The 52,868-nt window shown below is 51.6% G+C and carries 52 protein-coding genes; 16 read left to right on the top strand and 36 right to left on the bottom strand.

What is annotated here, in order from left to right:
- The first annotated feature begins 30 nt into the window (after nucleotides 1-30).
- From INT21_RS09980 to INT21_RS09965, 4 genes are read left to right on the top strand one after another with little or no spacing between them, the layout of a single operon-like run.
- Nucleotides 31-1,182 carry a restriction endonuclease subunit S gene (locus tag INT21_RS09980; RefSeq protein ID WP_193085124.1) on the top strand — a complete coding sequence of 384 codons (1,152 nt, stop codon included), beginning with the start codon at nucleotides 31-33 and terminating at the stop codon, nucleotides 1,180-1,182.
- A gap of 18 nt (nucleotides 1,183-1,200) precedes the next feature.
- The gene (locus INT21_RS09975) at nucleotides 1,201-4,521 is read left to right on the top strand and encodes a type I restriction endonuclease subunit R (protein WP_193085123.1); all 3,321 of its coding nucleotides are present in this window, start codon (nucleotides 1,201-1,203) and stop codon (nucleotides 4,519-4,521) included.
- A complete protein-coding gene (locus INT21_RS09970) occupies nucleotides 4,518-5,210 on the top strand; it encodes a M48 family metallopeptidase (RefSeq protein WP_193085122.1) in 693 nt (230 codons plus the stop codon). Before INT21_RS09975 ends, INT21_RS09970 begins: the two co-directional genes overlap by 4 nt.
- A 2-nt stretch (nucleotides 5,211-5,212) precedes the next feature.
- Nucleotides 5,213-6,007 (top strand): DUF3800 domain-containing protein, encoded by a 795-nt coding sequence (locus tag INT21_RS09965; protein ID WP_193085121.1) that lies wholly within the window; start codon nucleotides 5,213-5,215, stop codon nucleotides 6,005-6,007.
- 248 nt (nucleotides 6,008-6,255) lie between these two features.
- Here INT21_RS09965 and INT21_RS09960 read toward each other — a convergent pair whose 3' ends face one another.
- The 3 genes from INT21_RS09960 to INT21_RS09950 form a co-directional block, all read right to left on the bottom strand.
- Nucleotides 6,256-7,467: a helix-turn-helix domain-containing protein gene (locus INT21_RS09960; RefSeq protein WP_193085120.1), complete on the bottom strand. Its 1,212-nt coding sequence runs from the start codon at nucleotides 7,465-7,467 to the stop codon at nucleotides 6,256-6,258.
- 1 nt (nucleotide 7,468) lies between these two features.
- Nucleotides 7,469-8,167, bottom strand: coding sequence for a hypothetical protein (locus INT21_RS09955; protein WP_193085119.1), 699 nt, complete (start codon nucleotides 8,165-8,167; stop codon nucleotides 7,469-7,471).
- Between the two features lie 129 nt (nucleotides 8,168-8,296).
- Complete coding sequence (locus INT21_RS09950) at nucleotides 8,297-9,175, bottom strand: YicC/YloC family endoribonuclease (protein ID WP_193085118.1); 879 nt, start codon at nucleotides 9,173-9,175, stop codon at nucleotides 8,297-8,299.
- A 143-nt stretch (nucleotides 9,176-9,318) separates the two neighbouring features.
- Between INT21_RS09950 and rph the strand changes: the two genes are divergently transcribed.
- Nucleotides 9,319-10,056 (top strand): ribonuclease PH, encoded by a 738-nt coding sequence (gene rph, locus INT21_RS09945; protein ID WP_193085117.1) that lies wholly within the window; start codon nucleotides 9,319-9,321, stop codon nucleotides 10,054-10,056.
- 91 nt (nucleotides 10,057-10,147) lie between these two features.
- Here the strand turns inward: rph and INT21_RS09940 are convergent, their stop codons facing one another.
- Entirely contained in the window at nucleotides 10,148-10,915 is a 768-nt protein-coding gene (locus tag INT21_RS09940) for an exodeoxyribonuclease III (RefSeq protein WP_089040159.1), read from the bottom strand.
- Nucleotides 10,916-11,067: 152 nt separating this feature from the next.
- On the opposite strand from INT21_RS09940, the gene pyrE reads away from it, so the two are divergent.
- On the top strand, nucleotides 11,068-11,733 hold the full coding sequence (pyrE, locus tag INT21_RS09935) for an orotate phosphoribosyltransferase (RefSeq protein ID WP_083007769.1): 666 nt from the start codon (nucleotides 11,068-11,070) through the stop codon (nucleotides 11,731-11,733).
- 9 nt (nucleotides 11,734-11,742) lie between these two features.
- Here pyrE and INT21_RS09930 read toward each other — a convergent pair whose 3' ends face one another.
- A complete protein-coding gene (locus INT21_RS09930) occupies nucleotides 11,743-12,219 on the bottom strand; it encodes a tRNA (cytidine(34)-2'-O)-methyltransferase (RefSeq protein WP_120386011.1) in 477 nt (158 codons plus the stop codon).
- A gap of 96 nt (nucleotides 12,220-12,315) precedes the next feature.
- Here INT21_RS09930 and rep point away from each other — a divergent pair, with 96 nt between their 5' ends.
- Entirely contained in the window at nucleotides 12,316-14,385 is a 2,070-nt protein-coding gene (rep, locus tag INT21_RS09925) for a DNA helicase Rep (protein WP_038479809.1), read from the top strand.
- Nucleotides 14,386-14,467: 82 nt separating this feature from the next.
- On the opposite strand, the gene INT21_RS09920 is transcribed toward rep, so the two are convergent.
- Together INT21_RS09920 and INT21_RS09915 are read right to left on the bottom strand one after the other, a co-directional pair.
- Nucleotides 14,468-15,307, bottom strand: coding sequence for a c-type cytochrome (locus INT21_RS09920; protein WP_193085116.1), 840 nt, complete (start codon nucleotides 15,305-15,307; stop codon nucleotides 14,468-14,470).
- A gap of 223 nt (nucleotides 15,308-15,530) precedes the next feature.
- A complete protein-coding gene (locus INT21_RS09915; protein WP_193067841.1) occupies nucleotides 15,531-16,445 on the bottom strand; it encodes a GNAT family N-acetyltransferase in 915 nt (304 codons plus the stop codon).
- Nucleotides 16,446-16,494: 49 nt separating this feature from the next.
- On the opposite strand from INT21_RS09915, the gene INT21_RS09910 reads away from it, so the two are divergent.
- The 3 genes from INT21_RS09910 to INT21_RS09900 all read left to right on the top strand — a co-directional run bounded on the left by INT21_RS09910 (nucleotide 16,495) and on the right by INT21_RS09900 (nucleotide 19,312).
- Nucleotides 16,495-17,154, top strand: coding sequence for a response regulator transcription factor (locus INT21_RS09910; RefSeq protein WP_089040155.1), 660 nt, complete (start codon nucleotides 16,495-16,497; stop codon nucleotides 17,152-17,154).
- Nucleotides 17,155-17,179: 25 nt separating this feature from the next.
- On the top strand, nucleotides 17,180-18,592 hold the full coding sequence (locus INT21_RS09905) for an ATP-binding protein (protein ID WP_193067840.1): 1,413 nt from the start codon (nucleotides 17,180-17,182) through the stop codon (nucleotides 18,590-18,592).
- Between the two features lie 102 nt (nucleotides 18,593-18,694).
- Nucleotides 18,695-19,312, top strand: a complete 618-nt coding sequence (locus tag INT21_RS09900) for a CBS domain-containing protein (RefSeq protein ID WP_193067839.1) — start codon at nucleotides 18,695-18,697, stop codon at nucleotides 19,310-19,312.
- A 102-nt stretch (nucleotides 19,313-19,414) separates the two neighbouring features.
- Here the strand turns inward: INT21_RS09900 and nhaD are convergent, their stop codons facing one another.
- From nhaD to INT21_RS09880, 4 genes are all read right to left on the bottom strand, one after another.
- Complete coding sequence (gene nhaD, locus INT21_RS09895) at nucleotides 19,415-20,881, bottom strand: sodium:proton antiporter NhaD (protein ID WP_089040152.1); 1,467 nt, start codon at nucleotides 20,879-20,881, stop codon at nucleotides 19,415-19,417.
- A 155-nt stretch (nucleotides 20,882-21,036) separates the two neighbouring features.
- Nucleotides 21,037-22,401, bottom strand: coding sequence for a bifunctional UDP-N-acetylglucosamine diphosphorylase/glucosamine-1-phosphate N-acetyltransferase GlmU (gene glmU / locus INT21_RS09890; protein ID WP_193085115.1), 1,365 nt, complete (start codon nucleotides 22,399-22,401; stop codon nucleotides 21,037-21,039).
- Nucleotides 22,402-22,420: 19 nt separating this feature from the next.
- Nucleotides 22,421-23,521 (bottom strand): FAD:protein FMN transferase, encoded by a 1,101-nt coding sequence (locus tag INT21_RS09885; protein WP_193085114.1) that lies wholly within the window; start codon nucleotides 23,519-23,521, stop codon nucleotides 22,421-22,423.
- A gap of 62 nt (nucleotides 23,522-23,583) precedes the next feature.
- On the bottom strand, nucleotides 23,584-24,384 hold the full coding sequence (locus tag INT21_RS09880) for an undecaprenyl-diphosphate phosphatase (protein WP_038479832.1): 801 nt from the start codon (nucleotides 24,382-24,384) through the stop codon (nucleotides 23,584-23,586).
- A gap of 199 nt (nucleotides 24,385-24,583) precedes the next feature.
- Here INT21_RS09880 and INT21_RS09875 point away from each other — a divergent pair, with 199 nt between their 5' ends.
- Nucleotides 24,584-25,777, top strand: a complete 1,194-nt coding sequence (locus tag INT21_RS09875; protein ID WP_038479836.1) for a cation diffusion facilitator family transporter — start codon at nucleotides 24,584-24,586, stop codon at nucleotides 25,775-25,777.
- A gap of 36 nt (nucleotides 25,778-25,813) precedes the next feature.
- On the opposite strand, the gene mgtE is transcribed toward INT21_RS09875, so the two are convergent.
- From mgtE to argC, 19 genes are all read right to left on the bottom strand, one after another.
- Nucleotides 25,814-27,196, bottom strand: coding sequence for a magnesium transporter (gene mgtE / locus INT21_RS09870; RefSeq protein ID WP_193085113.1), 1,383 nt, complete (start codon nucleotides 27,194-27,196; stop codon nucleotides 25,814-25,816).
- Nucleotides 27,197-27,351: 155 nt separating this feature from the next.
- Entirely contained in the window at nucleotides 27,352-27,780 is a 429-nt protein-coding gene (locus tag INT21_RS09865) for a F0F1 ATP synthase subunit epsilon (protein ID WP_089040146.1), read from the bottom strand.
- 24 nt (nucleotides 27,781-27,804) lie between these two features.
- Nucleotides 27,805-29,184 carry a F0F1 ATP synthase subunit beta gene (gene atpD / locus INT21_RS09860; protein WP_089040145.1) on the bottom strand — a complete coding sequence of 460 codons (1,380 nt, stop codon included), beginning with the start codon at nucleotides 29,182-29,184 and terminating at the stop codon, nucleotides 27,805-27,807.
- A gap of 76 nt (nucleotides 29,185-29,260) precedes the next feature.
- The gene (gene atpG, locus INT21_RS09855) at nucleotides 29,261-30,148 is read right to left on the bottom strand and encodes a F0F1 ATP synthase subunit gamma (protein ID WP_193085112.1); all 888 of its coding nucleotides are present in this window, start codon (nucleotides 30,146-30,148) and stop codon (nucleotides 29,261-29,263) included.
- Nucleotides 30,149-30,213: 65 nt separating this feature from the next.
- The gene (gene atpA / locus INT21_RS09850) at nucleotides 30,214-31,758 is read right to left on the bottom strand and encodes a F0F1 ATP synthase subunit alpha (protein ID WP_193085111.1); all 1,545 of its coding nucleotides are present in this window, start codon (nucleotides 31,756-31,758) and stop codon (nucleotides 30,214-30,216) included.
- Nucleotides 31,759-31,774: 16 nt separating this feature from the next.
- Complete coding sequence (locus INT21_RS09845) at nucleotides 31,775-32,308, bottom strand: F0F1 ATP synthase subunit delta (RefSeq protein ID WP_089040143.1); 534 nt, start codon at nucleotides 32,306-32,308, stop codon at nucleotides 31,775-31,777.
- An 11-nt stretch (nucleotides 32,309-32,319) separates the two neighbouring features.
- Nucleotides 32,320-32,790, bottom strand: coding sequence for a F0F1 ATP synthase subunit B (locus tag INT21_RS09840; protein ID WP_038479857.1), 471 nt, complete (start codon nucleotides 32,788-32,790; stop codon nucleotides 32,320-32,322).
- A gap of 78 nt (nucleotides 32,791-32,868) precedes the next feature.
- Entirely contained in the window at nucleotides 32,869-33,096 is a 228-nt protein-coding gene (gene atpE, locus INT21_RS09835; protein WP_038479860.1) for a F0F1 ATP synthase subunit C, read from the bottom strand.
- 80 nt (nucleotides 33,097-33,176) lie between these two features.
- A complete protein-coding gene (gene atpB / locus INT21_RS09830; RefSeq protein WP_089040967.1) occupies nucleotides 33,177-34,004 on the bottom strand; it encodes a F0F1 ATP synthase subunit A in 828 nt (275 codons plus the stop codon).
- Between the two features lie 12 nt (nucleotides 34,005-34,016).
- A complete protein-coding gene (locus INT21_RS09825; RefSeq protein ID WP_193085110.1) occupies nucleotides 34,017-34,412 on the bottom strand; it encodes an ATP synthase subunit I in 396 nt (131 codons plus the stop codon).
- Nucleotides 34,413-34,628: 216 nt separating this feature from the next.
- Nucleotides 34,629-35,561 (bottom strand): ParB/RepB/Spo0J family partition protein, encoded by a 933-nt coding sequence (locus INT21_RS09820; protein ID WP_095603363.1) that lies wholly within the window; start codon nucleotides 35,559-35,561, stop codon nucleotides 34,629-34,631.
- A 24-nt stretch (nucleotides 35,562-35,585) separates the two neighbouring features.
- The gene (locus INT21_RS09815) at nucleotides 35,586-36,353 is read right to left on the bottom strand and encodes a ParA family protein (protein ID WP_193060558.1); all 768 of its coding nucleotides are present in this window, start codon (nucleotides 36,351-36,353) and stop codon (nucleotides 35,586-35,588) included.
- The gene (rsmG, locus tag INT21_RS09810) at nucleotides 36,353-37,018 is read right to left on the bottom strand and encodes a 16S rRNA (guanine(527)-N(7))-methyltransferase RsmG (RefSeq protein ID WP_193085109.1); all 666 of its coding nucleotides are present in this window, start codon (nucleotides 37,016-37,018) and stop codon (nucleotides 36,353-36,355) included. The genes INT21_RS09815 and rsmG overlap by 1 nt, the downstream gene beginning before the upstream one ends.
- The gene (gene mnmG, locus INT21_RS09805) at nucleotides 37,015-38,919 is read right to left on the bottom strand and encodes a tRNA uridine-5-carboxymethylaminomethyl(34) synthesis enzyme MnmG (RefSeq protein WP_193085108.1); all 1,905 of its coding nucleotides are present in this window, start codon (nucleotides 38,917-38,919) and stop codon (nucleotides 37,015-37,017) included. The genes rsmG and mnmG overlap by 4 nt, the downstream gene beginning before the upstream one ends.
- 564 nt (nucleotides 38,920-39,483) lie before the next feature.
- Nucleotides 39,484-40,242 (bottom strand): amino acid ABC transporter ATP-binding protein, encoded by a 759-nt coding sequence (locus INT21_RS09800; RefSeq protein ID WP_038479881.1) that lies wholly within the window; start codon nucleotides 40,240-40,242, stop codon nucleotides 39,484-39,486.
- Nucleotides 40,243-40,252: 10 nt separating this feature from the next.
- Nucleotides 40,253-40,924, bottom strand: a complete 672-nt coding sequence (locus INT21_RS09795) for an amino acid ABC transporter permease (protein ID WP_038479884.1) — start codon at nucleotides 40,922-40,924, stop codon at nucleotides 40,253-40,255.
- Between the two features lie 98 nt (nucleotides 40,925-41,022).
- Nucleotides 41,023-41,793, bottom strand: a complete 771-nt coding sequence (locus INT21_RS09790) for a transporter substrate-binding domain-containing protein (RefSeq protein WP_038479887.1) — start codon at nucleotides 41,791-41,793, stop codon at nucleotides 41,023-41,025.
- Nucleotides 41,794-41,942: 149 nt separating this feature from the next.
- Nucleotides 41,943-42,296, bottom strand: a complete 354-nt coding sequence (gene erpA / locus INT21_RS09785; RefSeq protein WP_038479889.1) for an iron-sulfur cluster insertion protein ErpA — start codon at nucleotides 42,294-42,296, stop codon at nucleotides 41,943-41,945.
- A 215-nt stretch (nucleotides 42,297-42,511) separates the two neighbouring features.
- Nucleotides 42,512-43,546 (bottom strand): N-acetyl-gamma-glutamyl-phosphate reductase, encoded by a 1,035-nt coding sequence (gene argC, locus INT21_RS09780; RefSeq protein ID WP_193067699.1) that lies wholly within the window; start codon nucleotides 43,544-43,546, stop codon nucleotides 42,512-42,514.
- Between the two features lie 198 nt (nucleotides 43,547-43,744).
- Here argC and INT21_RS09775 point away from each other — a divergent pair, with 198 nt between their 5' ends.
- The 5 genes from INT21_RS09775 to INT21_RS09755 all read left to right on the top strand — a co-directional run bounded on the left by INT21_RS09775 (nucleotide 43,745) and on the right by INT21_RS09755 (nucleotide 48,569).
- Nucleotides 43,745-45,535 (top strand): chloride channel protein, encoded by a 1,791-nt coding sequence (locus tag INT21_RS09775; protein WP_193085107.1) that lies wholly within the window; start codon nucleotides 43,745-43,747, stop codon nucleotides 45,533-45,535.
- Between the two features lie 22 nt (nucleotides 45,536-45,557).
- Nucleotides 45,558-45,989 (top strand): protoporphyrinogen oxidase HemJ, encoded by a 432-nt coding sequence (gene hemJ / locus INT21_RS09770; RefSeq protein WP_038479899.1) that lies wholly within the window; start codon nucleotides 45,558-45,560, stop codon nucleotides 45,987-45,989.
- The gene (gene thiD / locus INT21_RS09765; protein ID WP_193085106.1) at nucleotides 45,989-46,798 is read left to right on the top strand and encodes a hydroxymethylpyrimidine/phosphomethylpyrimidine kinase; all 810 of its coding nucleotides are present in this window, start codon (nucleotides 45,989-45,991) and stop codon (nucleotides 46,796-46,798) included. The genes hemJ and thiD overlap by 1 nt, the downstream gene beginning before the upstream one ends.
- Before the next feature lie 36 nt (nucleotides 46,799-46,834).
- The gene (gene hemL, locus INT21_RS09760; RefSeq protein WP_193085105.1) at nucleotides 46,835-48,115 is read left to right on the top strand and encodes a glutamate-1-semialdehyde 2,1-aminomutase; all 1,281 of its coding nucleotides are present in this window, start codon (nucleotides 46,835-46,837) and stop codon (nucleotides 48,113-48,115) included.
- 73 nt (nucleotides 48,116-48,188) lie between these two features.
- Nucleotides 48,189-48,569: a hypothetical protein gene (locus INT21_RS09755; RefSeq protein ID WP_226916919.1), complete on the top strand. Its 381-nt coding sequence runs from the start codon at nucleotides 48,189-48,191 to the stop codon at nucleotides 48,567-48,569.
- 73 nt (nucleotides 48,570-48,642) lie between these two features.
- On the opposite strand, the gene INT21_RS09750 is transcribed toward INT21_RS09755, so the two are convergent.
- The 6 genes from INT21_RS09750 to INT21_RS09725 all read right to left on the bottom strand — a co-directional run bounded on the left by INT21_RS09750 (nucleotide 48,643) and on the right by INT21_RS09725 (nucleotide 52,824).
- Nucleotides 48,643-49,404 carry a hypothetical protein gene (locus tag INT21_RS09750; RefSeq protein WP_193085104.1) on the bottom strand — a complete coding sequence of 254 codons (762 nt, stop codon included), beginning with the start codon at nucleotides 49,402-49,404 and terminating at the stop codon, nucleotides 48,643-48,645.
- 61 nt (nucleotides 49,405-49,465) lie between these two features.
- Nucleotides 49,466-50,014: a hypothetical protein gene (locus INT21_RS09745; protein WP_193085103.1), complete on the bottom strand. Its 549-nt coding sequence runs from the start codon at nucleotides 50,012-50,014 to the stop codon at nucleotides 49,466-49,468.
- Nucleotides 50,015-50,282: 268 nt separating this feature from the next.
- Complete coding sequence (locus INT21_RS09740) at nucleotides 50,283-51,113, bottom strand: CsgG/HfaB family protein (protein ID WP_089040130.1); 831 nt, start codon at nucleotides 51,111-51,113, stop codon at nucleotides 50,283-50,285.
- 64 nt (nucleotides 51,114-51,177) lie between these two features.
- Nucleotides 51,178-51,594: a curli assembly protein CsgF gene (locus INT21_RS09735; protein ID WP_193085102.1), complete on the bottom strand. Its 417-nt coding sequence runs from the start codon at nucleotides 51,592-51,594 to the stop codon at nucleotides 51,178-51,180.
- Nucleotides 51,594-52,109 (bottom strand): CsgE family curli-type amyloid fiber assembly protein, encoded by a 516-nt coding sequence (locus tag INT21_RS09730; protein WP_089040128.1) that lies wholly within the window; start codon nucleotides 52,107-52,109, stop codon nucleotides 51,594-51,596. Before INT21_RS09730 ends, INT21_RS09735 begins: the two co-directional genes overlap by 1 nt.
- Nucleotides 52,110-52,131: 22 nt before the next feature.
- Nucleotides 52,132-52,824 (bottom strand): response regulator transcription factor, encoded by a 693-nt coding sequence (locus tag INT21_RS09725; protein ID WP_089040127.1) that lies wholly within the window; start codon nucleotides 52,822-52,824, stop codon nucleotides 52,132-52,134.
- Between the last annotated feature and the right edge of the window lie 44 nt (nucleotides 52,825-52,868).

The raw sequence follows: 52,868 nt of genomic DNA, 5'->3' as shown, positions 1-52,868 counted from the left end.
ATTTCAGGGCGTGGCTGTAGGTGCCGATTTATGGGCGCTTACGTTTCTTTTGATGAAAATGACCAATTGGTGTCGGAACAAGAATATAAAGCGATAACAAAAGGGTTTAATCTTGAAAAGAATGACGTGCTTCTGACTGTTGTAGGCAGCTTGGGTCGCTCTGCTCTTTTTGAAGGTGAAAAAGTTGCTTTTCAAAGAAGCGTGGCTTTTCTAAAGCCCGACAAAAAAAATATCTCATCGCGTTTTCTTTATCATGCAATTAGGCATGAAGCCTTTCAACAGCAGTTATTAAAAAGTAGCAATGCAACTGCTCAAGCAGGTATTTATTTAGGAGAGCTGGCAAAATGTTTAATACCTAATATTAAAGCTAAAGAGCAAGATTTAATAGTCAAAATTCTCGACACCCTTGACACCCAACTCCGTCAGACCGAGGCAATTATCGCCAAGCTGCAGCAGGTCAAACAGGGCCTGCTTCAAGACCTACTTACCCGCGGCATTGACGCCAGCGGTAAGCTGCGCCCGCCCTGGGAGAAGGCACCGGAGCTATATAAGGATTCGCCGCTGGGGTGGATTCCGAAGGAGTGGGAGTGGAATTCCTTGGCAAGTAAGGTGGAATTTCCAACTGGTCAAGTCGATCCAAGGATTTTTCCATACAGAGAATGGATCTTGGTGGCTCCAGATCATATCGAATCTAAAACTGGGCGTTTGCTCAATAAATGTGATGCCACTTCTCAGAGTGCTATCTCAGGAAAATATATTTTCCAACCAGGAGACGTTATCTATAGCAAGATACGTCCTTATCTTCGAAAAGCTGTTCTCGCAAACTTTCAAGGGTTGTGCAGTGCTGATGCTTACCCATTAAGACCACTAACGGGAATAGTGCCGGAATATTTGTTGGCTGTAATTTTAGGTGAGCATTTTTCTCGGTTTGCTGAGTCAGTTTCTATGAGAAGCGGTTTCCCTAAAATAAACCGAGCTGAAATGTCAGAGTTCTCTACCGCCTGGCCTCAAGCTGAAGAACAAGAAAAAATTGCTTCTATCATAAAAGATAGTAATGAAAAATTAGCTATGGAAGAGCGGCTTTTAGAAAAACTAAAAAAACAAAAAATTGGCTTGATGGACGACCTGCTGACCGGTCGAGTCCGGGTCACCAACCTGATCGGGCAGCAACGCGCGAGCTAACCAATAAGGAGAGGCCTGATGGGGCCGGAGTTTCAACTCAGCGAACAACCGTTGATCGACCAGTTGGTAGCGATGGGCTGGATCTATTACAAGGGCAGCCTGGACGACCCTGCAGCCACCGGGCGCGGTAGCTTTGCTGAGGTGGTACAGGGCGATGTATTGCGCGAGCAGCTAAAGGCAATCAATACCCGCAAGCATGCCGATGGCTCGCGAGGCATATGGTTGGATGACGAGCGGGTGAGTGCGGCAGTGTCTGCACTAACGCGGATTGCCGCGCCTGGATTAATGGAAGCCAACCGCGTCGCTACCGAACTAATCACCGAAGGCTTCGTAGTCGATGGCTTACCTGATTGGGACGGCGGCCGTTCGCGCGCTATTCACTATATCGACTGGGACACCCCGGCAAACAACCGCTTTACAGTCATCAACCAGTACAAGGTGAAGTGCCCACCGGGCCACGATACGGCGAAGCAGCACATCATTCCTGATCTGGTACTGATGGTGAATGGTATTCCGCTGGTGGTGATCGAGTGTAAGAGCCCCAATTTGGCCGAACCTATGGCCGAGGCCATCGATCAGCTACGCCGCTACAGCGACCAGCGCTTTGCCAATGGCGAGGCGGGCGATCACGAAGGCTCGCCAGCCCTGTTCAACACTAACCAACTGTTGATGGCCACCTGCTTCGACGACTGCCGGGTGGGCACCATCGGCGCGGGCGCAAGCCACTACCTGCCCTGGAAAACAGTGGCGAGTGCGGAAAACCCGCATCAGAGTGAAACCGACGTTGCTAAGGCGCTCGACGTGACCAAGCTCTCGCCCCAGCAGCGCACCGTAGCGGGCATGCTGGCGCCCACTAGCCTGTTGGATATCGTGCGTCACTTCACGCTGTTCATGACCACCGGCGGGCAGACCATCAAGCTGGTGTGCCGTTACCAGCAGTATCGCGGCGTAGTGAAGGCCATCGACCGGCTGCGCCACGGCAAAACACGGAGCGAAGACGGCGAACACGACCGGCGCGGCGGCATCATTTGGCACACCCAGGGCTCGGGTAAATCGCTGACCATGATGTTTCTGGTACGCCGCATGCGCACCGACCCGTCACTGCGCCGCTTCAAGATTGTAGTTATCACCGACCGTATCGACCTGCAAAAGCAGCTCTCCGCGACTGCCTCGCTGAGCGGTGATCTGGTGCATGTGGCCAATAACAGTAAAGCGCTCAAGAAGATACTGCGCCAAGAGGGGCCTGGGCTGGTATTCGCGATGATCCAGCAGTATCGCGATGCCGAAAGCAAGGCCAAGGTCAGTGACTTTGACCAACTCAATACCAGTCAAGATATCCTGGTAATGGTGGATGAAGCCCACCGTACCCAAGCAGGCGACCTACACGCCAACTTGCAGGCAGGCTTGCCCAACTGCGCACGCATCGGCTTTACCGGCACGCCGATCATCATGGGCGAGAAAAAGCGTACCCACGAGATCTTTGGCGAGTTCATTGATACCTATACCATCCGCGAGTCCGAGGCGGACGGTGCCACCGTCCCGGTTCTCTACGAGGGCCGCACCGTACAGGGTGCGGTGAAGGATGGTAGCAGCCTCGACGAGTTGTTCGAGGACTTCTTTGCCGACAGGCCCCCGGAAGAGCTGGAAGCCATCAAGCAGAAGTACGCCACCAAAGGCAACGTGTTGGAGGCGACGAAGCTTATTGAGGAGAAGGCGCAGGACATGCTGCGCCACTACGTCACCCACATTCTACCTAACGGCTTTAAAGCGCAGGTGGTGGGCTACAGCCGTCTGGCAGCGGTGCGCTACAAGGCGGCCTTTGAACAAGCCCGCGACCAGCTGCTTGAAGAAGCTCACCAGCTCAGCCCTGAATTGAAAGCGCTGGATGATGAGGCACTTTTGCGCAAGACGCCAAAGCTACAGGCGCGCATTCAGGCGTGGCGCTACCGCGAGCTTTTAGCACGACTGGAGTTCGCCACCATCGTTTCCGGTAGTAATAATGATGGCTCCGAATGGCAACCTCATACCGACCGCGCTCGGCAGGATGAAGCGATCGCCCGCTTCAAAAAGCCGCTGCTGGCGAGCAGGGAAAAATACGAATCCAGAACCGACCCGTTGGCCTTTTTGATCGTCAAGTCTATGCTGCTGACCGGGTTTGATGCGCCCATCGAAGGCGTGATGTATCTCGACCGCTCAATACAGGAGGCCGAGCTGCTGCAAACGATTGCCCGCGTCAACCGCACCGGTTTCGGAAAAGCGGTGGGCATTGTGGTGGATTATTACGGCGTCGCCAATCATCTCAAAGAGGCACTGGCGGCCTATAGCGACGATGATGTCGACGGCGCGCTTCGCAGCTTGAAGGATGAGATTCCAGCACTGCGTGACCGACATATGCGCGCGGTGGATGTGCTGCGCTCAAGGGGTATTGAAGATTTACACGATGTCGAGGCCTGCGTTCAGGCGCTCGATAGTGAGCGTGTGCGCCAAGAATTCGGGGTCAAGCTCAAGGCCTTTATGCAGAGCCTTGATACGGTGCTACCACGCCCAGAGGCGCTGCCGTTTACTGCCGATGCCAAGGCGCTAGCGATGATCTATGCCCAGGCACGCCGCCGCTATCGCGACAGCACCGTGCTGGGCAAGGACATCGGCGCCAAGGTGCGAAAGTTGATCGACGACCACGTGATCTCGCTGGGCATTGATCCGAAAATCGCGCCGGTCAATCTGACCGATGCACAGTTTAGTCAGCAGTTGAATCAGGTACGCGACCAAGCCGCCAGCTACGGCCTAGATAGCGAAGAGTCAGCCAAGAAAGTCAAAAAAGCCGTTGCCTCGGAAATGGAGCACGCCATTCGCAGCCAAGTGAGCGAAAAGCTGGATGAAGACCCCGTGTACTACGGTAAGCTCAGCGAGCGGCTCAAGGAGATTCTGGATGGGCTGGCCGGGCAGTGGGACGCGCTTATTACGGCGCTTCAGGCCATCATTGACGAAGTGAATAGCGGTAGCACCCGTCACGAAGAAGGGCTGCCCGATGTACCCGAAACCTATCTGCCTTTCTATCGCATGCTACGCGAAGTTAAATGTGGCGATACCCCACCCGACCTAGCTACCCAATCCGACCTGGTTCAACTCACCGAACATTTGGTTGAGCACATTAGCCATGAGGTGAAGACGTCGAACTTTTGGGAGCCACATCGACGCTCCATGCAGGAAGCGCTTGAAGGTGAGTTGTCCGAGTTTATTTATGAGAGTGAACTGCTGGAACTGGAGCAAATCGAGCCCTTAGTGGACAAGCTGCGCGACCTCGCCAAGGCGAATAGCTATAAGCTGGAGCAGTCATGACGCTACAAGTAGATGATCTGACGATTGCCGTGCGCGAAAGCGCTCAGCGTAGAACGCTGCAACTCACGGTCGAACGCGATCAGTCCTTGGTGCTGACCACGCCACCGGACACTAACCCGCAGAGACTAGAAGCCTTCGTGCGGCGTAAACAGCCATGGATCTACAAAAAGCTGGCCGAAAAGGCGCTGATGCAGAAACAGATTCGTATCAAACGCTATGTGCAGGGTGAGGGTTTTTTATATCTTGGCCGTCATCACCGCTTGAATCTGGTAGAAGCTCAAGAGACGCCACTGAAATGGCTCAACGGGCGCTTTCATCTACGTCAGGACGCTCGGCCAGAGGCACGGCGTCACTTCATTCGCTGGTACAGCGAGCGAGGTAAACAGTGGCTATGGCAACGCGTAAAGGTCTTTTCTGCTCGGCTGGAAGTAAAACCCGCCGGTATTAAAGTGCAGGATCTGGGTTATCGCTGGGGCTCCTGTGGCAAGGGTGAGATGCTCTACTTTCACTGGAAAACCATCCTGCTTCCCGCTCGCATCGCTGAATACGTTGTTGTGCATGAATTGGTTCACCTCCATGAACCCAACCACTCCGAAGAATTCTGGCTACGGCTAGAGCGTGCCATGCCTGACTATGAAACGCGCAAACTGTGGCTAGCCGAGCACGGAATGGATGTTGAAGGGATTTAGTAATGACCAGAAGCTGTGAAGCAGTGCCGCCCACTATTGGCAAAGAGCGTAGGTTCAGTGACTTCGTCGTCTACGTCGATGAAAGCGGCGATCACGGTATGGCTAATATCGACCCCAATTATCCGGTCTTCGTGCTGGCCTTTTGTATTTTCTACAAGGGGCACTATCTGTCGAGCGTCGTGCCAGCACTGCAACAGCTGAAATTCGATTATTTCGGCCATGATTTGGTCATCCTACATGAGCACGAAATTCGCAAGGAGAAAGGCGATTTCAGGCTGTTTAAGAACAGGGCCGACAAGCAGGCTTTCATGGGACGTCTGAGCACGTTAATTGACGACAGCAACTTCATCCTCGCCTCATGCGTCATCGAAAAGCATCGATTAAGTAGTCGCGATGAGCAGGATAACCCGTACCATTTGGCGCTACGTCACTGTTTAGAGACGCTCTTTGATCTCGTCAAAGAGAAGGGTCAGGAAGATCTCGTCACCCACGTCATCGTTGAGAAACGCGGTGCAAAGGAAGACGACGAATTGGAACTGGAGTTTCGCCGTATTTGTGATGGTGATAATAAATATCAGCATGACTTACCGTTTAGCATCCGCATGGCGGCAAAAGCGAGTAACTCAGCAGGTTTACAGTTAGCAGATTTAGTAGCGCGGCCCATCGGACGACATGTCCTTAATCCAGAGCAGCCGAATCAGGCATTTGATGTGTTAAGAAGAAAATTTTACTGCGAAGGCGGACGAAAGGCAGTAGGGGATGGCTACGATCAATGGGGGCTGAAGCACTTTCCTTGATTTTTTGTATCCTCCAGACAGCGAAAAACCTCGATGAAACTCACCGAGGTTTAGACGCCGACCGGGCACTCCCAGTCCACTTGTTGGATATTTTGGATACTCTGTACACTAAAGTCAATTTTTACCGTGATTACTCAATATTTTGAATTTCATTCTGCACGCGTTCGATTAGCTCTATAACAACAGCCCAACTTCATCCGATAGAGCCATAGCGACAGAATTGAGCCATAGATTACAAACACCCATCTCTATTTTTGGAACGGCAAAACCTCTGCCCGCCGAGCTCGATCAGACCTTGCCGTATCACGCTTGAGCTTGAGAGGCACCACGTTGTCTGCAGCGTCAGGCTGAACACTTAGGTAACCTGGGCGTAAGTTACACAGCATCTCAATCGTCTCTGGCGGCAGGCCAATCTGGTGAACCAGTTCAGTTCGTTCAAAGATGCCGTTATCTACCAGAAGGTGAGCGCCTCGCATCATCAGCTTGGGTTGCTCGAAAGCCAGAGCATCATCACCTGGTTCGCCCTTCGTCCATTTACGCGCCGAGCGCCCTTTCCACAGCCTTAGCTCTAACTGATCCGTCAACAGCGATAAGTCTCGGCAGCGAACGATCATCGACGCGACCGAGACTTTCCAGCGCGACTTGAGCGAAAGCAGGTTATCCAGCGTTGGCCATACGACCTCTTGCGCAAAGCTCTCAGGCGGCATTAAAAAAGCACTGGCAAAGCGGTGTGCCTGCCCTTCTAACAGGTCATACAACTCTTTTTTAGCGTATTGCGCAGCGGGTATTTTGGAGTGCAGTACGACGTGCCCTAACTCATGCGCTGCATCAAAGCGGTTACGAATTGCATTCGCTTTGTCTTCAGCGATCAACACGTAGGGGCGACCATCCAAAACAGAGACATGGGAAACACCGTCCATTTTGACGTGCCCCAGGGTGGCGCGAGTACAAATAATCCCCGCATTTTCCATTACTTGAATCACGTTTGGGATTGGGGCAGAACCTAACTTCCAAGCCTCACGGCACTCTCTGGCAATGTCCTCTATTTCTTCATCGCTGATCAATCGGCAATCGTCCGCGTCCAGCATCGGCACATTTACTTCTGGCCACTCCATTGTATCCTGGAAGAAGTCAGAGATTTCTTGCAGCCACACCAAATATAGCTGTGATCTTTCACGTGCCTGCTTGTGAACAGAGGCTTGTGAACGAAAAAAGTAAGGTCGCTGGCTTTCCTGAACAACAGGAGGAACAGGCTTCAAAAACCACATGCGAGAGACTTGAAACACATGGCAAAGACGAGCAAATGACTCGGCCTCAGGTAGCTGGGTGCCTTTTTCCCAGGCCGAAATCGTACTGGAAGAACGACCTACCTGCTCTCCCAGTTCCGCGAGGGTCAAATTTTGAGCCATACGCAGTTGGCTCAACCGCTGGCCTTGAAAGCCATCAACCCCTGTTCTCATATCACTCGTTTCCACCTTCGTTTTGATCCCGGTTCTCTGCGCGACGCATCCTATCACGCAGGGTCGGATAGGCAATATCCACTATCTCATCACCTACTTCATTGTAGTACTGCCACAACTGGCCTACATCCATATACAAATGAAACCCTGCACTTGGATCACTGTAGGGCACCGCTAGAGTCACACAGATTGGGCTACTGTGATCACTTTCTGACCATTTTGTTGTGTGTGGCAGCAATAAAGCATGAAGAGCTTCTTGGCTGGGCCCTAAAGGTGAAGCGGATGCCTTAAAAAGATCAGGATGTTGTTTCTCCAGCCTTTCGTTTTCCCTGCTAAGATCGCGCCGGAATTTAGCATCTCGAATAGGGGGTGTCCTACCCACCGTAATAACACTAGTAGTGATTTGCATGGTACCGGCACGAATAAGTGCGTAATAGCCGCCCGCAGGCTTAGTCGCTTGGTTACTCGCTTCGAATTTTTCATCTTTTGGCAGGCTCAACAGAGCTTCCTGAACCGTAAAATGATGAGACTGAGGTCCTGGCCCTGCCAGTGGCACATGCTTATAAGTCTCTTTGAGATGGCTATCGCTCTTCTGAAAAGCCGCCTCTATGCTTTCGAGCATTTGTTGTAAGCGGTGACTAGGTAACTCCTGGCAAATAAAGCGGCACAGCTCTTCTTTGTTCAGTTCTGCTTGATTCACGAGCGACTCCTGGGCAGGACAACGATCCGGCAAAGCGGATTATAGACCTATATTTTCCTGTTAACCACTCGATAGAGACTCTCCCCCATAGCTGATACTTCCATCAAACATGAGATAAACACTACACCATCACTCAATATTCTGAATCTGCTCCCGCATCTGCTCAATCAGCACTTTCAGCTCCACCGCGCAGCGGGTTGTCTCAGCCACCACGGATTTTGACGACAGCGTATTAGCTTCGCGGTTGAGTTCCTGCATTAGGAAGTCCAGGCGGCGGCCTTTGGGGCCTTTTTGGGCGAGCTGGTGGCTCACTTCTGCTATATGCGCGGTGAGGCGGTCTAGCTCTTCATCCACGTCGGCTTTTTGTGCCACCAGTACCAGCTCGGCTTCCAGGCGTTGCGGGTCGAGTTCGGTTTTGGCGACTTCTAAGCGTTCCAGTAGTTGGGCGCGCTGGCGCTCTAAAATTTGCGGCAACAAGCTGCGCACAGTGGCGACTTGTTCACTGACAGCCGTTAGGCGAGTGGTGATCATCTCAGCGAGTTTTTCGCCTTCCCGGGCGCGGGCGTCGATCAACTCGTCTAACGCTTGGTCAAACAGGGTTTTGGCGGCGGCTTTAATGGCGTCTTGATCGAGGTGCTGGGTTTCCATAACGCCGGGGTGGTTAAGCAACGCCAGCGTGGTGGGCGGCACAGCACTGGGTACCTGTTGCTGAATGGCGGCCAGGGCATCGGCTATTTCTTTTAAGCGCTGGGCGTTAACCGCAGGGGCTTGGTTGGCTTCGGCGGCTTCAAAACGCAGACTGCACTCTACTTTGCCTCGCGCTAGGCGTGTGCGTAAGGCGTCGCGCAGCACCGGCTCCAGCTCGCGTAGAGCGTCGGGCAGGCGAAAGTGCGGTTCCAGATAGCGCTGATTCACCGAACGAATTTCCACCTGCAGGGTGCCAAACGGGGCGGCCTGCTCGGTGCGGGCAAAGGCGGTCATGCTGTGTACGTGGCGTGGGTTGGCCATTAAAGTTTCCTGTTCATCGCGCATTTAGGTCAGTCTAACCGATCTTGTGCTGGTAGATACGTCTGCCTTGAATAGGCCCATCAGTGGCGGCGTTGACGTGTACAATAGAGGGCTTTCCCACTGTTAAATTGATGTGAGGTGCTATGCGTCCTGATGTTGTTCGCCCTAGCGGTCGTGAAGCCGACCAGCTCCGTGAGATTCGCATAACCCGCGATTACACCCGCCATGCAGAAGGTTCGGTACTGGTCGAGTTTGGCGATACCAAGGTGCTGTGTAATGCGAGCGTAGAAGCGGGCGTACCACGCTGGCTGCGTGGCAAAAATCAGGGTTGGATTACCGCTGAGTACGGCATGTTGCCCCGTGCCACGCACACCCGCAGTGGCCGTGAAGCAACGCGTGGCAAGCAAGGTGGCCGGACGCTGGAAATTCAGCGCTTGATAGGCCGTAGCCTGCGCGCGTCAGTGAACTTGAAGAAGTTGGGTGAATTCACCATTACCGTGGATTGCGATGTGATCCAGGCCGACGGAGGCACTCGTACCGCGTCGATTACTGGTGGCTGTGTGGCGCTGGTGGATGCCATTCGCTACCTACAGCGCGAGAAGAAAATCAAAGGTGACCCCTTTAAACAGCTGGTTAGCGCGATTTCGGTGGGTATTTATAAAGGCGTGCCGGTACTAGATCTGGACTACCCGGAAGATAGCAAAGCTGACACCGATCTGAACGTAGTGATGACTGAAAGCGGCGAGCTGATTGAAGTCCAGGGGACTGCAGAATCGGGCGCGTTTAACCGTGCCGAGCTGAATGCGATGCTTGATCTCGCTGAGAAAGCGGGCTCTGAGCTACGCGAAAAACAGCGCGAAGCACTGGGTATTCGCGGCTAAGGCGTTACTTGGCGAATAGCTTACGCAAACAGGCCAGCTTTTAAGCTGGCCTGTTGCTGAGACGGGTAACGCGACGCGGGAAAGTGAGCGCTTACAGCGCTAAGTCATACTCAACGATCAGCGGTGCGAACTCGGAGAAGGTCGCATCGTAATCAATCCACGCGTCGACCACATGGCGACGGAAGTTGGGGCCGACCAGCTGATAGTCGATCCGCCAGCCTTCTTGGCGCTCACGGGGCACGTCTTGGTCGAGCTTTGGCCACCAGGTATATTCACCTGCGTCGCGATTAATTTCGCGGAAGGTGTCGATAAAGCCGGTTGGGCCAAGTACCTGATCCATCCAGGCACGCTCTTCAGGGCGGAAACCAGAGGTAAGCTGATTGTCCGACCAGTTGGCCAAATCAATGGTTTTATGGGCAACGTGCCAGGTACCGCAGATGATGTATTCGCGGCGTTTGCGCGACATCTTCGTCAGGTACTCTTGATACTGCTCCATAAACGCCTGTTTGGCTTTTTGATCACTTCCATCAGGCATCAAGAAGGTAGCGATGCTGAAGCGGTCATAATCCGCCTGCAGAAAGCGCCCTTCGTGATCGCACTGAGGGAACCCAAGACCGTACATAATCGCCTTGGGAATTTTGCGGCAATAAAGTGCCACACCGGAGAAACCATCTTCTTCCGCATCCAGAAAGTAGCCTTCGTAGCCTTCCGGATAGAGAATATAGTCGTCCAGTTCAAAGCTTTTTGCCTTGATGTTCTGCACGCAGATCACGTCGGCATCCTGCTGAGCCAGCCAGTCCAGGAAGCCACGGTCGACGGCATCACGTATACCATTGACATTGATGCTGGCAATTTTCATAAATCGTCCCTTTTGCGTCGCTGCTGTATGATACCCGACGTTTAGACGTTTGGGTAAATAGACAAACCAAATCTTGCTATTTAACCCCGTTTTATTGTTGCGTTTACTTAGATTCCTATTACTTACATTCCTATCGACAAGAGAAGACCACCGTGGCCACCACTCTACAACCCTATCAGCGCGATTTCATTGCCTTCGCTATTGAGCAGGGCGTGCTCAAGTTTGGCGAGTTCACGCTAAAGTCGGGGCGAGTAAGCCCTTACTTTTTTAATGCCGGCCTGTTTCAAACCGGCCGTGCCTTGGCCAAGCTAGGCCGATTTTACGCTCAAGCGATTGTCGATAGCGGCCTGCAGGCGGATGTGCTGTTTGGCCCAGCCTATAAAGGCATTCCCTTGGCAGCGGTCACCGCTGCGGCCTTAGCCGACCATCACGACCGCGATATGCCCTACGCGTTTAATCGTAAAGAAGCCAAAACCCATGGCGAAGGCGGCAATATTGTCGGCGCGCCACTGGCCGGCGATATTTTGATCATTGATGACGTCATTACGGCCGGTACGGCTATCCGTGAAGTGATGAGCCTGATTGAGCAAAGCGGTGCCCGCGCGGGCGGCGTTATTATCGCGCTAGACCGCCAAGAGCGCGGCCAGGGTGAGCAAAGCGCTATCCAGGAAGTCCAGGCTCAGTACGGTATGCCGGTTGTCAGTATTGTCACCTTAGAGCAAGTGCTTACTTACCTTGAAGAGCATGCTGGAGGCGAAATGCTGGCTTACGCCGAGGCCGTGCGCGCTTATCGCGACCGCTACGGCATCACGGGCTAGTCGCTGCATCTATCGCTCACTGCCTAATGCGCCAGCATAGCCTTGCTGGCGCCACGCCTCATAGCTGACGATGGCCACCGCATTGGAAAGGTTCAAACTACGGTTATTGGGCTGCATGGGGATGCGCAGCTTCTGTTCTTCAGGCAGCGCAGCGTGCACCTGGGGTGAAAGCCCTGCGGTTTCTGAACCGAACAGCAATACGTCACCCGGGGCGAAGGTCGCGTCACTGTGAGCACGGGTGCCTTTGGTAGTAATCGCCCATAGTGTGCGCCCCTGCATCGCCGCTTGAAACGCCGTAAAATCGGCATGGCGGGTAACATTGTTGAGATCGCGGTAATCCAGCCCGGCGCGCCGCAGCTTTTTCTCTTCGAGATCAAAGCCCAGCGGTTCAATTAAATGTAATCGGCAGCCATTGTTAGCCACCAGGCGCATAATGTTACCCGTGTTGGGTGCCATACGCGGTTCAAATAGCGCTACTTCAAACATTACCACCTGCCTATTATTAACTCATTGTGCGTTCGCCCAGCGCCGCTGATTGTAATGGAATTTGCCAAGAAACACTTGTAGAGGTCACCCTTAACCATGACGCCCCAACCGCCAAAGAGCATTCTTAGCCGCATCAAAGGGCTAAACCCGCGCCAGCAGGAAGCGGTGCGCTATATCGATGGCCCCTGTTTGGTCTTGGCGGGCGCCGGGTCTGGTAAAACCAGCGTTATTACCACCAAAATTGCCTATCTGGTGCAAGAGTGCGGCATGAGCGCGCGCAAAATAGCGGCGGTTACCTTTACCAATAAAGCCGCTAGGGAGATGAAAGAGCGCGTTGGGCAAATGCTGAAGGGCAAAGAGGGCCACGGGCTAACGGTATCGACGTTTCACAATCTGGGCCTGAATATTATCCGCGGCGAGCTGAAAACGCTGGGCTACAAGCCGGGCTTTTCGTTGTTCGACCCGGAAGATGCCAAAGCACTGCTGCGCGATTTGATGAACAAAGACGCTCAGGTAGACGCCGAGCAGATCAACGCTGTGCAAGCCAAAATATCCACGTGGAAGAATGATTTAGTGCTGCCCAGTGACGCGCTTTCGTTTGCCGCGGATGATGACGAGCACTTTGCCGCACGGGTTTATGAAGCTTATGTACGCCACTTGAAAGCCTATAACGCGGTGGATTTCGACGATCTGATTCTGCTGCCGGTGGTGCTCCTGCAACGCGACCCAGAGGCACTGGCCCGCTGGCGGAACAAAATCCACTACATGCTAGTGGATGAGTATCAGGACACTAACGTTTCCCAGTACCTGTTGGTGAAACTGCTGATGGCCGAGCGGGCGACCTTTACCGTGGTCGGCGATGACGACCAGTCGATCTACGCGTGGCGCGGCGCACGGCCTGAAAACCTAGTGACCCTTGGCGAAGACTTCCCACGCCTGAAAGTGGTTAAGCTGGAGCAGAATTACCGCTCGACCGGCACTATTTTGCGCGCGGCCAACACGTTAATTGCCAATAACCCGCACGTTTACGATAAAACCTTGTGGTCGGATATGGGCGATGGCGCGCCTATCCGGGTTATCGTCAACCGCCATGAAGAGGCGGAGTCCGAGCGGGTAGCCAGCGAAATGCTGACTCGGCGCATCAAAGAGAAGGCGGAATGGCGAGATTTTGCGGTGCTCTATCGGGGTAATTTTCAGGCACGTTTATTAGAGCTCAAGCTGCAGCATTACCAAATTCCCTACAAGCTTTCCGGTGGTACGTCGTTTTTCTCTCGCAACGAGATCAAGGACACCATGGCCTATCTGCGGCTGTTAATTAACCCCGCCGATGACAATGCCTTTTTACGCATTGTGAATGTTCCCCGCCGTGAAATCGGCCCCGGCACGCTAGAAAAGCTGGCCAACTATGCAACAGAACGCTCTATTTCGCTGTTTGCTGCCTGCCATGAGCTGGGATTAGAGCAAACGCTGCCGACTCGGGCCGTGGAGCGGCTTTCACGCTTTACGCACTTTATTGATGGTGTGCGCAAACGCATGGATCAAGACGATGCCATCGCGGCCATTCGCGACATGTTGCGCGATATGGATTACGAAGCCTGGCTGTACCAAAACGCCAGCGCCCCGACCGTCGCTGAACGGCGCATGGCCAACGTATGGATTTTGATTGATCAGCTAGAAAAGTCACTAAACCGCGACCCCGAAGATGCTGATGATTCCACGGCGACGGAAACCGATGGCGTCGAAGCTGCTATTTCGCGTTTAGTGCTTCGGGATATTCTTGAGCAACAGGCCGAAGAAGACGACTCCGATCGTGTGCAACTACTCACTATGCATGCCTCGAAAGGGCTGGAGTTTCCCCATGTGTATTTGATGGGCTTAGAGGAAGACTTGCTGCCCCACCGTAACGCTATTGAAATGGAGACGGTAGAAGAAGAGCGCCGCTTGGCTTATGTCGGCATCACCCGGGCAAGACGCACGCTAACACTCACGCTAGCCCGCCAGCGTAAAGCGTATGGTGAGCTGATGGACTGCCAGCCCAGCCGCTTTTTAGACGAACTGCCTGCTGATGATTTGGAGTGGGAGGGACGCGCCGATAAAGAAGATCCCGAGAAAAAGCAGGCGCGTGGCAAAGATGCCTTGGCAGGCATTCGCTCACTGTTAGGCTGAAGAAACAAATCATAAGCAAAAAAATATCCACAGGGGGTTTTAGCAACCCGCCTGTGGATACATCATTCAGCAACGGCAATAATTACTGTGCCTGAGACACCATGTAATCGACAACGGCCATGATCTCTTCGTCAGAGGCACTGCTACCACCGCGTGGTGGCATCACGCCTTTGCCGTTAAATACGCTTTGGTAGAGCGCATCGGTACCCTGCTCGATACGCGGGCCCCACGCTTCGGCATCGCCTAGCTTGGGCGCACCAGCGACACCGGCAGCATGGCAAGCCACACAGCCAGCACTGGCGTAAAGCGCTTCACCATCTAAACCGCTTCCACCACTTGAAGCTTCGTCTTCACTGGCAACTGCTTCTTCTTCACTAGCTGCAGCGTCAGTTGTCTCTTCACCGGCATCCTCTGTCACAGCCGTGTCGTCGCTGGCGCCCTCTTCAGTCACTTCAGCAGCCGCTTCTTCTTCACCGCCCCCTAGCTCGGGAACTTCCATGACAGGCTCAACCATGTAAGCCACCGCCGCTTCCATCTCTTCGTCGGAAAGGTTGGGGTTGCCGCCACGAGCAGGCATTGCACCAATACCGTTGATGGCATGCTCTAATAACGTGGCAAAGCCTTGCTCAGTACGTTCAGCCCATGCGGCTTCATCAGCACGCACCGGAGCGCCAGCAGCGCCGGTTTCGTGGCACGCCATACAGATATTGTTGTAAATACCTTCGCCATCGATCTCACCACCGCCACTAGCGGCGGCCGGTGCTGCTGCGGTACCACAGTCTTGGCCTTGCAAGCAAAGTTGACCTACCGGCGCTAGGCGCTCAGCGATTGCGTCACGTGCTGCGTCTTGGGCATAAGCACCGGATGTGCCTGCCATGACGCCTAGGGCCGCCAGCCCGCTCATGATCAGCTTAGATTTCACTCTCACCACCTCTTGAGTTTTGTCATAAAACGTTTTGTGCTTAACCCCTGCGCGCGGCAGCGACATCATCAACCTGCGGCAACCGAGACGCCAAGACGTGCATATCGCATTAGTATACCGAGAACGCTAAGCGTAAGAAAATGCTACTAAGCGCGGCAATTCAACCTATGCCGTACTCTGTGCTTTATTCAGCAGTTTAAAAAAGGTGCCAACGATCACCTAGTTAACACCAAGCCAGTAAACGCTGCTGAGCATAACGCGTAAACCCTGCCTGAGCATATACACGCTTTGCGGGGATATTCTGCGCATCAACGGTGAGCGTGATGTCACTGGCTCCCGCCTTGCTAGCCAACGCCTGCGCTTGTTGAATAATTGCCTTGCCCATTCCCCCGCCGCGCCACTCAGGCAACAGCCCCATCAACTGCAATGACCAGCGCTGGGTCGTATGGTTAGGCGCAAGTAATAGCACGCCGACGGTTTTCCCTTGATGCCGCACTTGATACCAGTGCTCTGGTGCCTGCGGCGCTTGGTCATAAAATCCAGCAAGCAAGGTGTCAATGGTGAGCGCTTCGCGAAGCCCTGGGCAGTCTAACGAGCCTTCACTAACGTTCGCTACCAGCGCCCGCTGTTGTGCGGGAGACAATTCAGCAAAGGGGCTTAGCGTTAGCAGGTTAGCGAGCGATTGAACGGTTTGGCACGGCCACATAAGGTGCTCCAGGGTGGCAAGTACCCGCATGTTGTGGGCGACTAGTGGCGTTTCCCAGTGGGTCACATCGTCAGATAACACCACATGACATAGCGCTATCGGCTGCTCGTTTACCCAGCCCTGCAAGGCTTTCAACAGCGCATCAGTTGCCGAATTAGGTTGCCTGGGCAGCCAAAGCTGAGCCGTTTGATTAGCCAATGGCTGTACCCAGGCGGCGGCTTCGATATGGCCCGCTTGGGTGGCTATCCAAAGGCCCTGCCAAACAGCGTCACAGCCAGCTTTTATCGTTGATAAGGCATGCTGTAATGCAGGCTGCTGCGTAGGATCATGCACCGCAGCTAAATGCAGTAATGCTTCACGCCGTTGTTCAGGTGGGCACTGCATTACTGCGCAGGCTAAGGAGCGGTGGCCGAAAGAAGAATGACGTGTCATGTTACGTTCCTGAGTAGCCCGCCGTGAATGAAAGGAGTCATCCATCGATATGCGCATTTTACTGGTTGAGGACGACCCTAGTTTGGCGTTGGGGATTCGTATGGCGCTGAAACCTGAGCACTATACGGTAGATCATTTAGCCGATGGCAATAACGCGCTTCATGCGCTTAAAAATGAACCCTTTGATGCGGTCATCCTAGACCTTGGTTTACCGACGATTGATGGAATGGAAGTGCTGCGCGCTATTCGGCAGCATGGCAGCCAACTGCCAATTTTGGTTCTGACCGCCCGCGATGCGATGGATAACCGTATTGAAGGATTGGATGCGGGTGCCGACGACTACCTCACTAAACCTTTCGAAGTAGCAGAATTAAAAGCGCGTCTGCGTGCTTTGTTGCGCCGTAGCCAAGGACAAGCCAGCGGCTTGCTCAGCTGTCGTGGGATTAGTTTGGATCCGCAGACCTTACAGGTGAGTTATCAACATCAAGTGATCACACTTTCGCGCCGTGAGCTAACGCTACTGCAGGAGTTTATGAGCCACCCAGGCCGTGTGTTCACCCGCGATACCTTAACGCGATTAGTCTACGGTTGGGAGGAGGATGTCGAAAGCAACGCTATCGAAGTGCATATCCACCATTTACGGCGAAAGCTGTTTCCTGAGGTCATCCGCACTGTGAGAGGGATCGGCTATGTCATGGATAAATCGTGATGATTAAATGGCACCAGGCAAGCCTATGAACTCTATTCGTCAGCGCACCTTGGGGCTTGCGCTGCTTGTGTTTGGCGCGAGCATGCTAGTGATTGGCTTTATTAGCTATCGCTATGCTGCCCATGAGATTGAAGAACTTCATGATGCCAGCCTGGCACAAAATGCCCGTTTGCTAGAAGGGCTTCTACAGGCACCACTGCCTGATAGCGACCGTACGCTTTTATTAAATAGCGTGGAAGGCGCGCTGCTACGTGCCGAGCAATCCGATAACCGTTTTGCAGGCCATCGCTATGAAACCAAGCTGGCGTTTCAGCTTTGGGAAGGCGACCGCCTTTTGCTGCGTTCCGCCAGCGCCCCCGACACGCCGCTTACCCAGCAACCACCGGGTTATTCAACGCTGTCGGTGAATCAGCATGACTGGCGCATTTACGTCCTGGAAATTACTGGCACAGACAAACGCGTGGTGGTGGGCGAGCGCGAGGACGCGCGTGGTGAACTGATCAGTGCAGTGGCACTACGCACCTTATTACCTGATCTTATTGGCCTACCGTTACTGACACTATTACTCTGGTGGTCGATCGGCTGGGGGCTCGCTCCTTTATCGCGAATGGCAGAGCAAATCCGCACCCGCGATCCCCACCACCTAAAACCGCTGACACTTCATCCTCTTCCCCTAGAGCTGGAGACCATTTCTGGCGCCATAAACCGGCTGTTGGAACGGCTACGCCAACTGCGTATTCGCGAAAAGCGCTTTATTGCCGATGCGGCCCACGAGCTACGCACCCCCTTGGCAGTACTTGATTTGCATGCGCAAAATGCGCTCACTGCTGATAACGCCGATGACCGAGAGGAAGCCCTGCACCACTTACGCAGCGGCGTAGCCCGTTCAACGCGGCTAGTCTCTCAGCTATTAACCCTGGCACGCCTAGACCCCGAAGAAGAACCGTTACCCGAGTATCGCTGTTCCGATGTCTTACATGAAACGCGCGAAACGTTGGCAAAGCTCTCTCCGCTAGCCGCAGAGCGACATCAACAGCTGTTACTGGATGCGGATGACTCAGCTAACTGGGCAATAGAAGAAGAACCCGGCGCTATCGAAACACTGGTACAAAATCTGGTGGGTAACGCCATTCAACACTCGCCTGTGCAAGGTGCTATCACGGTCACGCTTGAGGCATCGGCGGCAGACGTTATCGTCACTGTTGATGATCAAGGACCCGGTATCCCTACAGCGCAACGCAGCCGGGTGATGGAGCGCTTCCAACGTGCAGGGACTAGTGCTGGTGCGGGATTGGGGCTATCGATTGTCGAGCGCTTGGTCAAACGCCATCAAGGCGTCTTACAGCTCGATCATGCCCCTAGCGGCGGGCTTCGCGTGCGAGTAACCTTGGGCAGGCACGCCCTAACACAGCGTCAGCCAAAAAATAATCGGCCATAAGAGAGCTGTTAAGATTCCCATAAGAATTCCGTGCAAGTGTGAAAGTACAAGATAGGCAATGCCATTAACGACCTATCTATTCACATAACGGAGATTCCCTGAATGAATATGCTCGTCCACTCCCCCAAACCACTGATCCAGTTTGGTGAAACGCCACTGCTTATTACGCCAACAGCAAAACAGTTAACACCTGAAAGCCCTGCGTTATCAGTGCTAACAGATTTTACTCAAGTCACGCCTCAGTCAGTGTCCGCTGATACGCCCATCGACGATGCCCATTTAAAAATGCGCCATGGCGGTGTTCGCCTATTGTTTGTTCTCGACAAAGCAAACCACTGCATTGGCGTGCTCACCGCCAAAGAAGTCATTGGAACACGGCGCATTAACTTGGCGATGCAGCAGAGAAACCTTGATCGTACGGAAATTACAGCCGATATGATTATGACGCCCTGGCAAAAACTTAGTGCGATGCCCTTTGAGCAACTTAACTCATTAACGATTGAAGACCTTGTGCTTTCCATGGAGCGTTTTACAGAACAGCACTTGTTGATTACTGAGCATAAACAAAATCAACCATTAAGCGTACGCGGTATTATCTCTGCCACCGATATACAACACGCCATGGGCAATAAAACCGCGATGCAGGTCACCTCTTCAGCAGTGCCAACGGCCAGTAGCTTTGCCGATATTTGCAAAGTCATTACCGGGCACGATTTATAGTCTCGAAGACAAACTGGCCAAGTCTACCGCTAGCCTTTACCAAAACGCCCCTTATCAACTGATAAGGGGCGTTTGTTTTACCTATCTGAATTAGCCGCTAATTTAAAACAGCGCTGCATTAACCCATAGATGAACCATAATACTGGCGGCATAGCCCAGCAAAATAGCGGGTGCCCAGCGTATGTGCCCCATAAAGGTATAAATACCCCGTGCTTGGCCCATTAACGCCACACCCGCAGCCGACCCCATCGAAAGCAGACTGCCGCCCACACCGGCGGTTAAGGTAATCAGCAGCCAATTACCTTCCGACATATCCGGTGCCATGGAAAGTACCGCAAACATCACTGGGATGTTATCAACGACCGCTGAAATCATCCCCAACACCACGTTGGCCCACACCGGGTTCCAGCTACCGTAAAGGGTTTCTGACAATAGACTTAAATAGCCCATGAAACCCAGGCCGCCAACACACATTACGACCCCATAGAAGAATAACAACGTGTCCCACTCTGAGCGGGCAATACGGCTGAAGATATCAAAAGGAACGACACTTCCCAGTTGCTCCAGCTTCTTCCAGTCGCCGCGACGTGAGTAACGCTCACGCTTGCGCTCCAGGGAGCGTGGCAGGCTGCGGCGTAAGTAGTAACCAAAGAATTGCAGTAGGCCAAGGCCAAACATCATGCCCATCGCCGGGGGCAAATAAAGCACCGAGTGACACAGCACTGAGATCGCCACAGTAATCAAAAACAGTACGATAATTCGCCGCGCACCACGTTTGAGCCAGACATTCTCTTTGAGCGATGCAGGCTGGCGATTAACGATGAAGAAATTCATGATCACCGCAGGCACCATAAAGTTGACGATGGCAGGCATCAATAGTGCAAAGAAACCACCAAACGGTACCTGACCCGCCTGCCACACCATCAACGTGGTGATATCACCAAACGGGCTGAACGCGCCGCCTGCGTTTGATGCTACCACTACGTTGACACAGCACAGACTAATAAACTTTTTATCACCTTCGGCCACCTTCAACACAACCGCGCACATCAACATAGCCGTGGTCATGTTGTTGGCAATGGCAGAAATACCAAAGGCAAGACAGCCCGTAATCCAAAACAGGCTACGGTAACTAAAGCCTTTGCGAACAAGCCATGCCCGCAGGGCATCAAAGATACGGCGCTCTTCCATGGCGTTGATATAGGTCATCGCTACCAGTAAGAACAGTAATAACTCGGTGTACTCAAGCAGCGTTTCTTTAAAAGCAGCTTCCGCTTCATGAGGCATGCCCGCTTGTACATAGACCCACGCCACCAGGGCCCAGATAAGCCCAGCGGCTACCAGGACTGGTTTAGATTTGCGCATATGAATCAATTCTTCGCTCATTACCAAGGCATAGGCAAGAACGAAGATGACAACAGAGGCAATACCTGCAAACGAAGCGGTAAGATCTAAAGAACCAGAAGAGGCATAGGAGAGGGTGGGAAAAGCAAACAAACATAGCGCGATCAACAACCAAGCAAACCGGCAAGTAGACTGCCGCATTGCAAGGACGTTAGGTGGTTTCATAGTAAAGTGATCCTGGCAGGGTTAAGAAAGACCGCCACGATGATAAGCACACTAATTACGTGCTGCAACGCAGCGATCAAGGTAAAGATGCGGCAAATAGCCGCATCTTGTAAAGCACTGTTAGAAGCTCACAATTCAGTTAGAAAATAACCTAGTTAGCTTTTTTTAACGGGGCGCGGCCACCCCGCTTTTTCTAGTTGCTTGCTGCGAGTAACCGCCAACGCATGCTCCGCTACATCTTTGCAAATGGTTGAGCCCGCACCAATAGTCGCTCCTTTACCCACCGTCACTGGTGCCACTAAGGCGCTGTTAGAACCTATAAAGGCGTTATCACCAATGTCGGTGCGATGTTTATTTACACCGTCATAATTACACGTAATGGTGCCTGCACCAACATTCACATCACGACCTAAATGGGCATCACCAACATAGCTTAAGTGATTGATTTTACTTCCTTCACCAACATCAGCATTCTTGGTTTCAACAAAGTTTCCTACCTTGGCTTTGACTGCTAGGCGTGTGCCAGGGCGTAGCCGTGCAAAGGGGCCAACTTGGTTCAAACCAGCAGCGACGGTTGTGTCGATCACACTATGGCTGTCGATAACGCTTTCAGCGCCAATCGTGCTGTTTTTAATCACGCAGTAAGGTCCAACCCGCACCCCTTCACCCAGCTCTACGTCACCTTCAAACACGCAGCCCACGTCGATAAACACATCATGACCACAGGTGAGCTTACCGCGTATATCAATTCTTTCCGGGTCGGCCAATGCAACGCCTTGGGCCATTAACGTCTCAGCTTGCTGCAGTTGATAAGCGCGCTCTAAACGAGCCATTTGTGAACGGTTATTCACGCCTTCAACTTCTACTGCACTGGCTGGCTGGGCAGTACACACTTTGATGCCTTCATTTGCCGCCATCGCAATCACATCAGTCAAGTAGTACTCGCCCTGGGCATTTTCGGCAGACAGCTGTGGTAGCCACCGTTTAAGCTGACCACTGGTCATCGCCATGATGCCGGTATTGCATTCGGTAATGGCTAGCTGGTCGGCACTGGCATCTTTTTGCTCAATAATGGCCACTGCCTCACCGTCATCATTACGAACAATACGTCCGTAACCAGACGGATCTTCCAACGTAACGGTCAGTAGCCCCATGTGCTGCTCATCAACTTGGCTAAGAAGTGCCATCAGTGATTCACGGCGGATCATAGGCACATCACCATACAGAACCAACACGTTTCCATTACCTAATTGAGACTGCGCTTGGGCAACCGCATGGCCGGTACCTTTTTGCTCTTCCTGAACCGCAAACGTTACATTGCTCTCTGCTAGCGCTTCGCGTAGTTGGTCAGCACCATGGCCAATCACGACATGCGTGCGAGTAGGCGTAAGGCCATTGGCAGTATCTAACACATGTTGCACCATAGATTTGCCTGCCAGCGTATGCAGCACTTTTGGTGTTTGTGAGCGCATACGTGTGCCTTTTCCAGCGGCAAGGATAACGACATCAAGGTCTTGCATTTTAGTCACCTGTAACGGTTTAGCGGTTGGCGGCGGGAGCTTCCCAGGCTTCAATACCCAGTTCATCTATAAGCGCTTCATCGAAGTATTCCACGAAGGCGGGACTGGCCACGCTTCGCCAATGATCGTTCTCTTTCACTAACATCAATACATTGAGGTTATTCTCAATTGCCATCTGCATCCCTTCTTCGCTACCTGCGACTGAGATAGCTGTGGACCACGCATCGGCCCATGCATTAGAGGGGTGAAAAATAGATACGGACGCTAACTGATGCTTAACCGGCCGACCGGTGCGAGGATCGATAGTATGGGAAAAACGCTCTCCATCTACTTCAAAATAGTTGCGATAATCCCCAGATGTTGCAACCGACATATTTTCAAGAGGAATAACATGCTGTGCTTCTGGTACGCCGTTATGTGGTACTTCAATTCCGACACGCCAAGGACTTTGCTCTTCTAAATCACGGTATCCACGGGCAATTAATTCGCCACCAAGATTGACGAGATAGTTTTCAATCCCCTGTTGGTCCAGATATGCCCCAACGCGGTCAGTGCCATGCCCCTTAGCCACACCCGACAAATCAGCAAATACATCGCGCGAGCGCCGCGCCTGCATAAGCTGAGTATCGATTTCAACTGCATCATAGCCAATCGTGGCCATGCGTTCGCTAAGCTCCGCGTCTGAAGGCACCTCCTCCGGGCGTGCCTCAGGGCCAAAACTCCATAAATTGACCACATCGCCAACGGTAATATCAAACGCGCCGTTGCTTGCTTCTGATACCGAATGGCTAATCGCAAGCACTTCAATTAACTCGTTAGAAAGCGGTTGCCATTCATTAAGGGGAGCATCATTAAAGACCACAAGCTCGGCGTCATCGCGGTAAGTCGACATCGCTTGATCAACGTCGTTGAGTTCCGCTAGGAAGCCTTCTTCCAGTGCATTCGCCTCGCCTTGGGTTAGCGGGTCCGCAATGGTGACTTGATAAAACGTCCCAAAAATACCGCCTTCAAAGCGAACAGGGGTATCTAAAGGCCGATCATTTTCTGAACACCCCATTAATGCCCCAGCAGCAATGAGCAATAATCCCGAACATTTTAACCACCGAGAATTAATCTTCATTTTATTTTTCCTTGAATAAAACGCACTGGGTTAACAATGGAAAACCTCTATCGCTGAAAGAACTAGAAGTGGAAAAACCATAGCAACCAAGCCCCAAACAGCACCCGATACACCACAAATGGCTGCATGCCCAGCTTTTTAATCACAACCAGGAAGTAGTGGATACACACATAGGCGCTAATGCCCGAGAGTAAAGTACCTACCAGCATGGCCGGTATATCGATAAGCTGAGGGTCTTTCAGTAAGTTTATTGCCTCAAGGCCACCTGCCAGCACAATGACAGGAATTGACAGTAGAAATGAAAACCGTGCTGCGCCCTCTCGGCTCATCCCCACCATTAATGCCGCCGTAATGGTGATGCCTGAGCGCGAGGTACCAGGAATAAGTGCCAATACTTGAGCGCCACCAATGATGAGCACATCTTTTAACGTCATCTGGTATTCGCTACGCGTGCCGCGTTTTTTCCAGTCTGCGTAACCAAGTAGCAGACCAAAAACAATCAAACTGGCACCAATGATTAGCGTAGAGCGCATATAACCTGAGATCACATCGTGAAGCAAAAAACCGACGATACACACTGGCAACGTGGCAATAACGACCCAAAACGCCAACATGGCATCATCATTAACCGCTTGGCCGCGAAGTGCGGCCAAGCTGCTAGCGATCATTCTGCCAATTTCATGCCTAAAATAGATCACAACAGCGCTTAAACTGCCAAGATGCAGCGCCACATCGAAGGCAAGGCCCTGATCTTCCCAGGCAGTCAAAACAGGTACCAATATAAGGTGGGCTGAACTCGATATAGGTAAAAACTCGGTGAGCCCCTGAACTACCGCTAACACAACTACCTGTAACCAATCCATGGGTTATCCTGTGCTTAACTATTAATGATATTTATGTGCTTTGTGACATTCATGCGCTCGCAATGGCGCTAAGGATACACATCCCTTAATTCATTGTCCGCATTCAGCATACGAGCAAATTCACAAGAAGGTATAGCGCTAAGGCACTGTGCGCTACAATAGACATCTATTGGAAGTATGTGCCCCAGCAAGGTCCCTCATGACTCAGACCGTAGAATCGCCAGTGGTTCCCAAGCATGAGCTAGATAGCCGAGAGGCCAAGCGTGTTACTTATATTGGCGCTTGGCTGGATGGCTTGTTGAGCATTGTTAAAGTCGTGGTCGGCTTTTGGGTGGGCTCGGCGGCGCTGATTGCCGATGGTATCCATTCACTTTCAGATCTTGTGACCGACGGTTTTGTGCTAGCAGCTATCCACTACGGCCGCCAGGAACCAGACGATGATCATCATTACGGTCATGGCCGTATCGAAACCCTAACGACGCTACTGCTGGGTAGCGTACTGATATTTGTGGCAGGTGGTATCGCCTGGTCTAGCCTTGATCGTTTGTTTAGTGGTACTGAGGTTAGTGCCCCTGGCATGGTGGCTATTGTCATTACAATCATTGCCTTGTTCAGTAAAGAGTGGATTTTTCGCTATACCATGCGCGTTGCTAAACGCGTTAAATCTAAGCTATTGGAAGCAAACGCCTGGCATTCCCGCAGCGATGCACTCTCCACCGCAGTAGTATTGGTTGCATTAATTGGCGCACAGTTTGGTTTGGGCTGGCTAGACGCTGTTGCCGCTATCATTGTTGGCTTATTAGTTGGCAAAGTAGGTTGGGATTTACTCTGGGAGTCAGCAAGAGAACTAGTGGATACCGCGCTACCTGAAAGCGTTCAACGACAAATGCATAATGTTGCTCAAAGCGTCCCAGGGGTAGACAGTGTTCATGACTTACGCACCCGCCAGTCTGCAGGCTGGGTCATGGTCGACTTACATGTGGTGGTCGGGCCAAAAATCACTGTGTCTGAAGCCCATGAAATCGGCAACGAAGTAAGTCGACGTTTACGGCATGAGTTTCCATTGCTCACCGATGTTATTTTTCACGTTGACCCCGAAGATGATGCCGGAGAAGGAGATCCCAGCCGTCTCCCCGGCCTCCCGCTGCGGCCCGAAGTGGAAGCCGCACTGAACGAGCGCTGGTATATGCATCCTGTCTGGCGCACATTAACCGAGCTGCAACTCCACTATTTAGACGATAAAGTGTCGGTATCGCTGATTATTGGCGATTCCGTACACCAGCCCCCCCAGTGCTTAGCCAGCCAACTAAAGGCGCTCGCCAGCGATATTGAGTGGCTGGGCCACGTGGAAGTTATGTTTATTACCCGCGCTGCCAGCAGTGCCATGCGTTAAAACTGTCTAAGTTAAAACTGGCTGCCTAAAAACAAGCTATACGTTTGTTAATATGGCGGTGGCAATAGTGAAGTAAATCAATACTCCAGAGGCGTCAATTAACGTTGTCACCAATGGGGCTGAAGCAGTAGCAGGATCGACCTTAAAGCGCTCTAGTACAAACGGTAGGCACATGCCGATCATGCTACCAAACAGAACAATGGTCACCATGCTTAATGCCACGATGATAGCGACTGCTTCACCGCCACGAAAAATCCCTATAGGTGCTACTGCAATTGCCATGGTGATGCCCAGCGAGCCAGCTACCAGCAGTTCACGGCCTAACATCTTACTCCAGTCTTTCACACCAATATCGCCAGTCGCCATACCGCGTACCATCAACGTGGCTGCCTGAGCCCCCGCGTTACCTCCACTACCAATCAGCAACGGCAGGAAAAACACCAGCGCAACTTGGGCTGCAATCGTGTCCTCAAAGTAGGCAATGCCAGCTCCTGAAAAAAGATTGGCAAATACCAGCAGTACCAGCCAGGTAACACGCTTGCGGTAAAGGCTCCACAGCGGAACACGGCTAACACCATCCTCTAACTGGCCGATAGACATCCCTTTATGAATATCCTCGGTAGCTTCCGACTCGGCAACGTCCATGGCGTCATCGTGGGTGACGATGCCTACCATACGGCCATCTGCATCCAACACAGGCAATGCCAGCAGATCATAGCGAGCCACAATGCGCGCCACCTCTTCTTGCTCTTCATCGACCGGTGCACTGATAACGTCTTTAATCATAATGTCGTCAACTAACGCACCAGGACGAGCCACCATCAGTTGGCGCAGTGACATAGTCCCTATTAACTGGCCATTACTGTCGAGCACATAAAGCTGATACACCGTTTCCGCATCGGGGGCCGTTTGGCGAACCCGCATCATGGCTTGAGACACCGTCATGCCACTGGCTATGGCGACATAGTCAGAGGTCATGATGGCGCCTGCCGTGCCTTCTTCGTAGCTTGCTAGGCGTTTAAGATCTTCACGTTCTTGGTGGGCCATACGACGCAACAACGCTTCGCGACGGTCCTCACCAAGCAGATTAAACAGATCCGCTCGCTCATCAGACCCCATCTCTTCTAGTAGCTTAAGCACTTGGGTATCAGACAGCTTACCAACTACCTCAAGCTGGCTTTCTCCTGGTAAATAACCCAAGACATTAGCAGCGCGCTCGGCAGACAGAATATCCAACAGACAAAGTGCCGCAGGCAACTCCTCATCGTCTTCAATCATCTCCTCAAGCACTTCACCGATATCCGCCGAGCGGGTTTCGGCCAAACGCAAAGATAGTACTGATTTACTAGGCGCTTCCTTGGCCAACTCGTCGAGCAGTTCGGTTTTTAATTCCTGCAAGGCTTCATCGTTCAATGACATCGCTATCTCCCTTTGTGCAGACGCATATTGTGCAGGTGAAGTGTTACAGACGAGCATCCCTACGCTGAATGCGTTTTCTCATAGTACCAGACAAAAAAAACGCTCCTTAAACCCTTTCGGGTTCAAGGAGCGCTTTATGCACGCTAGCGCGTGTCTTAGCCTTTACCCGCCTTTTTGCGCAGCTGCTGAATCGTTCGCAGCTGTGCAACGGCTTCGGCAAGTTCAGCGGCAGCACGGGTATAATCCAGCTCCGATGACTTTTCATTAAAGGCTTTCAACGCCTGCTGACGCGCTTCTTCAGCAGCGGCCTCGTCGAGGTCACTAGCACGCGTCGCTGCATCTGCCAGGATCGTAACAGTGGTGGGCTGTACTTCCATAAAGCCACCCGTGACAAAGAAGTGCTCTTCCTTGCCACCATCGTGGATCACGCGAACCGGGCCCGGTTGAAGCTCGGTCAGCAGCGGGGTGTGCCCCGGCAAAATGCCGAGGTCACCCATAATCCCTGCAGCTACCACCATCTCGACAGTACCTGAGAAGATGGAATCTTCAGCGCTGACGATATTGCAAGTGAAGCTATTCGCCATAGCGAATCCCCCTAATGGACGGGATTACTTCTTCATCTGGTTGGCTTTTTCGACAGCTTCGTCGATGGAGCCTACCATGTAGAAGGCCTGTTCCGGCAGGTTGTCGTACTCGCCCGCGAGGATGCCCTGGAAGCCACGAATCGTATCTTTCAAAGAAACATACTTACCGGGCGAACCAGTGAATACCTCAGCGACGAAGAACGGCTGCGACAGGAAGCGCTGGATTTTACGCGCACGAGATACAGCCAACTTATCTTCATCAGATAATTCGTCCATACCCAAAATCGCGATGATATCCTTCAGCTCTTTGTAACGCTGCAGAACGTTCTGTACACCACGTGCTACATTGTAGTGCTCTTCACCAACGACCAGCGGATCTAGCTGACGCGACGTAGAGTCCAGCGGATCAATCGCAGGATAAATACCAAGCTCTGCAATTGAACGTGCCAATACAACAGTGGCGTCCAAGTGCGAGAAGGTCGTCGCCGGCGATGGGTCAGTCAAGTCATCCGCAGGTACGTAAACGGCCTGTACAGACGTGATAGAGCCCGTTTTAGTAGAGGTGATACGCTCTTGTAGAACGCCCATCTCTTCAGCCAGCGTCGGCTGATAACCTACCGCAGATGGCATACGACCCAACAGAGCAGATACTTCAGTACCCGCCAGGGTGTAACGATAGATGTTATCGACGAACAGCAGAACGTCGCGGCCTTCATCACGGAATTTCTCAGCGATGGTTAGACCGGTGAGTGCAACACGCAGACGGTTGCCGGGCGGCTCATTCATCTGACCGTAAACCAGCGATACCTTGTCGATAACGTTGGACTCAGTCATTTCGTGATAGAAGTCGTTACCCTCACGCGTACGCTCACCTACACCGGCGAATACAGAATAGCCGCTGTGTTCGGTAGCGATGTTGCGGATAAGCTCCATCATGTTAACGGTTTTACCAACACCCGCACCGCCGAATAGACCAACTTTACCGCCCTTAGCGAACGGGCAAACGAGGTCGATAACCTTGATACCGGTTTCCAACAGCTCATTGGAAGCTGCTTGGTCAGCGTAGCTTGGTGCTTTACGGTGGATTGGCATGCGTTCTTGCTCGCCAATCGGGCCAGCTTCATCAATCGGCTCACCGAGCACGTTCATGATGCGACCTAGCGTTTCCTTACCAACGGGTACGGAAATCGCGGTACCTGTGTCGGTCACGTCCAAGCCACGTTTCAAGCCCTCAGTAGAGCCCATGGCAATGGTGCGCACCACGCCGTCGCCCAGCTGTTGCTGGACTTCGAGGATGGTCTCAGCATTAGAGACCTTCAGCGCGTCGTAGACCTTGGGCACAGAGTCCCGCGGAAACTCTACGTCAATCACCGCGCCGATGATTTGTACGATACGTCCGCTCATCTTGGTTCCTCTCAAAAACCTGCAAATGAAACCTGTCTGCCGGGAGCTACCTTTGCGATAGCTAGCTCCCTAGGCGTTATACGGCAGAAGCGCCGCCGACGATCTCGGAAATTTCCTGGGTGATGGCGGCCTGACGGGCCTTGTTGTATACCATCTCCAGATCGTCGATCAGGTTGCCCGCGTTATCAGTGGCACTCTTCATAGCGATCATTCGGGCGGCCTGTTCGCACGCACCGTTTTCGACTACCGCCTGATACACCTGTGATTCGATGAATCGAACCAACAGGCTGTCTAGCAACGCCTTGGCATCCGGTTCATACAGGTAGTCCCAGCTTCCGGGACGGGCGTTTTCTTCGTCATGCTTCGCGTCTTCGCCCATATCGGACGACAACGGAAGAAGCTGACGTACGACGGGCCGCTGCGTCATGGTGTTAACAAATTCGTTATACACCACAAACAAGCGGTCAATACGTCCTGCGTCGTACGCTTCTAACATGACCTTTATACTACCGATCAGTCCTTCGACAGTCGGCGACTCTCCTAATCCGCTCTTGGCAGCAACCAGGTTGCCTCCATAGTTGCGGAAAAAGGCGCCGGCTTTAGAGCCGAGGGCGCAGAAGTCTAGCTCAGCGTCTTGCTGTTTCCAGGCAACGGCATCTTTCACCACTGCCTTAAACAGGTTGACGTTTAAGCCACCACACAGACCGCGGTCAGTAGATACCACAATGTAACCAACGCGCTTCACCTCACTCCGCTCGACCATGTAGTCGTGCTTGTATTCGGGGTTTGCGTCAGCAATGTGGCCTACCACATTACGAATCTGCTTGGCATACGGCTGGCCAGCCTTCATCAGATCTTGTGCTTTACGCATTTTAGATGCAGCTACCATTTCCATGGCGCTGGTAATCTTCTGCGTATTTTTAATGCTCCCGATCTGGGTGCGTATCTCTTTTGCAGCTGCCATAGCGATCTACCCTTCGTTCGTGGCTCTCAGAAAGCATGCAAGCCCGCCCGCAGGCGGGCCGGACATTACCAGCTCTGAGTCGCCTTGAACTTCTCGAGACCTGACTTCAAGCCGTCCTGAATCTCGCCGTTGTAGTCGCCGGTCTGGTTGATCTTATCGAGCAGATCGTTGTGCTCAGACTTCATGTAATCGTGCAGAGCACGTTCGAAGTCCAGCACTTTATCGACGCTCACATCATCCAGGTGACCTTCGTTAGCGGCGTACAGAGACAGCGCCATTTCCGCCACTGACATCGGCGAGTACTGCTTTTGCTTCATCAGTTCGGTAACGCGTTGACCATGCTCAAGCTGCTTACGGGTCGCTTCATCAAGATCAGAAGCAAACTGCGAGAACGCCGCTAGCTCACGGTACTGAGCCAAGGCTAGACGAACACCGCCACCCAGCTTCTTGATAATTTTGGTCTGCGCAGCACCACCAACACGAGAAACCGATAGACCAGCGTTAATCGCCGGACGAATACCGGAGTTAAACAGGTTGGTTTCCAAGAAAATCTGACCATCGGTGATCGAGATAACGTTGGTCGGAACGAACGCAGAAACGTCTCCACCTTGGGTTTCGATAATCGGCAGTGCGGTCAAAGAACCGGTTTTGCCTTTTACTTCACCGTTAGTAAACTTCTCAACGTAATCAGCATTAACGCGCGCAGCGCGCTCTAGCAGACGTGAGTGGAGATAGAAAACGTCACCAGGATAGGCTTCACGACCCGGCGGACGACGCAGCAGTAGTGATACCTGACGGTAAGCCACAGCCTGCTTGGAAAGATCGTCATAAACGATCAGTGCGTCTTCACCACGGTCACGGAAGTACTCACCCATGGTGCAACCAGAATAAGCGGCCAAGAACTGCATCGGTGCCGGATCAGCAGCGCCAGCAGCGACAATAATGGTGTGTTCCAGAGCGCCGTGTTCTTCTAACTTGCGCACCACGTTAGCAATGGTCGACTGCTTCTGACCAATCGCCACGTAAACACAAGTAACGCCTTTGCCTTTCTGGTTGATGATCGCATCGATAGCAATGGCAGACTTACCAATCTGACGGTCACCGATGATCAGCTCACGCTGACCACGACCGATTGGCACCATGGCGTCGATGGACTTCAAACCTGTTTGGATCGGCTCGTCAACGGACTGACGGGTAATAACGCCAGGCGCTACTTTTTCTACCGCATCAGTCATTTTGGCGTTGATATCGCCTTTGCCGTCGATGGCATTACCCAACGCATCGACCACACGACCTACCAGCTCAGGGCCTACCGGCACTTCTAGGATACGACCCGTACACTGAGCGGTCATGCCTTCTTGAAGTTGCAGGTAGTCACCCAAGACAACGGCACCAACGGAGTCACGCTCCAGGTTCAGTACCATGCCAAAAATGCTGTTAGGGAATTCAATCATTTCACCAAACATCGCGTCTTCGAGGCCGTGAATTTTCACGATACCGTCGGAAACGCTGACGATGGTGCCCTGATTACGGGCTTCGGATGCGACGTCAAGCTTCTCAATTCGCTGCTTGATGATGTCGCTGATCTCGGAAGGATTCAGTTGCTGCATGCCATGTCCCTCAGACTCAAGCGGTCAGCGCTTCGGAAAGGCGGTTCAATCGACCACGTACCGAACCGTCAATAACGGTATCGCCGGCACGTAGGATGACACCACCAATAAGCGTCTTGTCCACTTGAGTAGTAATGGAGATTTCGCGATTCAGACGTTTCTTAAGCGCGTTCGCTAGCTTGGTCTGCTGTGCGGCAGTCAGCTTATAAGCTGACGTCACCGTCACATCAACACGCTGTTCATGTTCGGCACGTAAGTACTCGAACTGTTCAGCAATGAAGGGCAGTGCTAACAAACGACCTTGGTCAGCCAGGGTATCCAAAAACCGCGACAGGTCTTCCTGCTTTTCGGGCAACATATCCGAAAGCAGCGCTACCTTTTTGTCGTTTTCAAGTTTTGGACTACCCAACAGACGACGTAGATCGCTGTCAGCTACCGCAGCGCTTAAAAAACCAAGCGCTTGGGTCCAGCTATCAAGCGCCTTATGATCACGCGCGTATTCAAACGCCGCCTTAGCGTAAGGACGAGCGACGGTAAGTAATTCCGCCATGGGTCACCTCCTTACAGTTCAGCAGCAAGCTCATCAAGTAACTTGCGATGTGCTTTCTCGTCGACCGAAGCTTCTAGCACACGCTCGGCACCAATAATGGCAAGATGAGAAACTTGGGCACGAAGCTCGTCTTTTGCACGATTAACTTCTTGCTCAATTTCAGAACGTGCACTAACCATGAGGCGTTCGCCTTCGGCGCGGGCCTGTTCGCGTGCTTCTTCAACCATTTGAGCAGAGCGCTTATTGGCTTGCTCGAGGATTTGAGAAGCCTGCTCCTTGCTTTCACGCAGCGTTTGCTCTGCACGTTCTTGAGCAAGCTCAAGATCGCGAGTAGCACGGCTGGCTGCGTCTAAGCCATCAGCAATTTTCTTTTGACGCTCGTGAAGCGCGTTGCTGATCGGAGGCCACACATACTTTATGCAAAACCAGACAAAGATCGCGAAGGCGATCGTCTGCCCGATAAGCGTCATGTTGATATTCACAGGGATGTACCTCTGACAAGTTCGTGGCGACCGGAGTGAAACAAAACCGAGCGGGACTGCCGCCCGGCTAAGCTGTCATTAACCGGCAACAACGAAGATCAGGTACATCGCGATACCAACACCGATCATCGGTACAGCATCCAGCAGACCAGCCATTAGGAAGGTTTTGGTTTGAAGTTGGTCACCAAGCTCCGGCTGACGAGCCGTAGATTCGATCAATTTGCCACCGAGGATAGCGAAACCGATACCGGTGCCCAGAGCGCCTAAGCCGATCATGATGGAGGCAGCAATGTAGATTAGTTCCATGGTAATGCTCCTAGTTTTTCAAGTTAAAGGTCAAGGTTGAGGGTTGATGTTAAGGGTTAATCTCTAACAAGCAGCACGTCTTAGTGATGCTCGTGCGCAGCGCTTAAATACACCACTGACAATACGGTAAAAATGAATGCCTGAAGAACGACAATCAAGATATGGAAAATCGCCCACGGCACGTCGAGTACCCAGATCGCCCAGAACGGCAGCATAGCAATCAAGATAAAAATAACTTCACCGGCAAACATGTTGCCGAAAAGACGCATCGCCAAACTGAACGGTTTAACAAGTAGGGCAACGATTTCAAGCAGCAAATTGAAAGGAATCAAGGCCCAATGGTTGAAAGGTGTCAATGAAAGCTCTTTGGCAAAGCCACCAACGCCTTTCACCTTGAAGCTGTAGTAAAGAATCAGACCGAAAACACCCAGTGCTAGCCCCAATGTGGCATTAACATCAGTAGTCGGCACAATCTTCATGTAATCGACGCCCAGTTTACTGAACAACATTGGGAAATAGTCGACCGGGATAATTTTCAGCGTGTTCATGAACAGAATCCACACGAACAACGTTAATGCAAGCGGCGCAATAATCGGGTTATGCCCTTTAAAAGCCCCTTTGATCATATCTTCAACAAATTCAAACACCATCTCTACGGCATTTTGCAGTCCGCCTGGCACGCCAGTGGTTGCCATTTTACCCGCTTTACGGAAAAGCCAGATAAACAACAAACCCATCGCAATGGACCAGCCCATGGTATCCAGATGGATAGCCCAAAAGCCCATCTCACTCGCTTCTTCTGCCGAATGTGCCAGCGACCAACCATTTTCTGGATGCTTGCCAAAGGTTAGGTTCTGCAAGTGGTGCTGGATATAGTAAGTCGTTGAGACTTCGTTTCCTGCGGCCATAGACATGTCACCTCAATTAGTTGTGCGATTCCCAAGCATTAGCCATGGTGCTAACCAATGCGTCAGAACAATCGCAACATAAGCGCAAAAAAAGAAAGCGGGGTTTGAGGGGGGCACTACAACGAACACCAATGAAAAAAGTGCCACCGTCAAACCAAACTTGCCTGCTTCGGCGCGAAATAGGTCCATTGCGCGCGGAGCGCGATGCCTTGTTCGAAAAATCCCCATTCGCTGTATAAAAAAAATGTGCGGCAACAGCGCCACTAATGCTCCTGTAGCTACCGACAATACGCCTGCCAGATGAGCAACAGGGAAAGCCAATAGCATACCGACTAACGTCATTAGCAGCTGAATTGCTGTCAGCCTGAAGAAGTAAGCTTTTCGCCGTTGGGTCTCAAGTCGCTGCATAATTCTTCAGATAGATCTTCAGCACATGATTCCCCAGCACAATAAATGAGTCACGCTTACAACTTGTTGCTCAATAAATCATCCGTCACCTGCACAAATCTTGCGCGATTATAGGGAAGCGCTATCATACCTTCAACCGAAGTTGCGCCGATTTTGCGCGATTCAGTGTCGACTTGCGACCAAAGGGTTAAAATAAGCGCCTATTTAGTAAGCCTGCTATTTAATATGCGCTAGGATCCCATCGAGCTCTTCAAGACTGGTATAACGAATTGTCACTTTCCCCTTCCCTTTTTGCCCGTGGTCAATAGAGACGGGCGCGCCAAGTAATTCCCCCAGATGTGTTTCAAGTCGTGCAACATCCGGTGTTTTGGCAGTGCGCGGCGGTGTCTGGGCAGGCGTCTGGTTAGCTTGTACTTTTTTAACCAACGCTTCTGTGTCACGAACGGTTAAATCATTATTGACCACTTCATGAGCAATTTGGCGTTGCTGGGTACTGGTAAGCGATAGCAGGGCTCGCGCATGTCCCATATCTAAATCGCCACGTTCCAGCAGTGTTTGCACTTCAGGGTCTAACGCTAACAAGCGCAATAAATTGGCGACTTGAGTGCGTGATTTACCAACTGCATCAGCAATTTGCTGCTGGGTAAGTTCAAACTCATCGCCAAGGCGCTTTAAGGCAAGTGCTTCTTCAATGGCATTAAGGTTTTCGCGCTGAATATTTTCAATCAGCGCCAGAGCAAGTGCTACTTCATCACTGACATCGCGAATAACGGCGGGAATAACATCTAATTCAGCCAACTGCGCAGCACGCCAGCGGCGTTCACCCGCGATAATTTCATAGCGGTTTTCACCCACTGGGCGAACCACAATAGGCTGCATCACCCCTTGTGCACGAATGGAATCGGCAAGCTCTTCCAATGCTTCTGGCTGAATATCCCGACGCGGCTGATATTTACCACGGGTAAGTTGGCCAAGAGGTAACCGTTCTAGCCGTTCAGCCGCCGCTTCTTCCGTTGGTGCTGCAGGCAACAGTGACGTGTCTGCACTATCCAGCGTCACGCCACCGGTAAGATCTAAACTGTCACGACGACGGGCGCCCGCACCAATCAGGGCATCCAGGCCACGTCCTAGCGCGCGTTTACGCGTCATTCGCTTCCCCTCGTACTTTTTACGTTACAGCGATAGCCGCCGAATCATCTCTTTTGCAAGCACACGATAAGCCTGGCTACCCCGCGAAAAACGTGCGTATTGAGTAACAGGTAAGCCATGGCTTGGTGCTTCAGCAACCTTCACATTGCGCGGAATGGTTGTTTTTAACAGCGCATCGCCAAAAAAATCTCTCAGCTGTTTGTCGACTTCACGCGTCAAACTGGTGCGCTTGTCGTACATAGTACGCAGAATGCCAGAAACGGCTAGATCAGGATTAACGCTCTGTTTAATCTGCTCAACAGTATCCAGCAGCGCTGATAGCCCTTCCAATGCGTAAAATTCACACTGCAATGGAATAAGCACACCATTGGCGGCTGTCAACGCATTCACGGTAAGCATATTCAGCGATGGCGGGCAGTCAATGAGGACGACATCATAGTCATCTGCCACCGTCTGCAGTGCTAACGACAAACGACTTTGCCGCTGGTCACTATCGAGCAGCTCTACTTCAGCGGCTGTTAAGTCGCCATTACCTGGTAGGACGTCGTATTTCACTGGAAGCCCGCGAACAATGGCATCGCTTGCGGTTGTTTCTCCCAGCAACACATCAAGTACACTTTTTTCGAGTGCGTACTTGTCGATGCCACTGCCCATGCTGGCATGCCCTTGTGGGTCTAAGTCTACCAGCAAGATACGACGATCAAGTGCTGCCAAACTGGCGGCGAGATTAACGGCTGAAGTGGACTTGCCCACACCGCCTTTTTGGTTGGTCAGGGCAATGATCTGGCTCACTACTCAACTCCTTTTGGGGTCAGAATCAACAGCTGCCGCTCGGCCGTCTCGAAGGGTACACGCAGTAGGTGACGCGCCTGGAGCTCAACATAGTCAGGCAACTCCCGCAGTTCATCATCAGCGCCAGGGCCTTTCATAGCAAGCCACTGCCCATGAGCTGCCGGTAGCGCTCGGGTTAGCGAGATAAAGTCTACCAAGCTGGCAAAGGCTCGGGAAATCACTTGATCAAACGTCTGGCCATTGAATTGCTCGACACGCGCTTGGGTTGGCGTGACGTTGGTCAACGCTAACTCCATCACTGCTTGACGTTGAAAGCGAACTTTTTTGCCATTGCTATCGAGTAGCGTTACCTGCAGTTCAGGCTTCATGATAGCAAGCACAAGGCCGGGCAAACCGGGGCCAGCGCCTACATCAAGTATCTGTGGCCCATGAACATAAGGTGCGACAGCAGCACTATCCAACACGTGCCGTGAGACCATCTCTTCAACATCGCGTACAGCGGTGAGGTTATAAGCCTGATTCCACTTGTGCAACAGCGCGAGCAAGCCTAGCAGCTGTTCGCGCTGTTGGAGGGTTACAGTGGCTCCTAGTGCTGCTAATCCTTCTTCTAACCGAGGGGCAACGGTTTCAGGCAAGCTGTTAATCAACGGCGTTAATTGACTCATCCGTTAACGACCTCGGTAGTACTGACTAAGCGACGTTTTTTCAAATGTATTAGCAAAATAGAGACCGCTGCTGGGGTCACGCCTGAAATTCTAGCCGCCTGCGCCAGGGTTTCGGGACGCGTTTCACTAAGCTTTTGACGGATCTCATTGGATAGTCCTTCTACCCGTTGATAATCCAGCTCGGCTGGCAGCGGTGTTGCTTCATGGCGCTTGAGCTTATCGATCTCATCCTGTTGACGGTCGATATAACCCTGGTATTTCGCTTGAATTTGTACTTGCTCGGCAACCGCGTCATCGTCAACACCACCGCTTTCGATGCCAGGCAGCGATGTAATATCTGCATAGCTAAGCTCTGGGCGCTTTAGCAAGTCACTTAAACAGTATTCTCGAGGAAGCGGTCTACCGGTTTTTTCAGCAATTTTCGCGGCGGCTGGTGTATTGGGCTGCACCCAAACAGTTGCTAAGCGTGCTGTTTCACGCTCGATGGCTTCGCGTTTCTGGCTAAACAACGCCCAACGTTTGTCATCGACTAAGCCAAGCTCACGCCCTTTTTCCGTTAAACGTAGATCAGCATTGTCTTCGCGTAGCAGCAGACGGTATTCCGCACGCGAGGTAAACATGCGGTAGGGCTCTTTGGTGCCCATAGTAATCAGGTCATCCACCAACACACCGAGATAAGCTTCATCACGGCGAGGATGCCACGCCTCTAACTGTTTGGCGCGGCGAGCGGCATTCAAACCTGCCAGCAATCCTTGAGCTCCAGCCTCTTCGTAGCCGGTAGTACCGTTGATTTGTCCGGCGAAAAACAGGTTGTGGATAAATTTAGTTTCCAGGGAGTGTTTTAAATCCCGGGGATCAAAAAAGTCGTACTCAATAGCGTAGCCAGGCCGTGTGATATGAGCGTTTTCTAACCCTTTAATTGAGCGAACCACTTGTAGCTGAACATCGAAAGGCAACGACGTCGAGATTCCGTTGGGATAGAGCTCATGGGTATCCAACCCTTCAGGCTCGATAAATACCTGATGGCTTGATTTGTCGGCAAAGCGATGAACTTTGTCTTCAATCGATGGGCAGTATCGCGGACCAACGCCTTCGATCACACCGGAATACATAGGCGAGCGATCAAGATTCGCCATGATGATTTCATGGGTGCGCTCATTGGTGTGCGCTATGTGGCAACTCACTTGCTGTGGGTGCATCTCCCGTGAACCAAGGTATGACATGACTGGCGTTGGGGTGTCACCTGGCTGTTCTTCCAACGATGTGAAGTCAACGGTTTTGGCATCAATTCGTGGAGGCGTCCCGGTTTTTAGTCGATCGACGCGAAACGGTAGTGCGCGTAAGCGCTCAGCTAGCGCGTTGGACGGCGGGTCACCGGCGCGACCCCCGCGGCTTTGATCTAACCCAATGTGGATAACACCGCCCAAAAAGGTGCCGGTTGACAGCACAACGGACTCCGCATGGAAGCGGATGCCTGTTTCGGTCACAACGCCTCGAACGGTGTTGTTATCCACAATCAGATCGCCAGCAGCTTGCTGAAAAATGGTTAAGTTCGGCTGGTTTTCCAGCATTCCCCGAATAGCAGCTTTGTAGCGAATTCGGTCTGCTTGAGCACGTGTTGCTCGAACGGCTGGACCTTTACGAGCGTTCAATACCCGAAACTGGATGCCGCCTAAGTCCGTGGCTAGCCCCATTGCACCACCGAGTGCATCAATTTCTTTTACCAGGTGGCTTTTGCCAATCCCACCAATCGCTGGATTGCACGACATTTGGCCGAGCGTTTCGATGTTGTGGGTTAGCAATAGGGTTTGACAACCCATACGAGCAGAGGCCAATGCGGCTTCAGTTCCCGCATGGCCACCGCCGATGACAATCACGTCAAAGCGGTCGGGATAGTTCAAGAGGCACCTCGTCTTGCGCCGTTTGGCACGGATGATGTGAGTCAGTATTGGTTCACTGATTGATTAAGCCAGCCAGTATAAACCTCCTGTGGGTAACCGTCAGGTTTTTCCACACCCCAAGCTAAGCATTCATCTATTATTAATAACAAAATAAAAATATATAAGAGAAGTTCTGTTGATGTTGTAACTACTGGTGTGGACAAAATCTGTTGATAACCCAAATAAGTTAATATATTTCAGTTGCTTAAATTGTTAGTTTTTACATGATTAAACGGAGGAGTAGCTGCGTAGAAGCGGTGCTACTCCTGTGGATGAAAGTGCGGTTTATGCACAGGCATGATAGACAACGGGTTATCCACCGGCCCATACCGAGTTTGTTACCGTACCTGTGAACAAGTGTGATTGGTCGCTTAAAAAACCTGATTAGCGCTCATGGTAGGTGTCGTAGAGCAATATGATGCAGCGTGTAAAAAATAGTATCCACAGGCAAAAAAAATGGCCTGTCGCGGTGACAGGCCATTTTACGGGGCAAAAATGGGCAAAAAAATCAGATTAATTCCGACATTAATGCTTCAAAACACGTGCAAGGAAGGATTGTGTTCGCTCATGTTGTGGCGTATCGAACAGTTGCTCGGGAGGGCCTTGTTCGGCAATTTCGCCTTTATGGATAAAAATAACGCGATCTGCCACTTCACGGGCAAAGCCCATTTCATGGGTCACTATCACCATGGTCATGCCTTCTTTGGCAAGTTCACGCATGGCATCCAGCACTTCACCAATCATTTCAGGGTCAAGCGCTGATGTAGGCTCGTCAAACAGCATCAGGCGGGGTTCCATGGCTAACGCCCGGGCTAACGCCACACGCTGCTGCTGCCCACCCGAGAGCTGGCTTGGGTACTTATCTGCTTGGTCGGCAATACCAACGCGCTCTAACAGTCGTTCAGCGGTCTCTTCGGCATCTTGGCGGCTCCACCCCCGCACTTTCATGGGCGCAAGGGTAACGTTGTCGCGCACGCTCAAGTGGGGAAAAAGGTTGAACTGCTGAAACACCATGCCGACTTCAGTACGGATAGTTTGTAGCGCTTTACTGCTTTTACCGTTGGGCAGTAATTGGTTGCCATCAACATCAAGAGAGCCAGCTTGAAACTCTTCTAAGCCGTTGATACAGCGGATGAGCGTTGATTTACCAGAGCCACTGGCACCGATGATAACGACGACTTCACCAGGCACAATTTCAAGATCAACATTATTGAGTACGTGCAGGCTGCCAAAATGCTTATTGAGCTGCTGCATACGCACAATTGGCGATTGGGTAGAGGTCATTGCACGTTCCTTATTGTCCTGCGAGGCCTCTGCGCTCAATTTGGCGCAGAATCAAAGAGAGAGTCCAGGTGATGGCAAGGTACATCAGCGCCACCATGAAATAGACCTCTAGTGCGGTAAAGGTAGTGGCAATATAAATTTGCCCTTGGCGGACTAATTCACCGACCCCGATAACAGAAAATAGCGAGGTATCTTTGATACTGATGATGCCCTGGTTACCCAGTGGAGGAATCATGCGCCGTAGGGCTTGGGGCCAAATTACGTAGCGAAAAGATTGAGTTCGAGACAAGCCTAGCGAAAGTGATGCTTCTCGCTGGCCACGTTCGATAGACTGCACGCCGCCTCGTACAATTTCAGAGATATAAGCCCCTGAATTAATGGCGATCGCGGCAATGCCGGCAACGAGTGCGTTGATCGGGCCTCCCAGCAATTGGGGTAAGCCATAAAAGATAAACAGAACCTGCACTAAAATGGGCGTGCCGCGAAACACTTCGACGTATAAAACTGCTGGCCAGCGCAGCCAACGTACTGGGCTAATACGCAATAAACCAAAGAATATGCCAATAAAGAAGCCGATCGCTAGGCCGCCGAATGATATAAGCAGCGTCCAAGGAATACCTGGTAACAGATAAGGGATCGACCCAAATGCGGCCGACCAATCAAACTGAAAGTTAACGTCCACGCGTTATCTCCAGAAAAATAAACAACGACACAGGGCCGGGGGTATAGCCGCCCGGCCCTGAGATGAAAAGCGCTCGTTAGTGATAGCGAACAGCGATGTTATTCAGCGCTGGGGGCTTCACCAAACCACTTTGTGTAGATTTCATCATAGGTGCCGTCTTCGCGCATGGAAGCAAGTGCTTCGTTGGTAGGCTCTACCCACTCGCTGCCTTTATGGAAAACGATACCGTACTGCTGGCCTTCATACAGCGGGCCAACCACTTTGGTACGGCCTTCGCCGCGGGTTTGTGAGAAGTAGGCAACGTTAGGGGCGTCGTACAGCACGGCATCAACGTTGCGCCCTAACAGCGCCATGTACATATCGGCGGTGCCTGGATAGGGAGTAATGTCGGCATCTTCACCGAGTTCCTGTTGAAGGAAGTCATAGCTGGTAGAGCCGATTTTGGTGGCAATGGTGAGACCCGCTAGGTCCTCAAGCGAAGAGACCTCTTCGTTGTCGGCGCGCACGATAATTTGCAGACCTGAGTCATAGTAGGGAGCGGAGAAGTCGACAACTTCGGCACGCTCATCTGTAATGGTGATGCCTGCAAGGGCGATTTCCTGGCTGCCGGTTTGGACGGCGGGAATGATGCCAGAGAATTCCATCGTGGTGAGGTTAACCTCAAAGCCTGCACGTTCGGCGACTGCGTTGATGATATCCATATCGAAACCGATCATTTCGCCAGTTTCTGGATCCATCATTTCAAACGGTACAAAGCTTGGGTCAGTGGCCACATTGACAGTAGGCGTTTGTGCAAACGCGACAGTGGTACTGCCTAAGCCCAGTGCAAGGGCGGTAGCAATGACAGATTTTTTTAGTAGGTAATTCATTCGTTTCCCCGTGTTTTATTTGGTTAGCGACGCGATTTAAAGAAGATTTACGCTTATAAATTCCGTCTGCAACCGTTATTGACCTTTTAACCTTGGCGAGAAACCACCAAGGCGTCAAGTCACGGGGAGGGGGTTGTTACCAACGTTGGTTAGACCATGAAGGAAGCTCCACAGCCACAGGTGGTCGTAGCGTTGGGGTTTTGAACACGAAAACGGGCACCTGCTAACCCTTCTTCATAGTCAATGGTTGAACCCACCAAGTATTGGTAGGAGAGAGGATCGACGACGAGGATCGCATCGCCAAATTCAATTAACGTGTCGTCTTCGGCCACGTTTTCAGCAAAATCAAACCCATACTGGAACCCCGAGCAGCCACCACCGGTGACATAAACGCGGAGTTTCAGCGCAGGGTTAGCCTCTTCTGCTATAAGTGCTTGGATGCGTTTCCGAGCACTATCAGACAATAGTAGAGGCGTTGGAACAAAAGCTTCTGCACCGCTCATGGGTACCTCCCGCGAGCTTTAAGAACGAATAATCGGCATCGGAGTGTGATTATGGGTAATTCCCAGCAAAATGGTCAACTATTGTGTTGGGGTATCAAGCAGAGGGTAGCTCGCCGAGGAGGCGCTTTGAATCCTTCCTTGGACGCTACATTTGCCTTCCCTGGCAAATGACCTCCTCTTTGAGCTGCCCTCTGCATGCTGGTATTTGGTGTGATTCAAGGCATCAACGCTGGGGCGTTGAGGCCCATATTTTCGTCAAAGCCAAACATGAGGTTGAGGTTTTGAATCGCTTGGCCTGATGCGCCTTTAACGAGGTTATCAATGACCGAGAGCACGACTACGGTATTGCCATTACCAGGACGGTGAACAGCGATACGGCAGGTATTGTTGCCTTTGACGCTGCGAGTTTCCGGATGGCTGCCTGCAGGCATGACGTCAACAAACGGCTCGTGAGCGTAACGCTGCTCAAAGAGTGCCTGTAAATCGCCCGGCTCTTCAGTCAGGGTACTATAGAGCGTGGCATGAATGCCGCGGATCATCGGCGTTAAGTGCGGCACAAAGGTAAGCCCTACGGCGTTTGACTGCATATCGCTCAAGCCTTGACGAATTTCAGGCAAATGGCGATGTCCGGACGCACCGTAGGCTTTCATCGATTCGCTGGCCTCGGCTAGCAGCGAGGCAACTTTGGCACCACGGCCTGCGCCGGTAACGCCTGATTTGCAGTCAGCGATTAACTGGCTTGCGTCAATCAAACCAGCTTCCAAAAGCGGCAGATAGCCGAGTTGAACAGCCGTTGGGTAGCATCCTGGTACGGCAATTAAGCGGGCCTTTTTGATTTTCTCACGATGCATTTCTGGCAGGCCATACACGGCTTCTTTTAGCAGTTCCGGGGCGCCATGGGGCTGGTCGTACCACTGGCTCCATTCGGCGGCGTCGCGCAGCCGGAAATCCGCAGATAAGTCGATTACTCGCGTGCCATTGTCGAGCAGTTCGCCTGCTAGTGCATGGGCGACCCCGTGGGGTGTCGCAAAGAACACCGCATCCAGTGCACCCAGTTTCTTGGCGTCTGGCTCGCTAAACGTGAGGGCGTCATAGTGGCCGCGCAGGTTGGGATACATATCGCATACCTTCACGCCTGCTTCCGAGCGCGAGGTAATGGCTTCTACGCTTACCTGAGGATGCTGGGCAAGTAACCGTAACAGCTCAACGCCGGTATAGCCGGTACCGCCCACAATGCCAACCTTAATCACAAACCACTCCTTGCGCATTACGCACAGTCAGACCCAACAATAATTAACAGCCTAATGAGATACCTCAGGCTGTTGAACTGTAGCTAGCTATGATACACAAGAGAGCAGGCGCGTAAGAGCGCTATAGGGAAACAGGCATATGTTCACTAACGCGAACATGATGCGTAAAAGCGAATAATAGGCGCAAGGACGGACGTTGTGGCACGTTTTTCCCGGTCAGATTTCACCTTGGAAAGTTTTCGTCGCCAGCTGGCGAATGTTGATGCCCTGCCTCAGCTGTGTGTGCTGGGGTTAGTGTCTGGGGTGATCACAGGCGCGGTGATGGTGGCTTTTCGCTTATTGCTAGAGGTAGGTGCTGCCCTTTATATGCCTGAGGGCAATCCTGAGGCCTTTGAAGGGCTCGCGCCATGGCTTCGTGCGCTGCTGCCGATAATTGCCGTGACGCTGATTGGCACGCTGCTCTATCGGCAAAAGGCCGCTGCCCGTAAGTTAGGTGTTGGCCATGTTATTGAGCGTCTCACCTATCATCAGGGACGTTTCCCTATGCGCAACTGGCTTAACCAGTGGTGGGTGGGCGTTGTGTCTGTGCTGGGTGGCCTCTCCGCAGGACGTGAAGGCCCTGCCATTCATCTGGGCGCAGCGGCCTCCAGTGGTCTAGGTCTCAAGCTTCGCTTGCCCAATAACAGTTTACGGGTGCTAGTTGCTTGCGGTACGGCGGCAGGTATATCTGCATCATTTAATACGCCAATCGCAGGGGTGATTTTCGCCATGGAAGTGGTGATGATGGAATACACCCTGATGAGCTTTATGCCGGTGATACTCGCCTCTACCATGGGGGCTCTGGTCGCTCAATTGGTGTATGGCAACGAACCGGCGTTTCGCATTCCTGAAGTTGCCCTAGGTTCGTTAATGAATGTGCCTTGGGTGGTCATTATTGGTTTGGTGATTGGCCTATTAGCGAGCGTATTTATTCATCTTTCGCGTAGCCAGTACTTACAGCAGTGGCCACTATGGCTTAGGTTAGGTGCCGTCGGGGTGATAACGGGCGCTGTTGCGTGGTGGTTTCCTGAAGTACAAGGCATTGGTTACGACAGCGTTGCGGCTATGTTGAATAATCAGCTGGCCATTACTGTGTTGTTGGCGTTGATGATTGCTAAGTTATTGATTACTGCCATTACCGTGGCAGGTGGTGTACCAATCGGCATTATTGGCCCCATCTTGGTGGTAGGCGCTGCTACTGGTGCCCTAGGGGGAATGCTGGGCGGTTGGGTATGGCCAGATAAAGCGGCAGACCCCGGCATTTATGCCATGCTGGGCATGGCGGCAATGATGGGCGCGGTATTGCAAGCACCGCTTGCCGCTTTGATGGCGTTGCTTGAACTAACGCATTCGCCGCATATCATGTTGCCTGGCATGCTCGTTGTGGTGGTTGCCTGCCTAACATCTCGTCAGCTTACCGGTTGTGAGGGCTTTTTTATTAGCACGGTGCGCTACGGCTTGCATCCGTTACAGCAGCCTTTAATGCAGGCGCTTTCGCGAGTATCGGTGCCAGCGGTAATGGAGCGCCACTTAGTACGCACAGATCGAATGATTACGCCTGATCAGGCACGGCGTCTGTTGGAAACGAATCCCGTGTGGCTAGTGATTGAGCGCTCCAGTGCAGAAAAACCAGTGCTGGCGCTTAAAGCCGCAGAGCTTGCGCGTTGGTTACTGGAGCATGATGAAGCGCTGCAAGACGAAGCCCCACCAGAAGACGAGTTCATTGATTTGCTTGAGATCCCTGGGCAGCGGCTTGAAATGGCACCTATCGGATTACAAGCAACGCTATCGGAAGCGTTTCTAAAACTTCAGGACAATGCGCTAGGCGCACTCTATGTCGTGCATGGTTATCGGCCAAAGCAGCAGCGAATTTCAGGTATCATTACGCGTGGCGCTATCGAACGTTATTATCACTACACTGACCCCCGCGGTGCTGATTCCCAGCAATGAGCCCAACGCCTAAGGAGAGACCATGTATTTATGGGTAAAGGCCATTCATTTGATGGCGGTTGTTACCTGGTTTGCCGCGTTATTTTATTTACCGCGACTGTATGTTTACCACGCCATGGCGCGGGACACAGGCGATGAGCAAGCGATCACTTACTTTAAAACCATGGAGCGTAAGTTGTACCGTGGAATTATGACGCCATCGATGATCATTGTGCTGATCTTTGGTGGCTGGATGCTTTATCTCGTGCCCGCTTGGTTTAGCCAAGGTTGGATGCACGCTAAGCTGACGCTTGTCGCTCTGTTAATCGCTTACCACCATGTTTGCTTAATTTATTTGAAGCAGTTTGATCAAGCCCGTTGCACCAAAAGCCATGTGTTTTTCCGCTGGTTTAACGAAGCGCCCGTGATTGCGTTAATCGCGATTATTATCCTGGCGGTGGTGAAGCCCTTTTGATGCGCCATCCTCTTCCTCCCGTTGTTTTAGTGTTAGCTGGCCATGACCCCACCGGGGGGGCTGGGTTAGTGGCTGATAGCGAAGCGATAGCTGCCTGTGGTGGCTGGGCAGTCACCATTCCAACCGCACTGACCGTTCAAAATTGCCATAACGTGATACGCACCCTGCCTGCAGATCCTGCTGCAATGCGGCAAATGGCGGAAGCGTTAGGTGATATGCAAATTGTGGCTATTAAGTTGGGGCTGTTGGCTGATGAGGCGACGCTGCGTGCAGCGGAACAAATTATCCGCCGTTTTCCAGGAATCCCCGTCGTCGCAGATCCGGTATTAAAAGCAGGTGGCGGCGCTAAGTTATCCACACCCGCTTTGCAGCAACTTTATATAGATCGTTTATTACCGCTTGTGGATATAGTAACGCCCAATCGGTTTGAGCTTGCTGCACTGACGCCTGAGATAACCGACCCTTTGGATGACACGGCACGTGCTGTTGCGTTGCTGGCGCAGGGTTGCCAAGGTGTCCTTGTGACCGCCACCGACGATCCACTCCCGGGTAATACGCAACAGGTTGTGCATACGCTGCACTCTCCTGACACCACGCGCCAATGGCAGTGGCCACGCTTGCCTGAAGTATTTCACGGATCAGGCTGTACATTAGCCTCAGCGCTTGCGGCTCGTTTAGCCGTTGGTGAGCGCTTACCAACCGCCTGTGAGCAAGCTCAGCACTTTACCTGGGAGAGTTTGTCTCATGGTTATCAGCCTCCTAGCGGACAGTGTTTACCGAAACGCTTGCCACGCCCCGTACGCTTTTGATCTCATTGGCAGTAAGCCATTAATGTTGAGGATGCCATGACCACATCTGCAGAACTGTTTGACCTCGCCAGTCGTCACATTCCGGGTGGTGTTAACTCCCCTGTTCGTGCTTTTAAAGGCCTCCATCGCCCGCCTGTTTTTATGGAACGTGCTCAGGGCGCCTACTTATTCGATGTGGAAGGTAACCGCTACGTAGACTATATCGGCTCATGGGGACCGATGATCACTGGGCATGCCGATCAGGATGTACTGGCCGCCGTGCGAGCACGGTTAGATAACGGCCTCTCCTTTGGTACGCCGACCGCTGTCGAAACCACCATGGCTGATCTGATCTGTGAAATGATTCCTTCCATGGAAATGGTGCGTATGACTAGCTCGGGCACCGAAGCGACGATGTCGGCCATTCGCCTTGCGCGCGGAACAACGGGGCGCGACAAAATCGTCAAGTTTGAAGGTAACTATCACGGCCACTCGGATTCATTGCTCGTCAAAGCGGGTTCAGGTGCGTTAACCCACGGGGAACCTAGCTCGCCAGGTGTACCCGCATCACTGGCTGAGCACACCATCACGCTTTCCTATAACGATCCTGAAGGGGTGGAGGCGTGCTTTGCAGAGATCGGAGAGCAAATTGCCTGCATTATCGTGGAGCCGGTCGCGGGTAATATGAACTGCATTCCTCCCCAGCCGGGTTTCCTGGAAACGTTGCGCCGGGTGTGCAATGAATCCGGCAGTATTTTGATTTTTGATGAAGTCATGACCGGTTTTCGCGTCGCTTTAGGTGGCGCTCAGGCACATTACGGTGTAACGCCTGACCTTACCTGCTTAGGTAAAATTGTTGGTGGTGGCATGCCCGTTGGGGCGTTTGGCGGTAAACAAGAAATTATGCAGAATATCTCGCCGCTGGGGCCGGTTTACCAAGCGGGTACGCTGTCAGGTAACCCGCTGGCCATGGCTGCAGGGGTTGCTCTGCTAACCAAACTAAAGGTGCCTGGTTTCCATGATGCGCTGACTCAACGGGTGCAAACGTTGTGTACCGGCTTGCAAGAGCGTGCCAACGCTGCCCGCATACCGATGATGACCCAATCCGCAGGTGGCATGTTTGGCGTTTTCTTTACGTCGCAATCCCGTGTAGATAACTTCGCTCAAGCCACTGCTTGCAACCCCGATGCTTTCCGCCGCTTCTTTGGTGCCATGCTGGATCACGGTGTGTATCTCGCACCTTCTGCCTATGAAGCAGGCTTTATGTCGAGTGCCCATACGCCGGAAGATATTCAGCTAACGTTGGATGCTGCAGAAAAAGCCTTTGCGGTTATGTAACATTAAGTAAAGCGCCTGCTACACTTCAAGAGCCGCTCCTATCGAGCGGCTCTGTGGTTAGTGAGGTAAACACATGATGAAACGACAACTGGCTTGGCACTCTTCACGCTTTAACGGCATATTGTTAACTGCTGTTCTCACCCTTGGCCTACCGTTAACGGGGATGGCCGCACAGGAGCAGGATATGACTCAGATTCATATCACTATGGGCGGCACACCAGGCGCGGAATTCTCAGCCCAGTGGCGCATTACTCATAACGATGAAACCATTGAGCACCCCGAAACACGCGGTACAGTGCCCGCTGAATTTACCTTTGAAGGCACCACGCTTGAAGGTACGGTAAAACTGCTCAGCGAAGATGATCGTTTAGAAGTCGATATTCTTAAAGGCAGCAACCGCTCGCGTTCTGCTACCCAAGGAAAAGGCGGCACGTTAACGGTAATGGTGCGTTAAACATAAAAAACCGCCCCGAAGGGGGCGGTTTCCTGAGCTAAGTAAGTACTTACAGACGTACCTACAAAGATGCTTACCACTGAGTAGAGATAGCAGAGTTGTTGTTACCCGCCTGGAAGTGAGTTGCTGAAGCTGCGCTACCACCAACGGTGTTCTGGCGAATGGTTGACACGTTGCTGTTACCTGTCTGGAAGACATTCGCTACATGACCGTCGCCACCTTGGAAAATATAGGAGGCGCTCAGGTCTGCTTCAACCTGAAGGACATTGGCTTCATTGTCGTTGCCATCTTGATGGATAAAGCTCCAGGTTTCGTCAGTATTTAATGCTTGATAAACGTCAGCATCGTTTCCGTTACCGAACTGCTCAACAATTGAGTCGCTTTGCGCAGTGTTCAGGAATTGAGCAACATTAGAGCTGTTGTTGTCGCCTTGTTGACGTACATAGGAGTCGTTAAGGCTGCCACCATCTTGCACGACGACTGAATCATTATGATTGCCTATCTGATAAACAATCGACTCATGCTGATCGCCGCTTTGATAGACATAAGAGTTGTTGTTATTACCTTCCTGGCCAACACGTGAGTATTGCTCATCATCATACTGATCAGTTTCAGCCATGTTATTGTTACCAGTCTGGAAAATAAGCGAAGTCCGCATTGCATCACGATCAAAGCCGTTCATGCCCTCACGGATATCTTGCTGGTTAATGAAAGCAGGGTTTGAGCCTGCGTTAGCAGCAGGGTTTGTTGTAGAGTCATCAAAGTCACGCGCTTGGCTAGAGAAACTAACAGCCATTGCAACAGCAGCAGCGATAACGGTCATTTGAGTTTTCATGGTGTTTCCCCTTTTTTTCGATCGACTTGCTTTGGTTGTTTACTGAGAAGCAGCTGGCGACTCAGTAGGTATCGATAGTGACTGGTCGTGCATTGCCCGAAAGGTTTTGTTGCTGGACACTCACACCACGTAAGCCACTGCCCGATTGCGAAATTGAAACGTCACCCTTAAATCCATTTTGATAAATGTCAGCTTTAAATGAGGAACTATTACCTTGCTGATTAATAGAGGCGGTGTTGTCATCGCCTACTTGCCAAATAATTCCGGTATTATTTCCGTTACTTTGCATTATGCTTGCTTGATTACCGTTGCCGATTTGATCGATATAGGCAAAGTTAGAAAGCTGATAACTCACAGAACGTGACTGGGCAACACTTGCTTTATTATTGTTACCTTGTTGACGAATGATGCTTAGATTACTGTGTAGCGCGGCGTTATCAATGGCCGCAAACTGAGTAACTCTTGCACTTCTGTTAAATAAGTCGCTTGCATTCTCATTGGCTTGTAACACAGAAGAAAAAGTCAGCAGTGCAATGGCTATCGTTATCGCAGCACGACAACGAATTCTGTTCGCTGTAGTTGTTCTGAGCCGATAGCTATAATGTTTCATTTTTAAATCCTTTTGAAACTCAATGTGTCTTTTTGTTTCATGGATTGAGTTTGGACCATTCTGAAAATGACGCTATAGGAAGTTTTTTTAATGCTGTGGTTATATGTTTAACGTTTATAATATTTTGTGTTTACCACTTTCTTAATTACTGGTTTGTTAGTTCTCTAATTGCATTGTATTTGTTTTTTTAAATAAAAAAGGCCACTCTGTCGAGTGGCCATTGTTTTTTATAGTTTTATTTGAGTAGTGTTCCCTTGATTAATTTTTACTAAAGCATAGGTATCGATGCATTAAGATAGTCATCTAAAATGGTGTCTTGAATACTGGTTCCGGGAGCAAGATTCCATAATCGATTTTCGATGCCTCTCGCTACAAGGTGAATGACAGCAGATTCTATTGCTGACATTACCGCGAGCTGAACCGGTTCGTTTGTAGTTATACCGGCTTCGGCCTCTAATAAGCGTCTGAAATCAATAAAGCGATAAACCCCAGCTCGTAGCTCTTTTGAATAGATGGTCTTGGTGGTGGTCACGTTAGCTAATATTTCGCCTGTTGAGATTTCCACCGCACGTAAATTCACCGTCACCTGATCTACCTGGTACTGGCCTGACGCCCCAATGCCAAAATATTCGGCACCGGCTCCCCCGGTCCGTACGTTCGATTCATAAGCAATAATGCCGCCCTCTAACATCACCGACGCTGCTCTTAACGATGGCAGCGTATCGGGCTGCCCAAAACGTTCGAATTCTGCGCGAATAATACGTCGTTCAGTTAACAAGTTTTGTAACCCAACACGTTCAAGCGGTATAAACCAGCCAGAGTCAGATAGGGCTCCGGTAAGCATGGCTGCAGCCCCTTGGGTTACCGCAGTTGAAAACGTACTGGCGGGAGCTGGCCGGTATTGCCCTGTTTGGTCGCGAAAATCATACACAGAGACAAATATCTTTCCTGACGGTGGCGGAAGCGATACAAGATCCTGATAGGTAGCTCCTCTGGGCGTGAGTGTTGCTTCAGCACCTTCTAAATTTTCGGACGTTGCCACCATTCCTGCACAGCCACTCAGTAGGCTAGCGATGACAATTGAGGCGATAATTTTCATAATGATCCCCTGACAAAGCAGATAGCGTTAGTCGTTATTACTGGTTTTTTTAGCGGTTGTGTTGTTAAGGGTTAAATAAACCGCCAACGCTAATCTCTGTTACATCTCCAGTAACTTTATCCACCACACGCACAATTAGTTGTCCGCTATTGTCACTCACGACAACGCCGAACTCATCACTATCGAAGCTACCCTCACTGACTTCACCGCGGCTAACATCGGAAATGAGCTGCGATATCAATCGACTTTCTAAACTTTGTAATAAGCGCTCAGTGGATGATAATGTTTGCCCCCTACGTGCATTTGGATCTGTATTGGTATCCTGTGACTGGGCTTTACCTAACAGGTAACTACCTGTAAAAGGGTCGCCGCCAAAAGAAGGGTTAATAGGTTTATAAATTAAATCACCTGAATGCGCGTGAGCACCTATTCCCATTAACACTATGAACGTAGCGCAAGCTATTTTTCTGCAGTTTTTCATCAGAATAACTCCTCTTTTCCCAAGTCTTTATCTGAGGTAAGAGCAGATGCCAGCTGTTGCTGGAGAAGTGCCTCCTCAACGATATTTACAGCTTCTCCTGCTACGCGGTCAGCTTCGCTAATCCTGGGAGAGAGCTGTGTTCTGAAGTACATCCGGTTGCCTTCCACGATGGCAATTTGGCTGCCCCAGCGGGCATCGGGACGTTCTTGAATGGTAATCGTGGCATTACCGATAATGAGGTTATCCATTGCCCGCTGGCTGAACGCGCGATAGAAGGTCTTGCCTGCCATGGTGACGGTACGGTCGACCATGATACCGGTAAGTTCACTACCTCTACTTCGTTGTCCTTGAATTTCTGGGCCATCGGGACTTGATAGTTGGTTAATAGCGTTGACTTCTTCCTGCTCACTGGTGGCTAATGCCCGGGAAGAATTGGCTGGTTCATTGGCAAATGTATCAGTAGTTAATGCAATAAAACTGATAAAAATGACCAGTAAATAGCGACGTAAATTCATGGCTATATACCCTTTTAAAAACCTACCGATGACGTTGTAAACTGCGTGCGGTTTCTATATTAGGAAGAATTGGCCCAAGATTCTGATGGATCCAGTTAAGTGCTTGAATACGATTGTGCACGTTTATTTTTCGAAAGATGTTATAAAGATGAGACTTAACAGTGTGTTCACTTACAAACAATTTATCGGCAATTTGTTGGTTGGAGGAACCTGCACTTAATAAAGAGATAATTTCCATTTCTCTATTGGTTAATCCACAGGCTGGGCGGAACGCGTTGCTTTGATACTTGCGATAAAAAAGAATCAGTCGCGCCATTAACTCACGAGACATCCACAGCTCATCATCAAGTAACGCGTGGATACCTTTGCAAAATACCTCTAAGCTCTCATTACGATAAAATACCCCTTTCAGTTGAGCACACGAGAGAGCTTCTAGGGCATGGTCCATATCGCGAATATTGAAAGCGGCTAGAGGGATTTTTGTTAACGCTTCTGGCAGTTTCTCTTGCCAGTCTGGCAATGTCTCTACACTAATATGATCACTGTCAATTAGGATGAGCAGCTTTTCGACGGGTGAAGAGGGTATGGTGACGTCTGGCGAGTAAATGCTAATTGAGCAGTTGGTGTGATCGTGTAAATAGTCTGCAAATAGCTGTGATTGCGGACTTTTTTCGGTAATGAGATACACCAAACCTGTGGTCTTTTCCTGTGACATTGGGAAGCCCTCGTGGAAAGAAAGAGTGAGCAGGTGCTCTCAGA

This window comes from Halomonas sp. 3F2F (assembly GCF_014897805.1).
Lineage (GTDB): Bacteria > Pseudomonadota > Gammaproteobacteria > Pseudomonadales > Halomonadaceae > Vreelandella.
The sequence above is the reverse complement of the archived record's forward strand: the minus strand, read 5'-3'. Positions and strand labels throughout refer to the sequence as shown.

Excerpts from the sequence above, each read along its gene's own strand:
- INT21_RS09980 (WP_193085124.1), top strand. The coding sequence starts at position 31 with ATGGGCGCTTACGTTTCTTTTGATGAAAATGACCAATTGGTGTCGGAA.
- INT21_RS09975 (WP_193085123.1), top strand. The coding sequence starts at position 1,201 with ATGGGGCCGGAGTTTCAACTCAGCGAACAACCGTTGATCGACCAGTTG.
- INT21_RS09970 (WP_193085122.1), top strand. The coding sequence starts at position 4,518 with ATGACGCTACAAGTAGATGATCTGACGATTGCCGTGCGCGAAAGCGCT.
- INT21_RS09965 (WP_193085121.1), top strand. The coding sequence starts at position 5,213 with ATGACCAGAAGCTGTGAAGCAGTGCCGCCCACTATTGGCAAAGAGCGT.
- INT21_RS09960 (WP_193085120.1), bottom strand. The coding sequence starts at position 7,467 with ATGAGAACAGGGGTTGATGGCTTTCAAGGCCAGCGGTTGAGCCAACTG.
- INT21_RS09950 (WP_193085118.1), bottom strand. The coding sequence starts at position 9,175 with ATGGCCAACCCACGCCACGTACACAGCATGACCGCCTTTGCCCGCACC.
- rph (WP_193085117.1), top strand. The coding sequence starts at position 9,319 with ATGCGTCCTGATGTTGTTCGCCCTAGCGGTCGTGAAGCCGACCAGCTC.
- INT21_RS09940 (WP_089040159.1), bottom strand. The coding sequence starts at position 10,915 with ATGAAAATTGCCAGCATCAATGTCAATGGTATACGTGATGCCGTCGAC.
- INT21_RS09930 (WP_120386011.1), bottom strand. The coding sequence starts at position 12,219 with ATGTTTGAAGTAGCGCTATTTGAACCGCGTATGGCACCCAACACGGGT.
- rep (WP_038479809.1), top strand. The coding sequence starts at position 12,316 with ATGACGCCCCAACCGCCAAAGAGCATTCTTAGCCGCATCAAAGGGCTA.
- INT21_RS09915 (WP_193067841.1), bottom strand. The coding sequence starts at position 16,445 with ATGACACGTCATTCTTCTTTCGGCCACCGCTCCTTAGCCTGCGCAGTA.
- INT21_RS09910 (WP_089040155.1), top strand. The coding sequence starts at position 16,495 with ATGCGCATTTTACTGGTTGAGGACGACCCTAGTTTGGCGTTGGGGATT.
- INT21_RS09905 (WP_193067840.1), top strand. The coding sequence starts at position 17,180 with ATGAACTCTATTCGTCAGCGCACCTTGGGGCTTGCGCTGCTTGTGTTT.
- INT21_RS09900 (WP_193067839.1), top strand. The coding sequence starts at position 18,695 with ATGAATATGCTCGTCCACTCCCCCAAACCACTGATCCAGTTTGGTGAA.
- nhaD (WP_089040152.1), bottom strand. The coding sequence starts at position 20,881 with ATGAAACCACCTAACGTCCTTGCAATGCGGCAGTCTACTTGCCGGTTT.
- glmU (WP_193085115.1), bottom strand. The coding sequence starts at position 22,401 with ATGCAAGACCTTGATGTCGTTATCCTTGCCGCTGGAAAAGGCACACGT.
- INT21_RS09885 (WP_193085114.1), bottom strand. The coding sequence starts at position 23,521 with ATGAAGATTAATTCTCGGTGGTTAAAATGTTCGGGATTATTGCTCATT.
- INT21_RS09880 (WP_038479832.1), bottom strand. The coding sequence starts at position 24,384 with ATGGATTGGTTACAGGTAGTTGTGTTAGCGGTAGTTCAGGGGCTCACC.
- INT21_RS09875 (WP_038479836.1), top strand. The coding sequence starts at position 24,584 with ATGACTCAGACCGTAGAATCGCCAGTGGTTCCCAAGCATGAGCTAGAT.
- mgtE (WP_193085113.1), bottom strand. The coding sequence starts at position 27,196 with ATGTCATTGAACGATGAAGCCTTGCAGGAATTAAAAACCGAACTGCTC.
- INT21_RS09865 (WP_089040146.1), bottom strand. The coding sequence starts at position 27,780 with ATGGCGAATAGCTTCACTTGCAATATCGTCAGCGCTGAAGATTCCATC.
- atpD (WP_089040145.1), bottom strand. The coding sequence starts at position 29,184 with ATGAGCGGACGTATCGTACAAATCATCGGCGCGGTGATTGACGTAGAG.
- atpG (WP_193085112.1), bottom strand. The coding sequence starts at position 30,148 with ATGGCAGCTGCAAAAGAGATACGCACCCAGATCGGGAGCATTAAAAAT.
- atpA (WP_193085111.1), bottom strand. The coding sequence starts at position 31,758 with ATGCAGCAACTGAATCCTTCCGAGATCAGCGACATCATCAAGCAGCGA.
- INT21_RS09845 (WP_089040143.1), bottom strand. The coding sequence starts at position 32,308 with ATGGCGGAATTACTTACCGTCGCTCGTCCTTACGCTAAGGCGGCGTTT.
- atpE (WP_038479860.1), bottom strand. The coding sequence starts at position 33,096 with ATGGAACTAATCTACATTGCTGCCTCCATCATGATCGGCTTAGGCGCT.
- atpB (WP_089040967.1), bottom strand. The coding sequence starts at position 34,004 with ATGGCCGCAGGAAACGAAGTCTCAACGACTTACTATATCCAGCACCAC.
- INT21_RS09825 (WP_193085110.1), bottom strand. The coding sequence starts at position 34,412 with ATGCAGCGACTTGAGACCCAACGGCGAAAAGCTTACTTCTTCAGGCTG.
- INT21_RS09820 (WP_095603363.1), bottom strand. The coding sequence starts at position 35,561 with ATGACGCGTAAACGCGCGCTAGGACGTGGCCTGGATGCCCTGATTGGT.
- rsmG (WP_193085109.1), bottom strand. The coding sequence starts at position 37,018 with ATGAGTCAATTAACGCCGTTGATTAACAGCTTGCCTGAAACCGTTGCC.
- INT21_RS09800 (WP_038479881.1), bottom strand. The coding sequence starts at position 40,242 with ATGACCTCTACCCAATCGCCAATTGTGCGTATGCAGCAGCTCAATAAG.
- INT21_RS09790 (WP_038479887.1), bottom strand. The coding sequence starts at position 41,793 with ATGAATTACCTACTAAAAAAATCTGTCATTGCTACCGCCCTTGCACTG.
- erpA (WP_038479889.1), bottom strand. The coding sequence starts at position 42,296 with ATGAGCGGTGCAGAAGCTTTTGTTCCAACGCCTCTACTATTGTCTGAT.
- hemJ (WP_038479899.1), top strand. The coding sequence starts at position 45,558 with ATGTATTTATGGGTAAAGGCCATTCATTTGATGGCGGTTGTTACCTGG.
- thiD (WP_193085106.1), top strand. The coding sequence starts at position 45,989 with ATGCGCCATCCTCTTCCTCCCGTTGTTTTAGTGTTAGCTGGCCATGAC.
- hemL (WP_193085105.1), top strand. The coding sequence starts at position 46,835 with ATGACCACATCTGCAGAACTGTTTGACCTCGCCAGTCGTCACATTCCG.
- INT21_RS09755 (WP_226916919.1), top strand. The coding sequence starts at position 48,189 with ATGATGAAACGACAACTGGCTTGGCACTCTTCACGCTTTAACGGCATA.
- INT21_RS09750 (WP_193085104.1), bottom strand. The coding sequence starts at position 49,404 with ATGAAAACTCAAATGACCGTTATCGCTGCTGCTGTTGCAATGGCTGTT.
- INT21_RS09745 (WP_193085103.1), bottom strand. The coding sequence starts at position 50,014 with ATGAAACATTATAGCTATCGGCTCAGAACAACTACAGCGAACAGAATT.
- INT21_RS09740 (WP_089040130.1), bottom strand. The coding sequence starts at position 51,113 with ATGAAAATTATCGCCTCAATTGTCATCGCTAGCCTACTGAGTGGCTGT.
- INT21_RS09735 (WP_193085102.1), bottom strand. The coding sequence starts at position 51,594 with ATGAAAAACTGCAGAAAAATAGCTTGCGCTACGTTCATAGTGTTAATG.
- INT21_RS09730 (WP_089040128.1), bottom strand. The coding sequence starts at position 52,109 with ATGAATTTACGTCGCTATTTACTGGTCATTTTTATCAGTTTTATTGCA.
- INT21_RS09725 (WP_089040127.1), bottom strand. The coding sequence starts at position 52,824 with ATGTCACAGGAAAAGACCACAGGTTTGGTGTATCTCATTACCGAAAAA.